This is a genomic window from Paraburkholderia sp., assembly GCF_036488795.1.
Classification (GTDB): Bacteria; Pseudomonadota; Gammaproteobacteria; order Burkholderiales; family Burkholderiaceae; genus Paraburkholderia.
In genome coordinates this window covers 1-47347 of sequence record NZ_DASXHA010000021.1, presented here as the reverse complement: position 1 = coordinate 47347, position 47347 = coordinate 1, and the positions used below count along the sequence as shown (strand labels likewise).

At 62.9% G+C, this 47347-nt stretch carries 41 protein-coding genes; 18 read left to right on the top strand and 23 right to left on the bottom strand.

The features are described 5' to 3' along the window. The 7 genes from rpsF to VGH41_RS03105 all read left to right on the top strand — a co-directional run. On the top strand, positions 1-306 hold a 306-nt coding region (rpsF, locus tag VGH41_RS03135), incomplete at its 5' end, for a 30S ribosomal protein S6 (RefSeq protein WP_331595885.1). A 51-nt stretch (positions 307-357) separates the two neighbouring features. Further along, the gene (priB, locus tag VGH41_RS03130; protein WP_074264855.1) at positions 358-657 is read left to right on the top strand and encodes a primosomal replication protein N; all 300 of its coding nucleotides are present in this window, start codon (positions 358-360) and stop codon (positions 655-657) included. Positions 658-659: 2 nt separating this feature from the next. Next, positions 660-935, top strand: a complete 276-nt coding sequence (gene rpsR / locus VGH41_RS03125) for a 30S ribosomal protein S18 (RefSeq protein ID WP_331595884.1) — start codon at positions 660-662, stop codon at positions 933-935. A 27-nt stretch (positions 936-962) separates the two neighbouring features. Then, positions 963-1415: a 50S ribosomal protein L9 gene (rplI, locus tag VGH41_RS03120; RefSeq protein ID WP_331595883.1), complete on the top strand. Its 453-nt coding sequence runs from the start codon at positions 963-965 to the stop codon at positions 1413-1415. A 124-nt stretch (positions 1416-1539) separates the two neighbouring features. Continuing rightward, positions 1540-2925, top strand: a complete 1386-nt coding sequence (locus VGH41_RS03115) for a replicative DNA helicase (protein ID WP_117333773.1) — start codon at positions 1540-1542, stop codon at positions 2923-2925. A 117-nt stretch (positions 2926-3042) separates the two neighbouring features. Next, on the top strand, positions 3043-3669 hold the full coding sequence (locus VGH41_RS03110; protein WP_331595882.1) for a DUF47 domain-containing protein: 627 nt from the start codon (positions 3043-3045) through the stop codon (positions 3667-3669). Continuing rightward, entirely contained in the window at positions 3669-4679 is a 1011-nt protein-coding gene (locus VGH41_RS03105) for an inorganic phosphate transporter (protein ID WP_331595881.1), read from the top strand. The genes VGH41_RS03110 and VGH41_RS03105 overlap by 1 nt, the downstream gene beginning before the upstream one ends. Before the next feature lie 33 nt (positions 4680-4712). Here VGH41_RS03105 and VGH41_RS03100 read toward each other — a convergent pair whose 3' ends face one another. The 13 genes from VGH41_RS03100 to VGH41_RS03040 form a co-directional block, all read right to left on the bottom strand. Further along, positions 4713-5519 carry an SDR family oxidoreductase gene (locus tag VGH41_RS03100; RefSeq protein ID WP_331595880.1) on the bottom strand — a complete coding sequence of 269 codons (807 nt, stop codon included), beginning with the start codon at positions 5517-5519 and terminating at the stop codon, positions 4713-4715. 137 nt (positions 5520-5656) lie between these two features. Then, positions 5657-6856, bottom strand: coding sequence for an NlpC/P60 family protein (locus VGH41_RS03095; protein ID WP_331595879.1), 1200 nt, complete (start codon positions 6854-6856; stop codon positions 5657-5659). 241 nt (positions 6857-7097) lie between these two features. After that, positions 7098-8930, bottom strand: a complete 1833-nt coding sequence (locus VGH41_RS03090) for a PhoH family protein (protein ID WP_331595878.1) — start codon at positions 8928-8930, stop codon at positions 7098-7100. Positions 8931-9035: 105 nt separating this feature from the next. Further along, complete coding sequence (locus tag VGH41_RS03085; RefSeq protein ID WP_331595877.1) at positions 9036-9167, bottom strand: hypothetical protein; 132 nt, start codon at positions 9165-9167, stop codon at positions 9036-9038. 108 nt (positions 9168-9275) lie between these two features. Further along, the gene (locus VGH41_RS03080) at positions 9276-9737 is read right to left on the bottom strand and encodes a peroxiredoxin (RefSeq protein ID WP_331595876.1); all 462 of its coding nucleotides are present in this window, start codon (positions 9735-9737) and stop codon (positions 9276-9278) included. Positions 9738-9916: 179 nt separating this feature from the next. Next, on the bottom strand, positions 9917-10810 hold the full coding sequence (locus tag VGH41_RS03075; RefSeq protein WP_331595875.1) for a polysaccharide deacetylase family protein: 894 nt from the start codon (positions 10808-10810) through the stop codon (positions 9917-9919). A gap of 10 nt (positions 10811-10820) precedes the next feature. Next, positions 10821-11867: a bifunctional UDP-4-keto-pentose/UDP-xylose synthase gene (locus tag VGH41_RS03070; protein WP_331595874.1), complete on the bottom strand. Its 1047-nt coding sequence runs from the start codon at positions 11865-11867 to the stop codon at positions 10821-10823. Next, entirely contained in the window at positions 11864-12799 is a 936-nt protein-coding gene (locus VGH41_RS03065) for a formyltransferase (protein WP_331595873.1), read from the bottom strand. The genes VGH41_RS03070 and VGH41_RS03065 overlap by 4 nt, the downstream gene beginning before the upstream one ends. Continuing rightward, positions 12796-13848: a glycosyltransferase gene (locus tag VGH41_RS03060; protein ID WP_331595872.1), complete on the bottom strand. Its 1053-nt coding sequence runs from the start codon at positions 13846-13848 to the stop codon at positions 12796-12798. The genes VGH41_RS03065 and VGH41_RS03060 overlap by 4 nt, the downstream gene beginning before the upstream one ends. A gap of 6 nt (positions 13849-13854) precedes the next feature. Further along, the gene (locus VGH41_RS03055; RefSeq protein ID WP_331595871.1) at positions 13855-15006 is read right to left on the bottom strand and encodes a DegT/DnrJ/EryC1/StrS aminotransferase family protein; all 1152 of its coding nucleotides are present in this window, start codon (positions 15004-15006) and stop codon (positions 13855-13857) included. A 221-nt stretch (positions 15007-15227) separates the two neighbouring features. After that, positions 15228-15599 (bottom strand): SMR family transporter, encoded by a 372-nt coding sequence (locus VGH41_RS03050; RefSeq protein WP_331595870.1) that lies wholly within the window; start codon positions 15597-15599, stop codon positions 15228-15230. A gap of 25 nt (positions 15600-15624) precedes the next feature. After that, a complete protein-coding gene (locus VGH41_RS03045) occupies positions 15625-17307 on the bottom strand; it encodes a glycosyltransferase family 39 protein (RefSeq protein ID WP_331595869.1) in 1683 nt (560 codons plus the stop codon). 228 nt (positions 17308-17535) lie between these two features. Beyond that, positions 17536-17910, bottom strand: coding sequence for an Mth938-like domain-containing protein (locus VGH41_RS03040; RefSeq protein WP_331595886.1), 375 nt, complete (start codon positions 17908-17910; stop codon positions 17536-17538). Between the two features lie 508 nt (positions 17911-18418). Here VGH41_RS03040 and VGH41_RS03035 point away from each other — a divergent pair. The 6 genes from VGH41_RS03035 to moaE all read left to right on the top strand — a co-directional run bounded on the left by VGH41_RS03035 (position 18419) and on the right by moaE (position 24737). Continuing rightward, a complete protein-coding gene (locus tag VGH41_RS03035) occupies positions 18419-19666 on the top strand; it encodes a pyridoxal phosphate-dependent aminotransferase (RefSeq protein ID WP_331595868.1) in 1248 nt (415 codons plus the stop codon). 66 nt (positions 19667-19732) lie between these two features. Next, complete coding sequence (locus tag VGH41_RS03030; protein WP_331595867.1) at positions 19733-21064, top strand: homoserine dehydrogenase; 1332 nt, start codon at positions 19733-19735, stop codon at positions 21062-21064. Between the two features lie 13 nt (positions 21065-21077). Further along, positions 21078-22529 carry a threonine synthase gene (gene thrC, locus VGH41_RS03025; RefSeq protein ID WP_331595866.1) on the top strand — a complete coding sequence of 484 codons (1452 nt, stop codon included), beginning with the start codon at positions 21078-21080 and terminating at the stop codon, positions 22527-22529. Between the two features lie 179 nt (positions 22530-22708). After that, entirely contained in the window at positions 22709-23965 is a 1257-nt protein-coding gene (gene glp / locus VGH41_RS03020) for a gephyrin-like molybdotransferase Glp (protein ID WP_331595865.1), read from the top strand. Between the two features lie 27 nt (positions 23966-23992). Further along, entirely contained in the window at positions 23993-24250 is a 258-nt protein-coding gene (gene moaD, locus VGH41_RS03015) for a molybdopterin converting factor subunit 1 (protein WP_331595864.1), read from the top strand. Between the two features lie 10 nt (positions 24251-24260). Then, a complete protein-coding gene (moaE, locus tag VGH41_RS03010; protein ID WP_331595863.1) occupies positions 24261-24737 on the top strand; it encodes a molybdopterin synthase catalytic subunit MoaE in 477 nt (158 codons plus the stop codon). A 57-nt stretch (positions 24738-24794) separates the two neighbouring features. Here moaE and VGH41_RS03005 read toward each other — a convergent pair whose 3' ends face one another. Then, a complete protein-coding gene (locus VGH41_RS03005) occupies positions 24795-25346 on the bottom strand; it encodes a group III truncated hemoglobin (protein WP_331595862.1) in 552 nt (183 codons plus the stop codon). A gap of 272 nt (positions 25347-25618) precedes the next feature. On the opposite strand from VGH41_RS03005, the gene VGH41_RS03000 reads away from it, so the two are divergent. The 4 genes from VGH41_RS03000 to VGH41_RS02985 all read left to right on the top strand — a co-directional run bounded on the left by VGH41_RS03000 (position 25619) and on the right by VGH41_RS02985 (position 30870). Continuing rightward, positions 25619-26119 (top strand): Rrf2 family transcriptional regulator, encoded by a 501-nt coding sequence (locus VGH41_RS03000; RefSeq protein WP_331595861.1) that lies wholly within the window; start codon positions 25619-25621, stop codon positions 26117-26119. A gap of 117 nt (positions 26120-26236) precedes the next feature. Next, the gene (clpB, locus tag VGH41_RS02995; RefSeq protein WP_331595860.1) at positions 26237-28834 is read left to right on the top strand and encodes an ATP-dependent chaperone ClpB; all 2598 of its coding nucleotides are present in this window, start codon (positions 26237-26239) and stop codon (positions 28832-28834) included. A 273-nt stretch (positions 28835-29107) separates the two neighbouring features. Then, a complete protein-coding gene (locus VGH41_RS02990; RefSeq protein WP_331595859.1) occupies positions 29108-29443 on the top strand; it encodes a helix-turn-helix domain-containing protein in 336 nt (111 codons plus the stop codon). Continuing rightward, positions 29440-30870, top strand: coding sequence for a HipA domain-containing protein (locus tag VGH41_RS02985; protein ID WP_331595858.1), 1431 nt, complete (start codon positions 29440-29442; stop codon positions 30868-30870). The genes VGH41_RS02990 and VGH41_RS02985 overlap by 4 nt, the downstream gene beginning before the upstream one ends. 166 nt (positions 30871-31036) lie before the next feature. Here VGH41_RS02985 and VGH41_RS02980 read toward each other — a convergent pair whose 3' ends face one another. The 9 genes from VGH41_RS02980 to VGH41_RS02940 form a co-directional block, all read right to left on the bottom strand. After that, entirely contained in the window at positions 31037-31465 is a 429-nt protein-coding gene (locus VGH41_RS02980; protein ID WP_331595857.1) for a YidB family protein, read from the bottom strand. A gap of 161 nt (positions 31466-31626) precedes the next feature. Further along, entirely contained in the window at positions 31627-32217 is a 591-nt protein-coding gene (locus tag VGH41_RS02975; RefSeq protein WP_331595856.1) for a ComEA family DNA-binding protein, read from the bottom strand. Between the two features lie 179 nt (positions 32218-32396). Further along, entirely contained in the window at positions 32397-34646 is a 2250-nt protein-coding gene (gene pbpC, locus VGH41_RS02970) for a penicillin-binding protein 1C (RefSeq protein WP_331595855.1), read from the bottom strand. 2 nt (positions 34647-34648) lie between these two features. Further along, positions 34649-40711: an alpha-2-macroglobulin family protein gene (locus VGH41_RS02965; RefSeq protein ID WP_331595854.1), complete on the bottom strand. Its 6063-nt coding sequence runs from the start codon at positions 40709-40711 to the stop codon at positions 34649-34651. Between the two features lie 461 nt (positions 40712-41172). Further along, positions 41173-42543: an MATE family efflux transporter gene (locus VGH41_RS02960; RefSeq protein ID WP_331595853.1), complete on the bottom strand. Its 1371-nt coding sequence runs from the start codon at positions 42541-42543 to the stop codon at positions 41173-41175. 2 nt (positions 42544-42545) lie between these two features. After that, on the bottom strand, positions 42546-44330 hold the full coding sequence (locus VGH41_RS02955) for a glycosyltransferase family 39 protein (RefSeq protein WP_331595852.1): 1785 nt from the start codon (positions 44328-44330) through the stop codon (positions 42546-42548). Between the two features lie 293 nt (positions 44331-44623). Next, positions 44624-44887: a type B 50S ribosomal protein L31 gene (locus tag VGH41_RS02950; RefSeq protein ID WP_331595851.1), complete on the bottom strand. Its 264-nt coding sequence runs from the start codon at positions 44885-44887 to the stop codon at positions 44624-44626. Positions 44888-44997: 110 nt separating this feature from the next. After that, entirely contained in the window at positions 44998-45906 is a 909-nt protein-coding gene (locus tag VGH41_RS02945; RefSeq protein WP_331595850.1) for a M90 family metallopeptidase, read from the bottom strand. A gap of 228 nt (positions 45907-46134) precedes the next feature. Continuing rightward, on the bottom strand, positions 46135-46317 hold the full coding sequence (locus VGH41_RS02940) for a hypothetical protein (RefSeq protein ID WP_414696590.1): 183 nt from the start codon (positions 46315-46317) through the stop codon (positions 46135-46137). 721 nt (positions 46318-47038) lie between these two features. On the opposite strand from VGH41_RS02940, the gene VGH41_RS02935 reads away from it, so the two are divergent. Further along, positions 47039-47347: RHS repeat-associated core domain-containing protein (locus VGH41_RS02935; RefSeq protein ID WP_331595849.1), on the top strand; the 309-nt coding region annotated here is incomplete at its 3' end.

Genomic DNA, 47347 nt, shown 5'->3' with positions numbered 1-47347 from the left:
CGTTACAAGACCACGATCACCTCGCACGGTGGCCAGATCCACCGTATCGAAGACTGGGGCCGTCGCCAGCTGGCCTACATGATCGAGAAACTCGCGAAGGCTCACTACGTCTGCATGAACATCGAATGCGACCAGACCACGCTCGACGAGCTGGAACACGCGTTCAAGTTCAACGACGCGGTTCTGCGTCACCTGATCGTCAAGATGAAGAAGGCCGAAACCGGCCCGTCGCCGATGATGAAGGAAGTGCAGCGCGAAGAAGCCAAGAAGGCAGCTGCTACGCAGCCGTCCGAAGCGCAGGCTTAAGACACCGTATTTAAGCTACCAGATTCACGCGTCGCTCTCGCCAAAGGGTACATGAACCGGCTGCAACTTACGGCCAGCGTCGTTGAACGCGAACCGGTGCGGTACACCCCCGCCGGCGTCCCGATCGCAAGCTGCACGTTGCAACACCGCACCGAAGTCGTCGAAGCCGGCATTGCCCGGCAAGTTGAACTGACGATGCCGGCCGTGGCGGCAGGTGAGGCGAGCGGCAAGCTGGAAAGCTGTGCAATGGGCGTCGAAACGCTCTTCACAGGCTTCCTGGCCAAGAAAAGCCGCAACGCAAGAACTCTGGTATTTCACATCACAGCATTGCAGGACATTGGAAAGGACTAAACATGCCCCGCCCGACTGGTAAGAAATTCGACAAGCGTCGTCAGCAACAAAACCCGCTCTTCAAGCGCAAGAAGTTCTGCCGCTTTACGGCAGCTGGCGTCGATCAGATCTACTACAAAGATATCGAAACGCTGAAGGACTTCATCGGCGAAAACGGCAAGATCACGCCGGCGCGTCTCACGGGTACGAAGTCGCACTATCAACGCCAGCTGGACACGGCCATCAAGCGCGCACGTTTTCTCGCGCTGGTGCCGTACACCGACCAGCACAAGGCCTAACCCGACGACGCGACAAGGAGCATCAGAATGCAAGTTATTCTTCTGGAAAAAGTCGTCAACCTGGGCAACCTGGGCGACATCGTCAAGGTGAAGGACGGTTATGCACGTAACTTCCTGATCCCGAACAAGCATGCACGCCGCGCAACGAAGGACGCAATCGCTGAATTCGAAGTTCGCCGCGCAGAACTGGAAAAGGTTGCTGCTGAGAAGCTGGCAGCCGCTCAAGCTCAAGGCGAAAAGCTGGCAGGCTCGACGGTTCAGATCGGTCAGAAGGCGGGTGTCGATGGCCGTCTGTTCGGCTCGGTGACGAACGCTGACATCGCTGACGCGCTGGTCAAGCAAGGCTTCGCAGTGGAAAAGGCGCAAGTGCGTCTGCCGGAAGGCCCGCTGAAGATGGTCGGCGACCACGCAGTGCAAATCTCGCTGCACACCGACGTTCTCGTCGATGTGACGGTGTCGGTGCTGGGCGAACACGTCTAAGTATCCAGGCGGTATTTGCCAGGTAGTCCGACTGGCGAGGGGCAGGGGCCGGGTGACCGGCCCCTGCCTTTTTTGTTGGCCGTTTTATACCTTACGGGTAGCATTTGCCCGATAATTCCATCCCATGAACGCACCGTCCAAAGATCCCCAACTCGAGTCGCTGAAAGTCCCGCCGCATTCGATCGAGGCCGAGCAATCGGTGCTGGGCGGCTTGCTGCTCGACAACGCGGCGTGGGACCGCATCGCCGACTTTCTGTCGCAGAGCGATTTCTACCGGTATGACCACCGCATCATCTTCGAACACATCGGCAAGCTGATCGCGGCCACGCGCCCAGCCGACGTGATCACGGTGTACGAGGCGCTCGGCACCTCGGGTAAGGCGGAGGAGGTCGGCGGCCTCGCGTATCTGAACGCGCTGGCGCAGAACACGCCAAGCGCGGCCAATATCCGCCGTTACGCAGAAATCGTGCGCGATCGCGCCGTGTTGCGCCGGCTCGTCTCGGTGGCCGACGAAATCTCGGCGGACGCCTTCAATCCGCAGGGCAAGGAAGTCCGCCAGCTGCTGGATGAGGCGGAATCGAAGGTATTTTCGATCGCCGAAGACGGCGCGCGCGGCACGCAAGGCTTTCTGGAAATCGGGCCGCTGCTGACGCAGGTGGTGGAGCGGATCGACACGCTGTATCACACGGCCAATCCGAGCGACGTCACCGGCACGCCAACCGGCTTCGTCGACCTCGACCGGATGACTTCGGGCATGCATGGGGGCGAGCTGATCATCGTCGCGGGCCGTCCGTCGATGGGTAAAACGGCGTTTTCTATGAACATTGGTGAGTACGTGGCCGTCGAATACGGTCTGCCGGTGGCGGTGTTCTCCATGGAAATGCCTGGCACCCAACTGACCATGCGTATGCTCGGCTCGGTTGGCCGGCTCGACCAGCACCGCATGCGAACCGGCCGTCTGACCGACGAAGACTGGCCGAAGCTGACCCATGCCGTGCAGAAGATGAGCGAAGCGCAAATCTTCATCGACGAAACCGGCGGCCTGAACCCCATGGAACTGCGCTCGCGCGCACGCCGGCTGTCGCGCCAGTGCGGCAAGCTGGGCCTGATCATCATCGACTATTTGCAGCTGATGAGCGGTTCGTCATCAGGGGAAAACCGCGCGACCGAAATTTCGGAAATTTCGCGTTCGCTGAAGAGCCTGGCCAAAGAACTGGACGTGCCGGTGATCGCATTGTCGCAGCTGAATCGTGGTCTCGAACAGCGCCCGAACAAGCGTCCGATCATGTCGGACCTGCGCGAATCCGGCGCTATCGAGCAGGACGCCGACGTCATCCTGTTCATCTACCGCGACGAGGTCTACAACCCGGACAGTCCGGACAAGGGCACCGCGGAAATCATCATCGGTAAACAGCGTAACGGTCCAATCGGGCCCGTTCGGCTCACGTTCCACGGTCAATACACGAAGTTCGATAACTTCGCTGGTGCCCAGAATTTCTACGGCGAGTAAGGCAAGACGCGGCAACGCTGTTGTAGCGGCGTGTTCAAAAAGTGCGACGGTATGCCGGTGACGGTACAATATTGCGGTTTTATGTCAGTCATGCCGTGACCAATTACCGGGATCCCAATGTTCGGTCGTTTTATGCCCACTGAGGGCAAGTTCTTTGAAATCTTTAATGAGCACGCAAAGTGCATCGTCTCGGCCAGCCACGAACTCGAGCTGCTGATCGACAATCTGCAAGACGCAGAAACGCACAAGCAGAACGTGCAAAAGGCCGAAAAGGCCGCTGACAAGCTCACGCACGAAACCATCGACCTGCTGCACAAGACGTTCATCACGCCGCTCGACCGCGACGAAATCCACAAGCTGATCACCACCATGGACGATATCCTCGACCTGATGGAGGACGTCGCGACGGCCATTTCCCTGTACGACGTGCAGACGGTGACTTCCGAGGCCAGCCAGCTGGCGCATATCTGTTCGGCGGCTTCGGGCCGTGTGCAGTTCGCGGTGAGTCTGCTGTCGGACATGAAGCAGGCCAGCCAGATCCTCAAGGCGTGCGAGGAAATTGACCGCCTCGAATCCGAAGCCGACCGTGTGTTGCGCTCGGCCATGTCGAAGCTGTTCCGCGAAGAAGACAACGTCAAGACCCTGATCAAACTGAAGGCGATCTACGAGCTGCTCGAGACGATCACCGACAAATGTGAGGATGTGGCGAACATCATCGAAGGCATCGTGCTGGAAAACGCATAATGCAATCGATACAACTTGCCATCTGGGCGGTCGCCCTCCTGGTCGCCGTGTCGCTGGTGTTCGACTTCATGAACGGGTTCCACGACGCGGCGAATTCCATTGCCACGGTCGTATCGACCGGTGTCCTCAAGCCGCAGCAGGCGGTCGCCTTCGCGGCGGCGTTCAACGTCGTCGCCTATTTCATCTTCCATCTGAAAGTGGCGCAGACGGTCGGCAAGGGCACGATTGACCCGGCCATCGTCGACCACTACGTGATCTTCGGCGCGCTGGTTGGGGCGATCGGCTGGAATATCGTCACGTGGCAGTACGGCATTCCGTCCAGCTCGTCGCACGCGCTGATTGGCGGACTCGTGGGCGCGGCGCTCGCGAAGTCGGGCTGGCATTCCTTGAACTTCGACGGGCTGATGAAGACGGTCGCATTCATCTTCATTTCGCCGCTGCTCGGCTTCGTGCTCGGCTCGTTCTTCATGCTGGCGGTTTCGTGGATCTACTTCCGCACGCCGCCCAGCAAGGTAGACCGGCGTTTCCGCCGTCTGCAGCTGGTTTCCGCGGGCCTGTACAGCCTCGGTCACGGCGGTAACGACGCGCAGAAAACCATCGGCATCATCTGGATGCTGCTGATCGCGACCGGCTATGCATCGTCGCTGGCTGACGCGCCGCCGGTGTGGGTGATCGGCGGCTGTTATCTGTCGATGGGTCTGGGCACGCTGTTCGGCGGCTGGCGCATCGTGCGCACGATGGGGCAGAAGATCACCAAGCTCAAGCCGGTCGGGGGCTTCTGCGCGGAAACGGGCGGCGCGATCACGCTGTTTATTGCGTCGTTCCTCGGTATCCCGGTGTCGACCACCCACACGATCACCGGTGCCATCGTCGGCGTCGGCGCGACGCAAAAGCTGAGCGCGGTGCGTTGGGGCGTGGCCGGCAACATCGTCTGGGCCTGGATCCTGACAATTCCCGCTTCGGCCGTACTGGCCGCGGCAGGCTGGTGGCTCGGCCACCGTTTCCTCTAATTCGGCCTGCCTCTTCGAGGCGGCGCGCCGCGTTCAGATGAGCGGCGTGCTGCCTCCGTCCATCGGGATGATCGCGCCCGTCACGTAGCTGGCGCGCCGGCTCGCCAGAAACAGTGCGACGTCTGCGATTTCCTCCGATTTCGCGTAGCGCCCGAGCGGCACCCTGGCCTGGCCGCCGGCCAGCGCCTCGGCCATCGTCACGCCTTGCTGGGCGGCTTCCAGCTTCACGGCTTCCTCGACGCGCTCTGTCAACGTCGCCCCCGGGTTGATGGCGTTGATGCGGATGCCATAGCGCGCGTAATAGTGCGCGAGTCCGACGGTCGCGAGCATCAGCGCCGCGTTCGCGGCACCGCCGGCAATATGGATGTCGCTCGCCACCTTGCCGCCCATGCCGATGATATTGACGATCGTGCCGGGTTCCCCGGCCCCGCCCGATTTCACGCGCTCGGCCATCCGGCGCAGCACTTCCTGTTGCGGGTAGATGTACGGAAAGTACTTCGCTTCCATGGTCGCCTTGAAGGCGGCGGCGTCGAGGGTCTCCGGATCGTAGCGGCGCGCGGCGCCCGCGCTGTTGACGAGGATGTCGATCGGGCCGACCGCCGTGGTCACTTCTTCGACGATATCCGCTGCGCCGTGCGGCTCGTGCAGGTCGGCGCGCGTGAGGTGGACATGCAGGCCTTCGCTAGCCAGTTGCTCACGAGCCCGGGCAAGATTCGCCGGGTCACGCGAGACGATTGCGACCTTCGCGCCTTCGGCGGCGAACGCACGGGCGCAGGCAAGGCCGATGCCTTTGCTGCCGCCGGTTACCAGAACGACTTTGTCTTTCAGCCCAAGATCCATTGTGACTACCTCGCCTTCAGAAGAGTATCGGGGACGATAGCAGAAAGCATAGTCGCGCGTGGGCGGTGGCGCGAATGGTTGGCGGGTTGCAAAGGCGAGGGGAAAAGCATGCGCGCTCCTCGCGCGACGCGCGGCGTCTAGTAGCTGCCGTTCGCGAAGTGGGCGATCGGGTCGTCGCCGGATTGTGTCGCGGCGGGAACCCCATGCGAAGCGGTCGAAGCACGCATGATCTGGACGCCATCTTCGGTGCTCGCTTGCCGTTCTTGCCGAACCGCGACGGCAGCGGGCGGGGGCGGTTCGAAGGCGTCGGCGGCGGCGTCGATCGGATCCGGTGCGCGGGCGACGCTCGCGGGCGTGCTCTGACGGGCCGTGGCTTCCCCGGAATATGCGGTCGTGTTGCCGGCCTCCACTTGCGCTCGCTCAGGCTGGACGGACACCACGGCCGGGGCGGCGGCACCCGCCTGACGTGCCTGCAGTTGCGCCGCGCTCATTGCCGGGGGCGGCGGCTCGAAAGCATCGGCAGTTGCGGCGGGCTGGAGGGGGGGAGTGGCGGGTGCACGGGTCGTCGCGAAGACGCGCGTCTGCTGTTGCGGTGTCACGGCGGCCGTAGGCGCTGACGTCGTGTAGTCGGATGGTTGCTGCTCTTCAGCCTGAACGGCAGGATTAACAGCAGGATTGAGCGTGGAATTCCCCCCGAAACCGGCATAGGTAGACTGCGGAGGTGCCGTCTGCGACCCGTTCTTTTCCGGCGGAGCCGATGCCTGATACGTCGGCGTATCGAATGGGACGGGTGTGCGAGCCGGGGCGACGACGCGGCGAATGCCGTCGAAACGTTTGGCCCAGTATGGATTGGTCAAGTAGTCGATCCGTACCGTGCCGCCCGTCGACGGAGCATTGACGAAACGCAGCTTGCCGACATAAATGCCGACGTGCGAATGCGGGCGTCCCGTCGTGTTGAAGAAGATCAGATCGCCGGGCGCGACCTCATCGGGCTCGATCGATTCGCCGCGCTCGCTCATATCCGCAGTCGTACGCGGCAGATTCACGGCAGCGGCGCGCGCCACCACGTAGCGAACCAGCCCGCTGCAATCGAAGCCGCTCTCCGGCGTATTGCCGCCCCAGCGATACGGAATGCCCACGAGGCTCATCGCCTGAATGGGAATCTCCTCGCGTCCGATGCTGTGATCGACGAAGTTCGGGAAGCCGGGCGGGGTAGTACGATAGGCGCCGTTCGACGCCGAGGAGGACCCGCTCGAGCCGCGCGAAATCCGCTGCGGCGCGCTGGAACAGGCGGCGAGCAGCAACAGGATCAGCAGCGAAAACCCAAGTCGGCGCATGAACACGAGGCGAGCTTAAACACTCGCTTAAAGCGGGCAGTATCGGGATGGTAGCCCGGCCCCCGGCCCTCCGGCAAGAAAACTTGATAAATTACTTGAAGTTTACGCGCTAAGTGTTGCCTTGCCGGCACGCAACATCGTCATTTCTAAGGCGCGAGGACGCCCACGACAGGCGAAAAAAAGCCGCGTCCGGCATAACCGGACGCGGCTTTTGGCAACCGCTCGAAGCAGCGAATGCCGCTTACAGGATATCCGACGCGTAATCCGCCAGACGCGAGCGCTCGCCGCGCGCCAGCGTCACATGCCCGCTGTGCGCCCAGCCCTTGAAGCGATCGACCACGTAGGTCAGGCCCGAGCTGCCTTCCGTCAGATAAGGCGTATCGATCTGCGCAATATTGCCCAGACAGATGATCTTGGTACCTGGACCGGCACGCGTCACCAGCGTCTTCATCTGCTTCGGCGTCAGGTTTTGCGCCTCGTCGATGATCAGATACTTGTCGACGAACGTGCGCCCGCGCATGAAGTTCATACTCTTGATCTTCAGGCGCGAGCGGATCAGTTCCTGAGTCGCGGCGCGGCCCCATTCACCGGCAGCGTCGTCGGTCTTCTGCAGCACTTCGAGGTTGTCGTCGAATGCGCCCATCCACGGCTGCATCTTTTCCTCTTCCGTACCCGGCAGAAAGCCGATGTCTTCGCCGACCGGCACCGTTGCCCGCGTCACGATGATCTCGTTGTAGCGCTTGTCGTCGAGCACCTGCGCGAGACCCGCCGCCAGTGCGACGAGCGTCTTGCCGGTACCGGCCTGACCGAGCAGCGTGACGAAATCGATCTCCGGATTCATCAGCAGGTTGAGCGCGAAATTCTGCTCGCGATTGCGCGCCGTAATGCCCCACACGTTGTTCTTGTGGTGGCCGTAGTCGCGCAGGGTCTGCAGCAACGCGGTCTTGCCGTTCAGTTCGCGCACCAGCGCGTGAAACGCGGGCTCGCCGTTTTGCGGCTCAAGATAGACGAACTCGTTGACCAGCATCGAGGCGCACAGCGGACCGGTCACGCGGTAATACGTGGTGCCCGTCTTGGTGTCCTGCCAGCTCTCCATGCCCTTCGCGTGCCTGGTCCAGAAGTCCTGCGGCAGCGCGCGAATGCCCGAGTAGAGCAGATCCTTGTCTTCGAGGACCTGGTCGTTGAAGTAGTCTTCAGCGGGCAGTCCAAGCGCGTGCGCCTTGATGCGCATATTGATGTCTTTCGACACCAGCACGACCTGGCGGTCCATCCGGTCGCGCTGCAACGCGCGCACCACGCCGAGAATCTGATTGTCTGCCTTGCCTTGCGGGAGGCCTTCGACCGGCTCGATATCCGTCAGCTTGGTCTGGAAATAAAGGCGTCCGGCGGCCTCGCGGCTGCCGAGGCGCGACAGCGAGATGCCTTCCGACATGTCGCCGCCGTTGGCCACCAGTGCGTCCAGCGTGCGGCTGACCTGGCGCGCGTTACGCGCGACCTCCGACATGCCTTTCTTGTGGTTGTCGAGTTCTTCCAACGTCATCATTGGCAGATAGACGTCGTGTTCTTCGAAACGGAACAGGCATGTCGGATCGTGCATCAGCACATTCGTGTCGAGCACGAACAGCTTGCGTGTTTCGACCTGCTCCGCAGCAGCGCCGCGTTTTTTGGTGGCACCGCGTGTGGTGGGCGCCGGGGCGGCGGCAGCACTCGTCGCCGGCTGCTTGCCGGCGCGCGCGACCACGGGCTGCACGATTTCCTCAGGCGCGGCAGGGGTGGGCACCGGTTGCAGCAACGCAGCGGTTTGCTTCGACTTACGGCGGGACGATGGAGTAGCCTGCTCAGCGCTGGCAGCCGCGGCGGGAGCAGAAGATGCAGGTACCGGCCGCAAGGTGGTGGCGGCGTTGGCGGCGTGTGCCATAGGCTGGGCAACGCTGGCGCGGCCATAGTCGGCTGACTCTGCTTGCTCCCCTTCGTTCGCCTGTTTTCGGGTAGACCGCGCCGGTGTGGCTTTGGCCTTGTATTCGTCAGGCGGCAAGAGATTGCCGAGCTTGCTGGGTGGGGTAGGCAAAGGCATGGTTTCCCTCGAAAAAATCGGGTCACATATCGTGCGCCGCCTGTCGCATCCTGCCGGTACGCTCGATCGCGCCCGCAGTTTGCGCCCGGTGGCGCGCTTTTCGGTCTAGAAATGCCGGTTCGCCTGGTTTTCGATCGGCTCCTTGACGAGAGCGCGTGGCCGAACAAACGAACGGCTGCGCGCAATTAAAAAAGCCGCCGCCCCGACAAACGGGGCAAGCGGCTCGACTTCGGTCATCGCGTTGCGCCTCACTGCCTCACCCATAGCGTGAGAGGCGTGACATGCGGCGCAGCCGCGGAAAGAATGGGGTGGACAGGCACTCATTGCAGCCCAATATAACGCGCCTCACAGCGCTTGTACAGCCTCCAGAATTTCATCGACATGACCTGGTACTTTCACGCCACGCCACTCCTGGCGCAGGACGCCTTCACCGTCGATCAGGAAGGTGGAGCGTTCGATTCCCCGTACTTCTTTGCCATACATTTTCTTCATTTTGATGACGCCAAAGAGCGCGCAGAGCGTTTCTTCCGGATCGGAAATGAGCGGGAAGGGGAGTTCGAGCTTGGCCTTGAAATTGTCATGCGAGCGCAGGCTGTCGCGCGACACGCCGAGGATTTCGGCGCCGGCCTTCCTGAACTTCGGATACAGATCGCGAAATTGCAGACCTTCGGTCGTGCAGCCCGGCGTGTTGTCCTTCGGATAGAAATACAACACCACCTTCTTGCCCCGAAGACTGGACAGCGTGATCTCGCCACCGGTTGCGGGGGCGGTAAAGTCGGGGACGGGTTGGTCGACTGCGATGGGCACGAGGTTCTCCGGTTGTTATGGCCGGCGATAGCGCTTTGCGGCGCTGTTCGCCCGGCCTGGCATCGAGGCACGGGGAGGTGAGCAGGCCAGTTCGCGATGGGCGCGATCCGGCCGGAAATGGTTGGGGGCATCCCGCGCAGCCAGCCTGGTCAAACCGGCTTGCGAGGACTTGTGTGCCGCTACGGCTGGACGATCAATTCGCCGGAGCGGCCGGGGATTTCACCCCACGTCACAGGGTACGATGGCAGCGTGCTGCGGTCCAGCGCGGCGTGATAGTCGCCCATGGTCGCGAACGTATGGCCCTGCGCACGCCACCCTTCCAGCAGCTGTTCAAAGATCGGCGCGAGCTTTTGACCTTCGAGTTCGGCGTGCAGCGTGAACACCTGGTCTTGCGGATTGCGCTCGGTGCGCTTCAGCATCCATGCGGCGACGTTGTCCAGCTCCACGCCGTCCACGCCCAGCACTTCGTCCAGCGTGGGCAGCGTAGTGGGCATCTGCACGTGCGAGAGCGTCTTGCCGTCGACCACCGGGAAGTACGGCGAATGGCCCCGCCCGTCGGACGCATAGCGCATGCCCCACGCGTCGATCTGTTCGAACGCGTGGCCGTTCATCTGCCAGCCTGCGGCACCGTGCGTGACGGGCGGCGCGCCGAAGATGTCCACGAAACGCGCGTGGCTCTTCTGCATTTGTGCCACGGTCCAGTCGCGCGCACGGGTGCGCACGTTGTCCTGCCAGTAGACGTGGTCCCACGTGTGGATGCCGCACTCAAAGCCGGCTTCGTGGATGGCACGCATTTCCGACGATGCTCGCGCGCCGATATCCGGCCCGGGCAACAGCACGCCATACATCAACTGCTTGACGCCGTAGTGTTCCACCACCGAGGTGCGCGACACCTTCTGCAAGAAGCCGGGCCGCAACACACGGCGCATCGCCCAACCTGTATGGTCGGGCCCGAGGCTGAACAGGAAGGTGGCGCGAGCCTTGAAGCGGTCGAAGATGCGGGCGAGGTTCGGCACCCCTTCGCGGGTGCCGCGCAGCGTGTCGACGTCGATCTTCAGAACGATACGAGGCAAGGATCAGCCCTTATTGCTGTTCGACGAGGGCGCGTGCTTCCGCGACGTGGCCGCGATACGCTTCGAAGATCTTGCGCAGTGCTTCGTCGAAAGTCGACTTCGGCGCCCAGCCGAGTTCCTGCATCGTGTTGTCGATCTTCGGCACGCGGTTCTGCACGTCCTGATAACCCGCGCCGTAGTACGCCCCCGACGAGGTTTCGACCAGTTGCACTTTCTTCGCGGTTTCCGCGTATTCCGGGAATTCTGCGGCGAGCGTCAGCATCTTGTGGGCCAGTTCACGCACCGAAAAATTGTTGGTCGGGTTGCCGATGTTGTAGATCTTGCCCGTCGCAACGCCGTCCTTGTTTTCGATGATCTTCATCAGCGCGCCGATGCCGTCGTCGATATCCGTGAACGCGCGCTTTTGCGCGCCGCCGTCGACGAGGCTGATGTTTTCGCCGCGCACGATATGGCCGAGGAACTGCGTCACCACGCGCGAGCTGCCTTCCTTCGGCGTGTAGATCGAATCGAGGCCCGGGCCGATCCAGTTAAACGGACGGAACAGCGTGAAGTTCAGGCCTTCCATGCCGTAACCCCAGATCACGCGGTCCATCAACTGCTTCGAGCACGCGTAGATCCAGCGCGGCTTGTTGATCGGGCCGTACGACAGTTGCGACTCTTCCGGGTCGAACTGCTCGTCCGTGCACATGCCGTACACCTCGGAGGTGGACGGGAAGACGAGATGCTTGCCGTACTTCACCGCCGAACGCACGATAGGCAGGTTCGCTTCGAAGTCCAGTTCGAACACGCGCAGCGGCTGCTTCACATAGGTAGCGGGCGTGGCGATCGCCACCAGCGGCAGGATCACGTCGCACTTCTTCACGTGATACTCGACCCACTCCTTGTTGATCGTGATGTCGCCTTCGAAGAAATGCATGCGCTCGTGATTGACGAGGTCGCCGAGGCGTTCGGTCTGCATGTCCATGCCGAACACTTCCCAGTCGGTCGTTTCGAGAATGCGTTTGGACAGGTGATGGCCGATGAAGCCGTTGACACCCAGAATCAGGACTTTTTTCATGAATGACGGGAAGATTGAATGAGCTGGGTGAATTCGGCTGGGGAGACGACGGACTCTTGGCCCTCGTGCTGGCGCCGCAATTCGTGGATGGCGATGGCCCGGCCATCGCCGCACACCGCAAAAACGGCATTATCGCTTACGTGGAGGCCGGGGGGCAAATCCGAGCGGAGCGCGCCGGGGCGGGCAAGACGCGCCCGCGCGACGATGAAGCGCTGTCCGTCGATCTCCGTGAACGCGCCGGGATAGGGCGGCGCCACCGCGCGAATCAGGTTGTAGACGTCCTGGGCCGGCTGGTTCCAGTCGATCCGGCCGTCTTCCGGCTTGCGCCCGCCGAAGTAGCTGCCGTGCGTCAGATCGTTCGGCAGATGCGGCGCCTCGCCGGCGAGCAGCGCCGGCAGCACGCGCCACAGCGTCTGTTCGGCGGCGACCGTGACCTTGTCGAATACCTGCGCGGCGGTGTCGTCCGGCAGGATCGGCACCGGCGTCTGCGCGATGATGGCGCCCGCGTCAGGTTTGGCAGCCATTTCGTGCAGCGTCGCGCCGGTTTCCGTTTCGCCCTTCAGGACCGCCCAGTTGGTCGGCACGCGGCCGCGATATCTGGGCAGCAGCGAGCCGTGCATGTTGTATGCGCCGCGTGCGGCGATGGCCAGCAGGTCGACCGGCAACATGTGACGGTAGTAGAACGAGAAGATGAAATCCGGCCGCGCGCCGCTCACCGCCGCGCGCAGTTCGGCGCTCTTCGGATCGGCCGGCGTCACGACCGGAATGCCGTAGCTCGCGGCGACCGACGCCACGCTGCCGAACCAGATGTTTTCGGTCGGGCTGTCTTCGTGGGTCACGACCAGCGCCACGTCGACGCCGCGCGCGAGCAGCACCTGCAGGCAGCGCACGCCGACGTTGTGATACGCGAAAACGACCGCGCGTGGTTTCATGAATTCGGTCCCTGATCGATCAGCGGAGCGGCCTGCACAGCCTGCACGACGGCCTGGCGTGGCGCCTCGGCGACGGTCGCGCCATTGCGCTGTTCGAGAATGGTCTGCACCAGATAGCGGGGGCGGGCGCGCACTTGCTGGTAGATCCGGCCAATGTACTCGCCGAGCAGTCCCAGCGCGAAAATGATCACGCCCAGCAGGAAGAACGTGATGGCGAACAGCGTGAACACACCTTGCACTTCCGCGCCGATGATGAAGCGGCGAATCAGCAGCAGAACGAACAGCGCGGCCGAGCCGAGCGACAGGATCACGCCGATAAACGACAGCCACTGCAGCGGCACGACGGAGAAGCCGGTGACTAGGTCGAAGTTCAGGCGGATCAGCGAGTACAGCGAATATTTCGATTCACCCGCGAAGCGCTCTTCGTGCGCCACTTCGATTTCAACCGGATTCTGCGCGAACGTGTAGGCCAACGCCGGAATGAAGGTGTTGATCTCGCCGCACCGGTTGATCGTGTCGATGATGTGGCGGCTGTATGCACGCAGCATGCAACCCTGGTCGGTCATCTTGATGCGGGTGATGCGCTCGCGCAGGCGGTTCATGGCGCGCGAGGCCTTGCGGCGCCACAGGCTGTCCTGACGCTGCAGGCGGATCGTGCCCACATAGTCGTAGCCTTCACGCATCTTTGCGACCAGCTTGCCGATTTCCTCCGGCGGATTCTGCAGGTCGGCGTCGAGCGTGATGACGATCTCGCCGCGCGACTGCTCGAAGCCCGCGAGAATCGCCATGTGCTGACCGTAGTTGCCGTTCAGCAGAATCACGCGCGTCGTGTCCGGCCGCTTGCGGAACTGTTCGGCGAGCAGGGCCGGAGACTTGTCGCGGCTGCCGTCGTTGATGAAGATCACTTCATAGCCGGCGCCGAGCGCGTCGAGTGCCGGGTACAGGCGCGCGAACAGCGCGGCCAGGCCGGCTTCCTCGTTGTACACGGGGATGATGACCGAGACTTCCGGCGCTGCAGACATCGGGGAGCGATGTTCCGTTTGACTCATTTCCGCTTATTTTCCGTATTGTTCGCAAATTTCATTGACCGCGCGGCACACCCGCGCCACGTCGCTCTCGTTCATCAACGTGAAGAGCGGCAGCGTAACCGTGGTGAGCCCGAAGCGCTCCGCATGCGGGAACATCCCTTCCTTGAAACCGCGTGCACGGTACAGCGAAAACAGGTGGATCGCCGGGTAGTGCACGCCTGAACCGATGCCGCGGTCCTTCAACTGGCTCATGAAACCGGCCCGGTCGATGGTCAGTTTTTCGAGCGGCAGCGTGATCTGGAACATGTGCCAGTTGCTGTTTTCGAAGTCAGCAAACGGCAGGCCAACGCCCAGTTCGACCGCCGCGCCGCCTTCGAGCCCCGCAAAGTAGGCGCGCACGAGTTTTTTGCGCTGCGCAATGAAACGCTCCAGATGCGGCAGCTGGCCGAGACCCACGCGCGCAGCCACATCCGTGAGATTGTATTTGCCGCCGAGCACATCGCAATCCATGCCGTCAAAGCCGGTGCGGGTGATGCCTTGCAGGCGGTACTTCTGCGCGAGGATGGCTTCTTCCTCGTTATTCAGCACCAGCGCGCCGCCTTCGATCGAGGTCAGGTTCTTGTTGGCATGGAAGCTGAACGACACGATGTCGCCGAGCTTGCCGATGCGATCGCCTTTCCACGTCGAGCCGAACGCCTGGGCAGCGTCTTCGATCACGCGCAGCCGGTGCGCGCGAGCGATTTCGTACAGGCGGTCCATGTCGACCGGCAGGCCGGACAGGTAGACCGGAATGATCGCCCTGGTGCGCGGCGTGATGGCCTGTTCCAGCCGGTCCAGATCGAGGTTGCGGGTTTTCGGATCAATGTCCGCGAACACCGGCGTCGCGCCCGTCTGGTAGATCACATTGCTGGTGGAAACCCACGACGCGGGCGACGTGATGACTTCGTCGCCTTCGCCCACGCCGGCAATGCGCAGGCCGATTTCGAGCGTGGCCGTGCCGGAGTTGAAGGTGCGCACCGGGCGCCCGCCGCAGAATTCCGACAGCGCTGCTTCGAACTTCTGGTTTTGCGGGCCGGTCGTGATCCAGCCGGAGCGGAGCACGTCGGCGACACCCTGGATTGTCTCTTCGTCGATTTCCGGACGGACAAACGGCAAAAACGGGGCTGATGAATGACTCATGAATGCTTCGCTCGATAGAAATAGGGCAGCAACCACAAAAGACGGCGACCGGCAAGGATACTTCGCGAGGCCAGGCGGCGGTCAGCGAGTATAAAGTGACTCGCGGCAGGTGTTTACAAGCTGTTACGCGCCGGCCACGCGACACCGGCCATCAACGGCAACCAACCGCGCGCGGCGGCTTCGCCCGGACCCGCCGCAGCGGGCCGCAAGCGCCGCGGAACCTAGCTGCGCGCCAGCACCAGTACACCCACCAGGATGATGGCGATACCGACCATGCGTTGTACCGACAGCACTTCTCCAAACAGATACCAGGCGGCTATCGCGTTGACGACGTAGCCGAGCGACAGCATCGGATAGGCGATCGACACGTCCACCCGCGATAGTCCCACCACCCACACCACGACACTGATCACATAACAACCCAGCCCGCCGATAACGGGCAACTGCGTCGCCAGTTTGAAGCCAATGGGCAGGATGTTCGCACGGGTGAATTCGAAGTGTCCAACGGCATTCGTGCCGGCCTTCAGCAGCAACTGCGCGCAGGCGTTCAGTGCGACGCCGGCGAGGATACAAAAGAGCGAAATCGGATTCATCGGGGTTTCAGGTCGTGATATGGGGTCATTGCTGCGGTTTTTCTACGATCACGCGGCGCGAATCGCGCGTGACGACCTGCATTGGCACGTGCTGCTCCAATAGCTGCTGATAGCGCGCGGGCGGCAGCAACGCGAGCGCGTAAGGGGCCGCATCCCAGCGTTTGACCCATTCGGCTATCGTCGGCACCCATTTCTGCGGCTCGACGGACACGCCGAAGGCCAGTTCGTCGGCGTGCTCGACCATGATCATCGTGTGGTCGACGTAGAACGGCAGCGTGTGATCGAGCACGCCGACCGAGTAGAACGGCGTGTCGGGCGGAAGTTTGGCCAGCGCGGCCTTGATGGCCGGCGCGAGCGGCGCGCCGGAACTGAGGCGCCCGAACACATCGTGACCCGTGCCGGCAATCGTGCCGAGCAGCAGCCAGCCCGCACCGAACATGGCGGCAGCGCCGGTAATGCCGCTGCGGCTGTGGCGGTTCAGCCACAGCGCGGCGAGCGTCAGGACGAACGCCACGCCGATGGCGGCCAGCACCCACACCCGGTAGGCGACATACAGCTCGTTCGGATTGCGGGCGTCGCCGAGGCGTCCCATGAACAGCGCCGCGAAGGCCGCCACGATCAGGAACACGGCGTAGCCCGCCAGGTGGCGGCGCAGCATGGGCGGCGTGACGAGCGGCAAGTACATGCCGATCAGCAGCGCCAGCGCCGGCGCGATGGGCAGCGTGTAGGAGATCAGCTTCGAGTGCGACGCGCTGAAGAACAGGAAGATGAACACGGCCCACACCAGCATCATGATGACCGGCGAGAAGCCGTTCGGCTGGCGCGGCAGGCGCAGCGCGTGGCGGATGCTCTGCACGCTCACCGACAGCCACGGCAGGAAGCCCACCAGGATCACCGGCACAAAGTAATAGAACGGGCCGGGGCGGTTCTGTTCAGGCGTGAGGTAGCGCTGGAACTGCTGGACGATGAAGAAGAAGTTGAGGAATTCCGGATTGCGCTGCTGGACAAGGACGAACCATGGCGTGGCAATCGCAAAGAAAATGATCAGGCCGCCAATCAGATGCAGGCGTTTCCAGACCGCCCAGTCACGGGCGATCAGCGTGTACAGCACCAGCACGGCGCCCGGCAGGATCAGACCGACCAGACCCTTCGACAATACCGCGAGAGCCATCGACGCCCAGCAGAGCCACATCCACAGCCGCACCTGGCCGCCCGTCAGGTTGGGGCGCTGGGCCAGCAGCAGGGTGCACAGCGTCAGTTCCATCCAGAACGACAGGCCCATGTCGAGCGTGTTGAAGTGGCCCATCAGGTTCCAGTACGGCGAGGTCGCCAGCACGATGGCGGCGAACACGCCGGTGGCGGCGTTGAACACGCGCGCGCCGGTATAGCCGATCAGCAGGACGCCGGCGAAGCCGGTCAACGCCGTATAGAGCCGCGCCTGCCATTCGCCGATGCCGAACCACGCGAAGGTCAGCGCATTGAACCAGGTTTGCAGCGGCGGCTTCTCGAAGTACTTGTAGCCGTTGTAGCGGGGCGTGATCCAGTCGCCGGTAACGAACATCTCGCGGGCCATTTCGGCATAGCGGCCTTCGTCGCTCGGCAGCAGATGGCGCCAGCCTAGCGGCACGAACCAGACGACAGCAAGGGCGAGCACCAGAAGAAGAAGCGTGGTGCGGTTGAGCGGTAGCCGGGACGGCATATCGTTCATGAATGGTTAGCCTGTTGTTGCGACGCCGCACGGGCGGCGTATTGGTGTTATCAGGAACGGCTGGCCGGTTGCCGGTAACGGGCTGCCGGCGCGTGACGAACGTTCGTCAGGTGCTTTCGCTTGCCGGCACCCCGCCAATGGGGTGGCATTGTGCCGCTGCCCGGCGGCGCCCATCAAGCTGCCCGGCGAGGCGCCTCCCCATGGCTCGTGACCGGCGCGCCGGGCCGGTTACGCTTCGATCAGCAAGGCGGCCGCGACCTTGCGGCCCTCGGCCATCAGAATGTTGTAGGTGCGGCAGGCGGCCTTGAAATCCATCGTCTCGACGCCGATCCGATGGGCGGCAAGCGGCGCGGTCAGCCGCGGATGCGGAAAACGCAGCCGTTCGCCGCTGCCGAAAATGACGACTTCCGGCGCGGGCGCGATCAACAGTTCGAAAAGCTCCGGGGTCAGCGCTTCGAACGAAGACACCGGCCAGGGGATGACAGGCGCCTCCGGCAGCACGAGGATGCTGCCGGCATGGCGCTGGAGATTGATTTCGACAAAGTCGGCGCCGTAGCCGGTCACGGTATTGAGGGCGCCGCTGGAATCCTGATGCAATTTCAAATTGGTTTTCCGAAGTCGTCCGAAGTCGGCTTGAGTGCCAGCAGAAGAGGCCGGAAAGGCTTCTGCATGCGCTTCGCGCATTGCCGAAACCGGCCAAAATCCGCTAAATTATAACTTTTTAGCCGGACCGCGGCGCCCCTTGCTTCGTCTGCCGCCATAAGCTGCATCAGAGGCCCTTAAGACAGCCTTAAGACCCGCGTACGGCACCCCGAGGCACATGCGGCCTCGCTCATGAACCCACGCGCGGCGCAGTTCGGCTCGCGGTTCGTGGTCCTTTCGTCGGGTCGTCATCGCCGGTGGGCTAGAATCGGTCGGACCAGAGCCGCTGCGACCCCCACCCGGGCGCCCGCCGTCGCTGTTGTTCCATGTTTGCGAAATCCTGCGATTCTGCCGGCGCGACCCGCCGCGAGCACGAGTCTGACAGGTTCACGGGAGCGCGCAAAACCGGCCGCTCCGCACCCAGACGCCCAATGCCCTTTGCGGGGCCGCCCAATTTACCCAGGATGAAGTGCCCGCCGTGAAACCGATTCTCAAATCCAACAAGCTGTTGAACGTCTGCTATGACATCCGCGGGCCCGTTCTCGAACATGCCAAACGGCTCGAAGAAGAAGGCCACCGCATCATCAAGCTGAATATCGGCAACCTCGCACCGTTCGGCTTCGACGCGCCGGACGAAATCATCCAGGACATGATTCTGAATCTGCCGGGTTCGTCAGGTTATTCCGATTCGAAAGGTGTGTTCGCCGCACGCAAGGCGATCATGCATTACACCCAGCAAAAAGGTGTGCACGGCGTCGAACTGGACGATATCTACATCGGCAACGGCGCGTCGGAGCTGATCGTGATGGCGCTGCAGGGTCTGCTCAACGACGGCGACGAAGTGCTGCTGCCCGCGCCGGACTATCCGCTGTGGACGGCCGGCGTCAGCCTGTCGGGCGGCTCGCCCGTGCACTATCTCTGCGACGAATCGAACGGCTGGATGCCCGATCTGGACGACATCCGCGCCAGGATCACGCCGAATACGCGTGCGCTCGTCGTCATCAACCCGAACAATCCGACCGGCGCGCTGTATTCGGACGAACTGCTGCTCGGCCTGATCGAGATTGCGCGTCAGCACGGCCTCGTGATCTTCGCCGACGAGGTCTACGACAAGATCATCTACGACGGCATGACGCATACGTCCGTGGCGGCGCTCTCGGATGACGTGCTGACCGTCACCTTCAACAGTCTCTCGAAGAGCTACCGCTCGTGCGGCTACCGTGCCGGCTGGATGTTCATTTCGGGCCTGACCGGTGACAACCGGCGCCGCGCGAAAGACTACTTCGAAGGTCTCGGCATTCTCGCGTCCATGCGGCTGTGCCCGAACGTGCCCGGCCAGTATGCAATCCAGACCGCGCTGGGCGGCTACCAGAGCATCAACGACCTGATCGTGCCGAGCGGGCGCCTGTACAAACAGCGTGAACTCGCGTATGACATGTTGACGGCCATCCCGGGCGTGACCTGCGTGAAGCCGCAAGCGGCGCTGTACATGTTCCCGCGCCTCGACCCGAAGATGTATCCGATCGAAAACGACCAGCAGTTCATCCTCGAGCTGCTGCTGGCCGAACGGGTGCTGCTCGTGCAAGGCAGCGGCTTTAACTGGAAGTCGCCGGACCACTTCCGCGTCGTGTTCCTGCCGAACGTCGACGACCTGGCGGATTCGATCAACCGGATCGCGCGCTTCCTCGACGGTTATCGCAAACGTCACGCGGTCTGACGCGCAGCGCCGCGCGACAGGCCCACACAAGTTTCCCTCAATCCTCTAAACGAAAACACACGCTGCATGGAACCGATCAAAGTTGGACTGCTGGGCTTCGGCACGGTAGGCAGCGGCACCTTCACGGTACTGCGCCGCAATCAGGAAGAAATCAAACGGCGCGCCGGGCGCGGCATCGAGATCACGCGCATTGCGGTGCGCAATCCGGCCAGGGCGACGGCGGCGCTCGGCGGCGGCGCCGGCACGGTGGCGATTACCGATGACTTCAACGCGGTGGTCGACGATCCGTCCATCGACATCGTCGCGGAAATGATCGGCGGGACGGGCATTGCGCGCGAGCTGGTGCTGCGCGCCATCGCGCAGCGCAAGCATGTGGTCACGGCCAACAAGGCGCTGCTCGCGGTGCACGGCACCGAAATCTTCGAAGCGGCTCGCGCCAATGGCGTGATGGTTGCGTTCGAAGCGGCGGTGGCAGGCGGCATTCCGATCATCAAGGCGCTGCGCGAAGGGCTGACGGCGAACCGGATTCAATACATTGCCGGCATCATCAACGGCACGACAAACTACATCCTGTCCGAGATGCGCGACCGCGGTCTCGACTTCGCGACCGCGCTGAAGGCCGCGCAGGAACTGGGCTACGCGGAGGCCGATCCGACCTTCGACATCGAAGGCGTCGACGCCGCGCACAAGGCGACCATCATGAGCGCCATCGCTTTCGGCGTGCCGGTGCAGTTCGACAAGGCGTATGTCGAAGGCATCAGCAAGCTCGCGGCGATCGACATCAAATATGCCGAGGAACTCGGCTATCGCATCAAGCTGCTCGGCATTGCGCGCCGCGCCGACAAGGGTATCGAGCTGCGCGTCCATCCGACGCTGATTCCGGAAAAGCGCCTGCTGGCCAACGTGGAGGGCGCGATGAACGCCGTGGTCGTGCACGGCGACGCCGTCGGCACCACGCTGTACTACGGCAAGGGGGCGGGCGCGGAACCGACAGCCTCCGCGGTGGTCGCAGATCTGGTGGACGTGACGCGCCTGCATACGGCGGACCCGGAGCATCGTGTGCCGCATCTGGCGTTCCAGCCGGACAGCCTGTCGAACACGCCGATCCTGCCGATCGACGAAGTGACGAGCGGTTACTACCTGCGTCTGCGGGTGGCCGACGTGACCGGCGTGCTCGCCGACATCACGCGCATCCTCGCCGATACGGGCATTTCGATCGACGCACTGCTGCAGAAGGAATCGGAGCAGGTCGACGCGAACGGCAAGGGCGAAACCGACATCATCCTGATCACGCACGAAACGGTCGAAAAGCACGTCAACGCCGCGATCCAGAGCATCGAGGCCTTGAACACGGTCGTTTCGCAAGTGACCAAGCTGCGCATGGAAGCGCTGAACTAGGCCAGAGACTGATATGAAATACCTTTCCACGCGCGGCGCCGGAGCCGGCGAGCACCATACGTTTTCCGACATCCTGCTGGGTGGTCTTGCGCGAGACGGCGGCCTGTATCTGCCCGCGGAATATCCGAAGGTGACGGCCGACGAACTTGCGCGCTGGCGCCCGCTCCCCTACGCGGACCTGGCGTTCGAGATCCTGTCGAAATTCAGTGACGACATTCCCGCTGAAGACCTGCGCGCGCTGACGCGCAAGACCTACACGGCGCAAACGTATTGCAACGTGCGCGACGACGAAAGCGCTGCGCAGATCACGCCGCTCAAGACGCTGGGCGTCGAAAACGGCGCGCCGTTGGCGCTGCTCGAACTGTCCAATGGTCCGACCCTGGCGTTCAAGGACATGGCCATGCAGCTGATCGGCAACCTGTTCGAATACGCGCTGGCCAAACACGGCGAAACCCTGAACATTCTGGGCGCAACCTCGGGCGACACAGGCAGCGCCGCGGAATACGCCATGCGCGGCAAGAAGGGCGTCAGCGTGTTCATGCTGTCGCCGCACAAAAAGATGAGCGCGTTCCAGACCGCGCAGATGTATAGCCTGCAGGACCCGAACATTTTCAACATCGCGGTTGAAGGCGTGTTCGACGATGCGCAGGACATCGTCAAGGCCGTCTCGAACGATCACGCCTTCAAGGCGAAGTACAAGATCGGCACGGTCAATTCGATCAACTGGGCGCGCGTCGTCGCGCAGGTCGTGTACTACTTCAAGGGCTATTTCGCTGCGACGAAGTCGAATCACGAACGCGTGTCCTTCACGGTGCCCTCGGGCAACTTCGGCAACGTCTGCGCAGGCCACATCGCGCGGATGATGGGCTTGCCCATCGAAAAGCTGGTGGTGGCCACCAACGAAAACGACGTGCTCGACGAGTTTTTCCGCACCGGCGTCTACCGGGTGCGCAAGGCGGCTGAGACCTATCACACCAGCAGCCCGAGCATGGACATTTCGAAAGCGTCGAATTTCGAGCGCTTCGTGTTCGATCTGCTGGGGCGCGATCCGGCGCGGGTGCTGCAACTGTTCCGCGACGTCGAAGAGAAGGGCGGCTTCGATCTGGCTGCCAGCGGCGACTTTGCGCGCGTGCAGGAATTCGGCTTCGTGTCGGGGCGCAGCAGCCATGCTGACCGGGTCGAGGCGATCCGCGACGTGTTCGAGCGCTACGATACGATGATCGACACGCATACGGCCGATGGCCTGAAGGTGGCACGCGAACATCTGCAGCCGGGCATTCCGATGATCGTGCTGGAAACCGCCCAGCCCATCAAGTTCGGCGAGACGATCCGCGAAGCGCTGTTGCGCGAGCCGGAGCGGCCGGCGGCGTTCACGGGGATCGAATCGTTGCCGCAGCGCTTTGAAGTGTTGCCGGCGGATGCGCAACGGGTGAAGGACTTTATCGTCGCCCATACTGGCGCATAAGCAGGCGTCCGGGCGGTTACGCGGCAGGCGAGGTGAGCGGCGTCGTGCCCCACCTCGCAAAACTCGTCCAGTCGGTCACAGCGCCCTGGTCATCCCCGCAGACCGCTACAATGTTCTTTTCTGTTCTGCGTGCCTTTCGACCGATGTCCACGCCTTCCTCTCCCGCGCCCCGTGCCCCGATGCTTTCCACCGCGGATGCGTTGGCGACGCTGCTCGGCGCGGCCAGCGCCGTCCGCGGCACGGAAACGGTGCTCACCCTCGACGCGCTGAACCGTGTGCTGGCCGAAGACGTCGTCTCGCCACTCGACGTACCGCCCATGAACACCAGTTCCATGGACGGCTACGCAGTGCGTGTCGCCGATCTCACCCAGGGTGAGCGCCGCCTGCCGGTCTCGCAGCGCATTCCGGCGGGGCACGCGCCGCAGCCGCTTGCGGCGGGCACGGCGGCTCGCATCTTCACCGGCGCGACGGTGCCCCCGGGTGCCGATGCAATCGTCATACAGGAACAAACCGAGACCGACGGCGACGCGGTGACCATTCTGCACATGCCGAAGGCGGGCGAATGGATCACGCTGCAGGGCGCGGATATCCGCAGCGGTTCGGTGATCCTGCCCGCCGGCACGCGTCTGACGCCTCAGGCGCTTGGGCTGGCGGCGTCGGTGGGCTGCGCCGAACTGTCCGTGGTGCGTCGAGTCAAGGTGGCGGTGTTTTTCACCGGCGACGAACTGACCATGCCGGGTGAACCGCTGAAGCCGGGTGCGATTTACAACTCGAATCGCTTCACGCTGCGCGGGCTGCTTGACAAGCTCGGCTGCGAAGTGACGGACCACGGCATCGTCCGCGACAGTCTGGATGCGACCCGCGCGACCTTGCGCGCGGCCGCGCAAGCGAATGATCTGATCCTGACGTGCGGCGGCGTCTCGGTGGGCGAGGAAGACCATGTGAAGCCGGCCGTCGAAGCAGAAGGGCGTCTCTCGATGTGGCAAATCGCCATGAAGCCAGGCAAGCCGCTGGCGTTCGGGGCGGTGCGGCGCGGCGCGGGTGACGGGACGGTGGGCGAAACGGACACGGCAGCAGCCGAAGCGGCGACGGCCGAAGCGTTTTTCATCGGTCTGCCGGGCAATCCGGTGTCGAGCTTCGCTACGTTCCTGCTGTTCGTGCGGCCTTTCGTGCTGCGTCTGTCCGGCGTGCGCACCGTGACGCCGCGCGCGCTCTCGCTGCGCGCCGACTTCACGCAAGCCAAAGCCGACCGCCGCAACGAATTCCTGCGGGCGCGGGTCAATCCCGCAGGTGGCCTTGATCTGTTCCCCAATCAGAGTTCGGCTGTGCTGACTTCGACGGTGTGGGGCGACGGCCTGATCGACAATCCACCCAATCATGCAATCAGCGCCGGCGAGACCGTGCGTTTCATTCCCTTTTCCGAATTGTTGAACTGACGCCGGCATACCCCGGCGGCGCTCCTGATGAAGATTCAGCTCAAATATTTTGCAAGTGTGCGTGAAGCACTCGGTACCGCCGACGAAGCGGTGGATGTGCCGGATACCGTCGCCACGGTCGGTGACGTGCGGGCCTGGCTGCGTGTGCGTGGCGGCAGGTGGGCGGAAACGCTCGCCGAGGGCCGCGCGCTACGCATGGCGTGCAATCACGTCATGACCGATGCCGCCACGCGTATTACCGACGGCTGCGAAGTCGCGTTCTTCCCGCCTGTGACGGGCGGCTGAGGAGCATGGCATGACGGTTCGCGTCCAGACGGAAGATTTCGATCTTTCCACCGAAGTGGCGGCTTTGCGCGCGCAGAATCCGAAGATCGGCGCGGTGGCCTGTTTTGTCGGCACCGTGCGCGACCTGAACGACGGCAGCGCGGTCGAAGCCATGGAGCTCGAGCACTATCCGGGCATGACGGAGAAATCGCTCGAGGCGATTATCGAGGCCGCGCGCGAGCGCTGGCCGGGCACCGAGGTGCTGATTATCCACCGGGTGGGCAAGCTGTATCCGCTCGACCAGATCGTGCTGGTGGCGACCACTTCGGTGCATCGCGGCAATGCGTTTGCCTCGTGCGAGTTCGTGATGGACTATCTGAAAACCCAGGCGCCGTTCTGGAAGAAGGAAAAGACCGCGGACGGCGAGCGCTGGGTCGACGCCCGCGTTACAGACGATGCCGCCATGGCGCGTTGGGGCATCGAGCCGGGTAACTCGAAATCCGCATGACACGCGGCGCGCTCAGCGTGCATCAGGCGCGCCTCGGCGCCGCATTTACAGCAAGGCTTACCCGTCTTGCTCTCCGTCCCGTGCCTGCCCAATGATCTTCGCCGGAAACGGTTCGCCGCGTGGCGTTCCGACGGCGTGCTCGTCGTCACGCTCGCGCCGGCGTGGTGCGACACGCTCCAGTAACGCCTGCTGCTCGGCCGGAATGACGTAGTCCCAACCGAAACGGCTCAACTGCAGACTCTGCGCAATGCGCAAGGCCGGCTCCATGAAACGGATGGCCGCTGCAGGCTCGTAGCGCGTCTCCACCGTGTCGAGAAACAGATAGAGCCAGCGGCTGAAATGTTGCGGTTCGATGCCCGGCAGCGGCTGATGCGCCTGCTGCACGTTGCCGCGATACTGCTTCGCCCCGAGCACGAGGCTCGCCCAGAAGGTGCACATCTTCGGCAAATGCTCGTCCCAGCGTCCCTCCAGCGTCTGTTCGAAAACCGGTCCGAGCAGGGTATCGGCGCGCACGCGGTCGTAGAACGCGTAGACGAGCTCGCGGATGTTCGTGTCGGTGGGTTGCGCTTCGCGCGGTGCCGCTGCCGCGGGCGGGAAATCTGGGTTCATTCGGAATACCTGGGGGATGCCTGGAAGAAAACCGCCTGCGCCGTGTTTACGAGGCAAAGTACTGCGCAACACGCGCGCTATTCGAAACAATAATGCCGGCCGCCGACGGTACTATTTGAAAGGTACCATTCGAAGTGACAAATTCGCGGACGTTCGACGATCTAACATGTCTCGTTCGCGCATGTTATTGCGAAGCCGCTGCACCGACAACCCTCGCGCCGACGCGGTCTTTGAACTGCGCGTCGGCGTCGCTCACCGCGCCCTTTGCACTTATGAAACTCACGGACTATACGGACTACTCGCTGCGCGTCATGTTGTATCTCGCGGTGCGCGGCGGAGGATTGTCGACTATCCAGGAGATCTCCGACGCTTACGGCATTTCGAAGAATCATCTGATGAAAGTAGTGCAACGGCTCGGCGAACTGGGCTGGGTCGAGACGGTGCGTGGCCGCAATGGCGGCCTGCGGCTCTTCGAACATTCGGGCTCGCTGACGGTCGGCGAGGTAGTGCGCAAGACGGAGAGCGATTTCGCGCTGGTCGGCTGTTTTTCCGACGAGCGCGGCGTGCATCGGCACTGCGTGATCCAGTCGCAATGCCGGCTCAAGGGCATGCTGGAAATGGCGCGCCACGCATTCCTGTCGGAGCTGGACCGTCATACGATCGGCGAACTGGCAGAGCCGGCCGGCCCGCTGTCGGCACTCCTCGGCATGAGTCCGATCATCCCCATTTCGCTCGCCACCCCTGCCAGCGGCGGCCCGGCGGTTGCCGATTGAAGAGGCAAACCGGTTCTGCGCGTCAATTGTTAAATACTTGCTGCCGAACGCAAAAAAGCGCTTGAAACGCGCATAAAACGCCTCATTTTGGTGATATTCGAAATTGGAGGTCGCTTGATGAGAATCGATAAACTCACCACTAAATTCCAGGAAGCGCTGTCCGACGCCCAGAGTCTGGCGGTCGGCCACGACAATCAGTACATCGAGCCGCTCCACCTGCTCGCCGCGCTCGTGGCGCAGCAGGATGGCTCCGCGCGCTCGCTGCTTTCGCGCGCCGGCGTGCACGTTCAGGCGCTGCAAACCGCGCTGAACGACGCCATCACCCGTCTGCCGCAGGTGCAGGGGACGGACGGCAATGTCCAGATCGGCCGCGAGCTGACGGGCCTGCTCAACCAGGCGGACAAGGAAGCCCAAAAGCTCAACGACACGTACATCGCGAGCGAGATGTTTCTGCTCGCAGTGGCCGACGACAAGGGCGAAGCCGGCCGTCTGGCGCGTCAGCATGGTCTATCGCGCAAGTCGCTCGAAGCGGCCATCGCCGCGGTGCGCGGCGGCTCGCAAGTGCATAGCCAGGACGCGGAAAGTCAGCGTGAGGCCTTGAAGAAATACACGGTCGACCTGACCGAGCGCGCGCGTGCCGGCAAGCTCGACCCGGTGATCGGCCGCGACGACGAAATTCGCCGGTCCATCCAGATCCTGCAGCGCCGCACCAAGAACAATCCGGTGCTGATCGGCGAGCCGGGCGTCGGCAAGACGGCCATCGTCGAGGGGCTTGCACAGCGCATCGTCAACGGCGAAGTGCCCGAGACCCTGAAGGGCAAGCGCGTGCTGTCGCTGGATATGGCGGCATTGCTCGCGGGCGCCAAGTATCGCGGCGAATTCGAAGAGCGCCTGAAGGCCGTGCTGAACGATATCGCCAAGGACGAGGGCCAGACCATCGTCTTCATCGACGAGATTCATACGATGGTCGGTGCCGGCAAGGCCGAAGGCGCGATGGACGCGGGCAACATGCTGAAGCCGGCGCTCTCGCGCGGCGAGCTGCATTGCGTCGGCGCGACCACGCTCGATGAATATCGCAAGTACATCGAGAAAGATGCGGCGCTCGAACGCCGCTTCCAGAAGGTACTGGTCGACGAGCCGTCGGTGGAAGCGACCATCGCCATCCTGCGCGGCTTGCAGGAAAAGTATGAGCTGCACCACGGCGTGGACATTACCGACCCCGCCATCGTCGCCGCGGCGGAACTGTCGCATCGCTATATCACGGACCGTTTCCTGCCGGACAAGGCCATTGACCTGATCGACGAAGCCGCGTCGAAGATCAAGATGGAAATCGACTCGAAGCCGGAAGAGATGGACCGGCTCGACCGTCGGCTGATCCAGCTGAAGATCGAACGCGAAGCCGTCAAGAAGGAAAAGGACGAAGCGTCGCAAAAGCGTCTGCAGCTGATCGAGGAAGAGATTGAGCGGCTGAACCGCGAATATTCGGATCTCGAAGAAATCTGGACCGCTGAAAAAGCGGCGGTGCAGGGTAGCGCGCAGCTGAAGGAAGAGATTGAGAAAACCCGTGCGGAGATCATCCGGCTGCAGCGCGAAGGCAAGCTGGAGAAGGTGGCTGAACTGCAATACGGCAAGCTGCCGGGTCTCGAAGCGCAATTGAAGGAAGTGACCCAGGCTGAGGCGAAGGAGCAGAACAATCCGACCCGCCCGCGTCTCTTGCGCACGCAGGTGGGTGCTGAAGAAATTGCCGAAGTCGTGTCGCGTGCCACCGGGATTCCGGTGTCGCGCATGATGCAGGGTGAGCGCGAAAAGCTGCTGCAGATCGAAGAAAAACTGCACGACCGCGTGGTCGGTCAAGACGAGGCGATCGCGGCCGTGGCCGACGCAATCCGCCGTTCGCGTGCGGGCTTGTCGGATCCGAACCGTCCATATGGTTCGTTCCTGTTCCTCGGCCCGACGGGCGTGGGCAAGACCGAGCTGTGCAAGGCACTGGCTGCGTTCCTGTTCGATTCGGAAGATCATCTGATCCGCATCGACATGAGCGAATTCATGGAAAAGCACAGCGTCGCGCGGCTGATTGGCGCGCCGCCGGGCTACGTGGGCTACGAGGAAGGCGGCTATCTGACCGAGGCGGTGCGGCGCAAGCCCTACAGCGTGATCCTGCTCGACGAAATCGAGAAGGCGCACCCGGACGTATTCAACGTGCTGCTGCAGGTATTGGACGACGGCCGCATGACCGATGGTCAAGGGCGTACCGTGGACTTCAAGAACACGGTGATCGTGATGACGTCGAATCTTGGCTCGCAGGTCATCCAGTCGATGGTCGGCGAACCGCAGGAAGCCGTGAAGGACGCGGTATGGGAAGAAGTGAAGCTGCATTTCCGCCCCGAATTCCTGAACCGGATCGACGACGTAGTGGTGTTCCATGCGCTTGATCGCTCGAACATCCAGTCCATTGCGAGGATCCAGTTGCAACGCCTGCACGAACGGCTGGCGAAGCTCGATATGCAGCTGGTCGTGTCGGATGCGGCGCTGGAATTGATCGGCAAGGTCGGTTACGACCCGCTGTTCGGCGCGCGGCCGTTGAAGCGCACCATCCAGCAGGAGATCGAGAACCCGGTCGCGAAGCTGATTCTGGCGGGCAAGTTCGGTCCGAAGGATGTGATTCCGGTCGAGGTGGAAGACGGCAAGCTGGTGTTCGACCGCGTTGTGCATTAAGCGGCTGGTTTCGCAGGGCGGTGGCGGTTAAGCCGCCCGGATAGGCAATCAACAGAGGGCAACGGAGCGATTCGTTGCCCTTTTTTCTTTATCGAATCTTTGCAATTGCATGGCTTTTGTTCAACTTTCTGGCAGGTAGGCAATAATCCATGCAATCGCACGGAAAGTACTCCAGAAGGTTCGCTCCTTCGATAGAATCCTTGCAATCACAAAGATTATAGAAATTGTTCTGGTTTCACTGCTAAAATCCATGAAATCGCAAGGATTTTGACCATGAAAGCCGATATTACAGAATCACACGAGATTGGCGTTATCGTGCGCGCCGCGCGCAAGGCGCAGCAGCTTCGCCAGGACGACGCCGCGGGCAGCATCGGCGTCAGCGAGAGCTTTCTCGGCAAGGTGGAAAATGGCGCCGAAGGCGTGCACTGGGGGAAGCTCTTCAAGGTGCTCGAGGGTTTGGGCGTGCGCGTGAGCGTCGATATTCCCGACGCGGCAGCCGCGTTGGTCGGCGACGAGCAGCAAAAGCTCTTTAAACGCCGCGCCCGTGCGGAAAAACGTGCGGCACGCGAGGCGCAGGCGCCCCGTGAGCCCGGCAGAGAGAAGCCATGAACCGGCTCGAAGACGAGCGTGACATCACCCGGCGCGCGTCGCAGCTGGAAGCCGCAACGCGCGCGCGGACCGCTGCCACGCCGCATCGCAGTCTTGTGGCAAGCATCAACGGCGCCGAGGTCGGCCTGCTGGAGGATCAGAACGATACCTGGAGCTTTACGTACGCGGATGACTGGCGAACCCGTCCGGACGGTTACCCGCTCAGTCCGGCGTTGCCGCTGCAAAACGGGCCCTTGCGCGACGGCAGCAGCCGCCGTTCGGTGCAGTGGTATTTCGACAATCTGTTGCCCGAACAAGGGCAGCGCACGCTGCTCGCGCGCGACGCCAACATCCGCAACGACGCGGACGCTTTCGCACTGCTCGCACACTATGGCGCGGAATCCGCGGGCTCGGTCACACTGCTGCCGCCTGGTCTTGCGCAAGGGCGGACCAGCGGCGTGCAGACACCGTCAACGGATCACACCACCGGCTTACGCCCGCTTGCCGATGCCGACCTCGAACGGCGCATAGCCGCGCTACCCCGTTTGCCGTTGACGCACGACGCGCTCAAGCGAATGTCGCTGGCCGGCGCGCAGCACAAGCTCGCGGTGGTGTTGCGTGAGGAGGGCCTGTTCGAACCCGCCGGCGAGACGCCGTCCACCCATATCCTCAAACCCAATCATCAGGACCAGAGCGACTATCCGCATTCGGTCATCAACGAGTGGTTCGTGATGAGTCTCGCGGCGCGCCTGCGGCTCGATGTGCCGGCAGTGCATCGCCGCTATGTGCCCTCACCGGTGTACCTGGTCGACCGTTTCGACCGGGTCGAGCAGGATGGCGAATGGTTGCGGCGTCATTCAATTGATGCCTGCCAGTTGCTCGACCTCGCACGCACTTTCAAGTACGAGCAGGGCAGCGTGGAGCAGCTCGCGGCGATTGCCGGCCTCTGCCGCAATCAGGCGGCGGCGCGCACGCGGCTTTTTTCATGGCTGGTGTTCAACGTGCTGGTCGGCAATTCTGATGCACACCTGAAGAATCTGAGTTTCCTCGTCTCACATGAAGGTGTTCAGCTGGCGCCGTTCTACGATCTGCTGAGCGTAGCAGCATGGAGCACGCCGATGTACCAGAAGAGTGACTGGCCGCGTCACGTGTCGTTCGCGTGGGATGTGTTGGGCGCGCGCTACTTCGACGATCTGGATCGCGCACTGTTGCTGCAGGCAGCCGAGGTGCTGGGACTGGCGATCAGGACCGCTGAGCGTCTGCTGGACGCGCTGGTGGACAGCATCGCCCAAAGCGCTGCGATCTTGTACGCAAGAGTCGAGACGGAGAATGCGGCGCTTGCCGCGCAGCGCCCGGACTTGAGCGCAGTGTTGGGTGGCGAATTGACGTGCCTGCGCGTGATTCGTCACACCGTGATTGCCGATATGGTTCGCAAGCTGTCGCGCTGAGTGCAGCGTTCAGGGTGACCTGGTGCAGGGTAAAGCGTGGTTGGTACGTGGCAGGCAAAACTGCCTGCACGGACCGCCTCGAACGCACAGCCGGAGCATCGGTACCCGGAACCCACCGGCGCTATCGCGCCAACGGGTCCCCGGTATGATGCAAAACCCGCGGGTATTACGCGTTGCCCTTGCCAAACAGCGCCGACAAACCGCCCAACGCACCCAGCACGGTTGTCGAATTCAGCTTGCCCTCGGCGGGTACTTCGCCTTCCGGCGTCGCGGCGTTGACCACATGCGGCAGGATCTGCGAGAGCATTCCCGCGACCTGATCGGGCTGCACGCCGGCCTTGGCGGCAAGGTTGGTGACCGTGTCCGAGCCGAGCACGTTATGCAGCACGTCCGCGGAGATGGGCTGATTCTCGCCGTTGCTGACCCATGAATTGATGATGTCGCCGGCGCCTTTGTCCTTGAACTGCTGGATCAGCCCGTTCAGGCCGCCCGGTTGATTGTTGACGAATTCGAGCGCAGTGGTGATCAGGGCCTGATGGTCGCCGCCCTCAGGCGACTGGCCGAACAGGGAACCGATAGTGTCGAGTAGGCTCATGACGGTCTCTCTTGAATGCCGACGCCTCATGCGTGGGGTCGGCGGGTGAAAACGCCGCGCGCGTGCGCGGCACCGGAATGACAGGACACAGGGTACGCGTTGCGTGAGCAATCCCGTGTGCCGGACAGACTTAGGGCTTCATGCCGTTCGTCTGGAGACGCTCACGCGCCGGATGCGGCCGCGGCCGAAGCAGCCTTGCTCTTCTTCGCCTTCTTCTTCGCAGCCTTGGTGCCGGATGCGTCGGCTGGTGCGCTTGCAGCGGCAGCCGTGGCAGGGGCTGAGGCAGCAGCGGCTTCGGAGGCAGCCGCCTTGCCCTTTTTCTTCGACTTCGAAGCCTTGGTACCGGATGCTTCCATGGATGCGCTCGTGGCTGCCGTTGCGGGCGCGGGTGTGGCGGCAGGGGCCGTGGTTTTGGCGGCTGGCGCAGCAGCGGCCGGGGCGGTCGCGGACTTCGTTGCGGCCTTCACACCGCTCGGCGGTGCCGATGAACCGTTGATCGTGAGGCCTGCTGCTTCGAGATTGGTCACCGACTTGGTGCCGATTCCCTTCACGCGCGCGGCCAGATCGTCTGCGTCCTTGAAGGGGCCGTTCTTGGTGCGTTCGTCGATGATCGCTTTGGCATGGACGGGGCCAATGCCCTTGACCGATTCGAGTGCGGCCTGATCGGCAGAATTGACTTCCACCGCAGCTGCAAATCCGGCTGACAGCGACAGGGCCAAGGCAACGCACAGCATAAGCAGCTTCTTCAGCATGGCAAGCACTCCATTGAGGGCAAAAAGTTAGCCGGGAACGGACGGCGCATTCGGTCAGCAGGCGCTGCGCTTAAGCATAGGATAATTTGCACGCCCTTTTTATGAAAGCCGACGCTTTATACCGATCGATTCGTGACAAGTAAATCGCTCTGAACACTATTTAAAGCTTTTGCCCTGTTTTAAGGCCTTTGTTGCGCGATCGATGATGGTGAGGATTTCGATGTGTTTTTGGCGGGCGTACGCGCAAGCGCGCCACGCACTTCGAAACGCACCGTGTCGGCGACGCTGCCGTCGGCATCGACGAGCTCCAGCATGTGATGCCCGGGCCACGGCAACCAGGGCATGCGCGGCGCATGCCCCAGCGTTTTGCCGTCGAGACGCCAGGTGCTGCGCAGCGACGCGCCGCTGGCGCGCTCGAACCATACGCGTTGACGCGACGCGGGGATATCCGGGTCGAGTGCGAAGATCGTCCCGTCAATCGGTGTGCCGATACGCACCGCACCACGCGTTGAGCGAGTTACGTCGCTCGCGTTCGCCGCAAGTCCGACGCTGGGCGTTTGCGTACCACGCACGAACCAGTCGTCGCGTGCGGGTTCTACGTTGTTTTCAAAGGTAACCGGGGTTTGAATCACCCCGGGCGGCGCGACGGGCGGTGTGCTCGGCACATGCCGGTGCAGATAGCCCACAATCGCCGCCCACACCGGCGCCGCACCCGTGACGCCCGACACGTCCCACATCGGCGTACCGTCCGCGTTGCCGACCCACACGCCCACCGTGTAGCGCGACGTGAAGCCGACCGTCCAGTTGTCCCGCATGTCCTTGCTAGTACCGGTCTTGACGGCGGAAAAAAAGCGCGTGGCGAGCGGACTGTCGAAACCGAAGGTGCGGGTACGCGCGTTGTTGTCGGCCAGCACGCTGGTGATGATGAAGCTTGCGTCGGTGCTGAATACGCGCTTTTCCGCACTTGCCTGCGTGCCGTCGCGTGAGCGTGCGCCACCTGGCAGATCATGGGTCGAGCCGGTTACTCCGCCATTGGCAAGCGCGCGGTAGGCGTTGGTGAGTGCCAGCAGCGTGACGTCGGCGCTGCCAAGTGCGAGGCTATAGCCGTAGTAGTCGCCGCTTTGCGAGAGTGGCAAGCCGAGCGCGCTGAGCGTCTTTGCAAAACGATGCGGCGTCACCATCACCAGCGTACGCACGGCGGGGACGTTCAACGAAGAGCCGAGCGCCGTGCGCACGCTGACCCATCCCTTGAAGTCCTTGTCGTAGTTTTGCGGAATATAGAGGCCGCCGCCGGCCGGGAGATCGAGCGGCGCGTCGTCGAGCAACGACGTCGTGGTAAGCCGCCGTTCGTCGATGGCCTGCGCGTACAGGAAGGGCTTGAGTGTCGAGCCGGCCTGGCGCAGCGCGAGTACCGCGTCGACATCGCGCGCGCCGGACAACGCGCCCGAGGAGCCAACCCACGCAAGCACCTCGCCGGTTGCGTTGTCGAGCACGAGCGCCGCGCCGTCTTCGACATTGCGCGGATGCGCACGTGCATTCAGCTCGATCAGCGTCCGGGTGAGCGTGTCGCGGGCGAACCGTTGCAGGTTTGCATCGAGCGTGGAGCTCACACGCGCGCCGGCACCCGGGTGCACTTCGCTTGCCACGCGGCGTGCGAAATGCGGCGCGAGGGCGTCGTCATTCGGGGTGATCGAAAGGGTTGCGGGAGCCGGACGCGCGAAGGCAAGTTGCACAAAACCGCCCAGATTCGTGCATTGACCTGCCGCCTGCATGTCGCGCAGAATCCGGCAGGCACGTTCGCTGACCTTCGCGTACGAGGCATTCGGTGCACGGATCAGCGCGGCTGCGACTGCGGCCTCGCGCTCGTCTAGACCGGAAGGCGCCTTGCCGAACAGTGTGATCGACAGGGCCGACAGACCAACCGTCTCGCCGCGAAACGGCAGCAGATTCAGATAGGCTTCGAGAATCTGGTCTTTGCGCCAGGTGCGTTCGAGCCATAGCGCGTTGGCTGCCTGGCCGGCTTTCTGCGCAATCGAACGTTGTCCTGAACGTTGCGGATCGTCGTCGAGCAGACCGGTCAGCTGCATCGTTACCGTCGAGGCGCCGCGCGTGCGCGTGTTCCACAGATTGGCCCACGCCGCGCCCGCTGCGCCGCGCCAGTCGACGCCGCTGTGCTCGTAAAAGCGCTTGTCCTCCGATACGACGATCGCCTCGCGTAACGCTGGCGAGACGTCGGCGAGCGCGACCCAGTCGCCGCGCCGTTCAGTGTGATCGATCCGCGTGCGCTGCAGCGGCTCGCCGTCGCGCGACAGCAGCACCCAGTCCGAGCTACGCCAGCGAGCGCGAACCTCATTGAACGACGGCAGTGCGTGCGCACTGAGTGACGCAGCCAGCAGGCTCGCACACAGCGCGGCGCGGACGATACGCATTTTCACTTCCGGGCAGCCGATGAACCCGCCTGCGGCGCAGGCTCAACCACGATGGCCGCATTCGGCAAGGCGCCGAATGTCGACGGCGCATACAGCGCTTCGACGCGCGTCGGCGGCAGGCCGAAGCTGCCGACGTTGTTGAGCCGCACCGTGTATTCGACCGAGAGCTTTCCCTTCGGCAGATAGTCGTAGTACGCCCGGTATCCATCGAAACCGCGCTCGATAAATGCCGGCCACGCCTCGCCCTCGCTCTTTTCGCCTTGCGCTGCAGCTTCCGAATCGCGTCCGAGGCCGGAGCCAAGAATCGTCGCACCGGCCGGTACCGGATCGTTGACGACCACCCATGTCATGTCGGTCTGCGCGTCGATGTCCAGATGCACGCGCACCACGTCGCCACGTGTATACGCACCTTTGACCGCGGGATCGAGCGGGGTGATGGTCTTCGTGATGCGGTAGCCGGCCGCGAACGGCGCTTTCAGCGCGACCGCCGCGAGACTTTCGATAGTGGCCCACGGTTTGCCAGTGCCGTCGTGGCTCAACGTCAAGGGCGTCGACGTGCCTTGCTTGGCGGGTGGCCACGGCAAGAGCTGGCTATGCGTGTCAGCGGTTCTGGTAGCGGGCGTGGCCGAGCTCGCCGTGGGCGCCGCCGGCTGAGTCCACGACACGGTCTTGTCGAACCCACCGAGTTGCAGTCTCGTCTGGCCGGTAACGGGGGTGCTTTCGAACGCGCGCGAGAAACGCTCGACGGCCAGCGAGCCCCACACATTCGCCGTCGTGGTCTGCCAGGCACCGTTGCGTTGCAGGGCAAGTAGGCCGCTCACAAGGCGCGGCATCTCGTCTTTCCAGCCCGATGTGTCGACGAAGGTGAGCGCGGTTCGCGCGGCGTTGTCTTCGGTGCCGGTCATGAGCCACCACAGGTCGTCGCCGGCTGCGGTGGAGAAGGTGAGGCGCGTGCCTTGATACGTGAGCCGCGCGCGCAGAATCTGTTCGACCTGCGCGAGCTTGTCGTCACGCTGCGCAATGTCGGGCAGGCGCGACAGGATCGCGTAGTAGTCGAGCACCGCCGAGGTTGGCCACTGATTCGGCGCGATCTCGAGCGAACCGAGCATACGTGCTTGCGCCATGCCATAGCGCGACAGTGCTTCCAGTGCGGCGAGCTTGCGCAGGTCGAGATCTTTGCGCGGCGACCACGTATTGCGCTGGATCCGGCCTTCGACAAAGCCTGCGAGACCCGCTTCGAGCTTGCCGCGCACATCGTCGGGCAGCGCGAAACGCGCATCGAGCTTCGACGCTTCGTCGCTGACGGCGAGCAGGTAGGCGCTCAAGGTCGGGCTGCCGTGACTGCTGCTGTCGTCGCTGGGCGGGAAGTAGTTCGCCAGACCGTCGCGATCCAGATAGACCGGCATTCTTGCGACCACCGCCTGCCATTGCGCCGGGTCGCGCAAACCGATGGCGCGCGAGGTCTGCTGCTCGAGGCAACTGTACGGATACCGCTGGAACCAGCGCGCAACGCCGGGCATGCCAGCGGAGAGCTTCGGCTGCAACGACACCGCAATCCCGCCGCGTACGACGCCCGCTGCCGTGGCGCCGGCCTCGGCTGGCGGCGCGACCGGCAGCGACAGCGTGCCGTCGACCTGCGCGAGCGTCGCCTGCTGCACCGTGACGGGCAGGGCGGCGCTCACGCGCTGCGTGAGTTTCACCGCGTCGCTCGCATGCGGGCCGCCTTGCTCGGCCGCGGCCACTTTCCACGTGAGCGCGGGAGAGGGCGTATCGGCGAGGCCGTCGGGCGTCGTCACGCTCCAGGCGATTTCCCTGGACGAATCCGCTGGCAGATCCACCGTTTGCGCCGCCAGCGGCACACCCGGCACGTTCGGTGTGACGACCACTTTCATCGCACGCGTCGTCGTATTGCGCAGCGTGAATTGCGCGCGGAACACGTCGCCTTCGCGTACGAGCGGCGGCAGGCCCGAGATCAGTTGCAGATCCTGCGTGCTGCGGATCGAGGTGCTGCCGGTGCCGAAGGTACCCGGTCCGACTGCCGCGATCGCGACGATCCGGAAGCGGGTCAGCGCATCGTTGAGCGGCACGTCAAGCGAGGCTTCGCCGTTCGCATCGAGCGTCACGCGCGGATTCCAGACGAGCAGCGTGTCGAACAGTTCGCGCGTGGCGCTGTGGCCACCGCCGCCACCCGCCGGCACCGCCTTGCGTCCGAAGTGGCGGCGCCCGACGATCTCCATCTGCGCAGTCGCGGTTTCGACGCCATAGGCTCGCCGCTCCAGCATGGCGTCGAGCACGTCCCAGCTTTGATTGGGCATCAGTTCCAGCAAAGCCTCGTCCACGGCGGCGAGCGCAACCTGAGTGCCGGCCGGCGCCGGTTTGCCGCCCGGCATCTGCACCCGCAGTTTGACGTGCGCCTTGCCGCGCACGGTGTAAATTTGCGCGTCAGGCGTGACAGTGACCGTGAGCTTGTGCGCGGCCGTGCCGACCTTGATCTCGGCCAGGCCATAGCGGAATGCGGGCTTTGACAGGTCGACGAGCGGCGTGGGCGCTTCGTATTGACGGCCCTCGTACCAGAACGCGCGAGCCCATTCGAGCGGCGCCTTCCAGCCCCATGTGAAGAACGAGTACCACGGCACTTCGTGAATCCGTCCACGCAAGGCCAGCACCGACACGTAGACGTTCGGTCCCCAAGCTTCGTTCACCTTGAGTTCGACAGTCGGATTCTTGCCATCCAGCTGCACGACATGCGTCTCGATGACGCCTTCGCGTTCGACCGCGACCAGCGCGGTCGCGAAACGGAACGGCATGCGCACCTGAAAGCGCGCGGTTTCGCCGGGCTCGTAGGAGGTCTTCTCCGGCAGTACGTCGATACGGTCGGTGTTTTCACCACCGAACCACAGCTCGTCTTCACGCGTGACCCAGACAGAGGTACTCGCCGTCGAGACATTACCGTCGCCGTCTTTGGCGGTGACGACGAGATCGATGTTGCCGGCTTCGCTCAAGCGGGCATCGCAAGTCAGCAGGCCATGGTCGTCGCTTTTGCCGCTGCACAGCGAACCGAGGTCCTTCGTCTCCGTATGGTTGTCGTACGCATAGAAGCCACCGACCATGCGCTTGCGCGAAGTCGTCGTGATTCGCGCAATGCCGTGCACGTCGAGCGCGACACCGGCGCGCGGCTTGCCTTGCAGGTCGAGCGCCAGTGCCTTGACGGGCACCGTATTGCCCACCGACACCCATTGTCCCGACTTCACGCCGGCAACCACCGCGGCGGGCCACAAGGTCGCGCCGCCGCTGATGGTCTGCACTTCGCCGTTAGGATCGGCAAAGGTCGCTTCCAGCGCGAGCCGCTTCGGCGCGTCGACGCGCGGGAGGTTTTTCAGCGTGAGACCCCCCGAGCCGTTGCGGTCAAGGGTGACGCCTTCCTTGTCGGCGATCAGTTTGGCGCCGTCGTCATGGGCTTGCGTGTCGGCGTCTTCATCGTCCGACGACGAGGTGTCGTCACCCGTATGAGGTGTGTAGGGCGTGAAACTGAAGTCCGGGAAACTGTCGGTGAAGGCGGGGGTCGTGCTCTTGAGCAAGACCGATACCTGCACCGGCAGATTCGCGGCCGCGCCGCCCGACACATAGTCGATCTGCAACGCCAGCGGAGCATCCCTGGCGGCCACCAGCGGATGAGTCTTTTCGTCGCGCACTGCAATCGAGCCTTTGAAGACCGGCAAGCGGAATTCTTCGACACGGAAGCTGCCCGACTCGTAGCTCATGTGCGGCGACGCGTTGTCGTCATCACTGCTGTCGTCATTCTCCGAGGCGTCACTGTTGCTGGAGACGTTGCCGTCGTCGAGCGACACGCTGTATTCGCCCAGCTTCGCCGCAACCGGAATCGCGAACGTCGACTCGGCGCTATGGTCCGCGGCCCATTCGAGCGGCAGATGATAGGTCTGGCCGCTGCCCAGATGGCGGATCGTTACACGCGTGGGATACTGCTTCGGAAACGCGAAACCGTGCAGGGTTTCGACGCGGATCAGATGTTTCATCGATACCGTTTCACCCGCGCGCAACAACGTGCGATCGAATACGGTATGGGCCCGGACGGTCTGTTCGAGGCGGGTGTCGGTGGGCACGTTGAATCGCCACGACTCGATGCCGCGATTCCAGTCTGAGCGGACGAACGCCATATCGGCTCCGGTCTTCGGATCGACGGTGCGCGCGGAAACAAAAAATCCTGTGAAGCTCGATTCGCCGCACTTCTGCTTCGGCGCCAGCGGCGTCCCGATGGTCAGCACGCCGTGCGCGTCGGTCTTGCCGGACGCCACCTCGTCGCCATTGCAGTCGCTCACGTGGATCTCGGCGTTGGGAACCGGTTGTCCTTTGTCGAGCGAAGTCACCCACACGACGCTGTTCTCGCGGCCAAGTTTCAAATGCACGCCAAGATTGGTGACCAGCACGGCGGTGCGCACATACATGGACGCTGGCTTGCCGAGTAGCGACGCGCCGAGCGCCGGCGACGCCAGTTCGATCACGTAGAAGCCGGGCTTCGTTACCGGAACGCCCACCACTTCGAACGGCCGTAATGCCTTCGGATCTTCTTTGGGCAACGCCAGCGTTTCGACGCCCGGCTGGCCGGCGAGCAGCGACAGTGAACGTATGTCGATCAACGGGTCTTTACGGGTGTCGTTGTCCGCGGCTTCGTCAGGAGAGCGGGGCACGTACACCGGATTCTTCGCGTGCGACAGCAAGCCCGGCATCGCCGAGTCGATCGAGGACTTGCTCATGGCATAACCGTCGAAGCGCTCGACCCGCCGCATCCAGTTGCGGATATCCGTATCGGCATCCACACGCATTCTGGCGAACTGCGCCCCGCCTGCGTTCAGCCCGGCGACATGCAGGTCGGCTTCGACATTGCGCAGCGTCACCGGCACGAGTGCGGGCATGCCCGGCTCCGCGAATCGATCGACGATGCCAAATGTGCCCGACGAAAACTTCGCGAGCGGCGGCATCGGCGCGGTGGCCACCTTCAGCGGAAACAGATCGGCGTTGGTGAGCGCGCGGCCGCTGACGTCCTGCAGATGCGGCGGGATCGCGATGCTCAACTCCGCGTGCGCGGGCAGGGGTGCCGCGAATTCGACGGTGGACGTTTCGGGGTCTTTATCATCCGGCCCGAAGGTGGGCGCTATCGTGCCGCTGGGTCCCTTGAGCGTCAGCTTTGCTGCATCGGCACGCGCAATAGGTGCATTGAAGCGTACCTGCAGCGGACGCAGTGGCGTGCATGGCGCCCTGGCGTTCTCGCGCTCACAGGAAAAACTCGCGGCGAAAGGCTCGCGCACGGTGTAATCGAAGCGGCGTTCGACGTCGTTTGCGAGGCCACTCGGGCTCGCGACGCCGACACCGTATACCAGCTGCATTTTTGTCGCGGATGGCAAGGTTTGCTGACATTGCAGCGTCAGGATGCGGGCGGCGTCTTTCTTCAGGTGGAAGCGTTTGAGCAGAGCGGCGCGCGTGGCGTCATCGACGTTTTTGACAGGAATGCGATTGCCGAGGCCGCTGGATTCGCACCACACATGCTGGCGCACCGATGCATCCGTAGCGGGCCCGTTGAGGGTCAACACGAAGGCCTGGTCTTCTTCGATTTCACCGTTCTCCGGGTTGGTGTCCTGTACGAACGGGCCGCCGGTTTCGAACGCGTAGTGTTGCGGACCCGTGACTGGGTGACCGGCGTACGTCTTCAGTCCGTCATTGAGTTCCAGTTTGCAGCGCACGCCGGGTGGCAGGTCAGCGTTGAAGTCCCATGCCCAGGTCTTGTCGTCGATCCAGCGTGCCTGGCCTTGACTCGCCGTGGCGTCGTCGCAATGCAGTTGTGCGGGGACGGGGGCAGCAGGCGCGCCGAATGCAATCATTGCTTCGTCGAACTTGACGACCACTTGCCGCACTTGCGCGACTTTGCCTTGTGGCGACACGCTAGTGATGCGCGCTGCATCGGCTCGCCACGATGAAGTAGCAAGCAAACCAAGCGTTGCCGCGGCGATTGCGGCCCACATCCACCTTTGCCTGAGGGTGTCGCTTCGCATCGACCGCGCTCCTGTTGCTTACAGAATGCTGGCGATTCTACCGGACGATCATCAGTATCCCAAACTGTATCCGGTGTCGGAAATTCCTGAGATTGAGTGGTTTCGCGAGGCGTTTGACTGAGAGCGCAGTCGAAATCTGCCCCGAGTGATGTCATGTCCAGGTCACAGTCGCCAGTGACCCGGCCGCTCCGACGAGCAGCATCTCCAACGCAGGTTCAGTCGCTGCGAACCGACGCGTTTGAGGCGCGCGGCTAAGCGACGCGGAAGCGGTTCGAGCTTGTCAGGCGATCGCCAAATAACATAACTAACGCAACTAACGGTCTGGTTTTGCCGGTGTCTTCAAACTCGGGCCGCGGGTTAGCAAGGGGATCTAAAGTCTTCAGGTAGAGCGGCAGTGCAAGGATAGACGGGCCGTTGCCCCAACGGGCACAATCCGGGCACCGTGCGGGCGCCCATGCCCGCTATCGCACCTGACCAACGGCATCAACCTGCAGATACCGTTTGCTGACTCCGCGCCAGTAGATCAGCAGCCCAAACCCCGCAATTGCGAGACTCGCTGTATTGGCGACCCAGAAGCCGCGCGCGCCGGTCAGCCAGACGGGTATCGCGCCACCGACGTCGAACCCCAGCAGGTACCCGCCTCCCAGCCCCACGCCCCACAGCGCGACCGCATAAATCACGGTCGGCACCACGGCCACTTTATAGGCGCGCAACACGAACGCCGTGGTGACCTGCAGCGAATCGAACACGTGATAGAACGCCACGATCAAAACCAGCGGCATGGCAGCCGCCGCGACCTGCAGGTTCGGCGTATAGCCTTCGATGATGAGCGGCCGCAACACGAGCAGCATCAGCGCATAGCAGCAGGCGATCAGCACCGCCATCAGGATGCCGTGCCGCGACAAGGTGCGCGCCGCCTCGTGACGATGCGCGCCGAGCGCCTGGGCGACGAGCGTGGATGCGGCAATGCCGATCGACAAGGGTGTCATGTACAGCACCGCGCCGACATTGCCCGCAATCTGATGGCCCGCCAGCGTGGTCGTGCCAAAGCGCGCAATGAAGAGCGCCATGAAGGTGTACGACGTGACCTCGATCAGGTACGAGAGCCCCATCGGAATGCCGAGCCGCAACTGCGCCGCCTGACGCCTCCAGACCGGCCAGCAGAAGTGCGAAAAGATCGCGAGTTCACGGAACACATCGAGTTTCGTCAGCAGCAGCATGCCGACAATCGCGAGCGTCCAGTTGATCGTGATACTGGCGAGCGCGCAGCCCGGACCGCCGAGCGCGGGCACGCCGAGGCCACCGAAGATCAGCCAGGTGTTGAGCGGAAACTTGAGCAGCAGGGCGCCGATCTGCAGGATCATCACGAGCCGCGGCTGGCCGAGCGCATTGGTCAGCGAACTGTAGACGCGGAACACCAGACTGGCGGGCAAACCGAAGGCGAGGATCTGCAGATACGCGAGCGTGCGTTCATGCAGCGCGGCCGGGACACGGGCGAGCCGCAGCACGGGCCCTGGAAAATACAGGATCAGGAAGCCGATTGTCATCAGCGCCAGCGCAAGCCACAGCGACTGACGGACTTCCTCGCCGATCTCGCTATAGCGGCGCGCGCCGTGCAATTGCGCGGCAATCGGCTGGAGTGCGGTGAGAATGCCGGTGAGGCCGATATAGACCGAGATGTAGATCGACGAGCCGAGCCCGAGTGCGGCGAGATCGACCGCGGAATAGCGGCCGACCATCGCGGTGTCGATCACGCCGAACGCAATGATCGCCAGTTGACCGATCAGCACCGGCCATGCGAGCTCGGCGATCTTTCGTGCGTCGGCGAACATGATCAGTCCGGCCGGGCCGGAGCGGCTTGTTTGGGACGCCACGCGCGATGCTTCGCGACCGGCGGCTTCGGACGATCGATTCGCACGTACAGGCGGAAGCGCTCGTCGCGGTCGGCGACCCGGCGGCCTTCCCACACCAGCTTCCAGACGAAGTTCGACATCGAACTGGGTTCGCCGTAGTCCTGCGTGTCCTGGCGCAGGATCACGTCGCAGTCCTGGTCGAACGCAAAATGCATATGGCCGAAGTACGCAAACGTGGCGATCTGCGCGTTGCCGAGGCGGACCGGCGAAATGCAGGTGTAGTCATCCGGCAGATGCGTCGCAATCTGCTCGGCCACGTCCTTGTAGGTCCGGCTGTAGTTGACGACCGGCAGCCACAGCGTCATCAGCAGCACCCACATCAGCGTGGTGCCGGCGCTGGAGAGCACCACGCTACGCCACAGGACCTTCGGATGCCGCGCGAGGCGCCAGCGGACCAGCACGAACCAGCACACGGTGACCGCTACCGCGCACACGAACGACAGAATCTTGAATTGCGGCACGAAGCCGGGCGCAAGACGCGCCAGGTTGCGGGCAAGCGGATGCGGGAAGCCGGTCAGCCCCGCCACGTAGACCAGCCACACAAACGTGCCGAGGATCGTGAAGCTCAGCAGCGCGAACCAGTCGATTGCGTTGATCGCGCCGCGCTTGAGCGTCGGCAGCGCAAAGGTGGCGAGTACCGCGAGGGCCGGCAGCAGCAGCATGTAGAGCTGATTGGTCTGGTGGCTCTGGATCACCACGAGGATCAGGAGCGGCGTGATCACCGAGAGCGGAATGGCGACGTGCGGTGCGCGCCGCAGCCCCGACCAGCTGAACCACGACCAGATGGCGAGCGGCCACGCGGGCCAGGTGAACAGCGGCAGGTTTTTCAGCGCATAGCGCGCCACCGACCCCACCGATCCGGGCGGACCTGCAAACGCGTTGAGGCTGCTGTGCACCCATTGGTTGAGGTACCAGACGGCGTCGTCCGGGTATCTGGCCAGCGCGGCGACGGGCCACGCCACCGTCAGCACCAGTGCGACCGGCAGGCCCGCTAGCAGCAGCCAGCGCGAGCGCGTCTCGGGGACGATCACCATCATTGCCAGCGTACCGATCAGCAATGCGCCCACCAGCACCGGATTGCTTGCCAGCGCCACGAGTCCGATGGCGATACCCCAGGTCAGCGCGCCCTGGATGGGTTTGTCGATCATCCGCACGAGGCCGTAGACGAGCATCGCGATGCAGACGAACTGCGCCAGTTGCGGCGTCGTTTCGTGACCACGTTCGGCGAGGCCGAAGCAGGCGAGCAGGATCAGCAGCGCGCCGTCGGCAAGGGTGCGGCCGTAGTCGCGCGGCTCCGGCTCGCCGCCGAATGCATATTTAAAGGGCTGCACCTCGGCGCGACGGCCGAGCAGATAGGCGGCGTACCAGACGAACGCGCAGGCGCCGCAGAACAACAGGCCGGTGAACACGCGCGAGGCGTTGCTGGCGTCGACCCATGGCGACAGCGCGCGGATGGCGCTCGCGCCCAGCCAATAGCTGAGCGGGCCGTTTTCGGTCAGGTACTTGCCGACCAGATTCGGCAGCAGCCAGTCGTGCAGGCCGCCGTTGGCCATGGTCCACATGACGCCGAAGCCGGCCGCATCCTCGTTCTTCCACGGGTCACGGCCAAACAATCCAAACGACGCATAAACAATACAGATGGTGAGCAGCAGCCAGCGCGGCAGGGCACTTGTAGCGGAGGCAGTGAGGCGAACGACTGGTCTCATGCGGATATGTGATTCTCGGATTAGCGCGTGGGCCGGCAGAGGGCGGAGTGCCCGCCAGCATGGCCGATTCGCAGCATCCGGCATTGTAGACGGGCCGCACGCGGCACGTCACGGTCAGTAACAGCGCGCAATGTTTGGCTGTGCCGTTGTAACCACGCGCGGATAGTCAGGACATGAGCAGCGCGCAAGCTTATCTGCGGCTGAACCAGGTGACAAAAAAGGGCAGCTTACGCTGCCCTTCTGTGCTGGTGCCTGAACACCCGTCCGGCTTGCAACCGGTGACGCGGCGCGAATTACTTCGCTGCCTTGCCGGTAGCGCGCGTGCCGAACTTCTTGTTGAACTTCTCGACGCGGCCTGCCGTGTCCATGATCTTTTGCTGACCGGTGTAGAACGGATGCGATTCCGACGACACTTCAATCTTCGCGAGCGGGTACGTCTTGCCTTCGAATTCGCCGGTTTCGCGCGTCTGGATGGTCGAGCGGGTCACAAACTTGAAGTCGATCGACATGTCGATGAAAAGGACTTCGCGGTAATTGGGGTGAATGCCTTCTTTCATGGTCTTTCCTATAGTCTGGCGGTAGCCAACCCGCGTGCAGCCGCTGGAGCGGAAGCATTTTGGCGCGAGCCACTTGCCTAAGGTCGAAAAACGGCGATTATGCCAGAAAATCAGCTGGTTGACGAATTTCCCGGAGGTTTTTTGCCGCGGACGGACGGCTGCGCGGCGGCTGATGCGGCTTTCCATGCTGTCTGGCTTTGCAGTGCGCCCACCCGCGCCGGGTCCTGCCGGTAATAGCGGGCGAGCAGCCGGTAAAGTTCAGGATATTCCGCTTCGAACGCGTGGGGCTGGACGAACAGCGCCTCGCTGCAAACCGCAAAAAATTCCGATGGATGGTCCGCCGCGTACGGATCGATCAGCGACGCGCGCTCGAAGCGCGCCCAGCGCCGGTCCGAGATTGCGTCGACCCTGGCACAGAAATGGTCGTAGGCATGGTCGAATACCTGCGCCCATGCGCCTGCGTCGAGCGGCGCGTGCCAGCGGCGAAAGAGCGGCGGGTGGCCGTCCGCTTCGCCCGTCAGCATGTCGATCTTGTGCGCAAATTCGTGGATGACGACGTTGTACGCGTCCGAACCATCCGTCATCTGAGCGTCTTCCCAGGACAGCACCACGGGACCGCCTTCCCAGGCTTCGCCGCTGGCATCGTGCTCGACTTCGTGGATCACCCCGTCTTCGTCCTCCACCGTCTTGCGGATCACGAATTCGCCCGGATACACGATCACGCCGACCCAGCCGCGATATAGATCCAGCCCCAGGTTGAGCACCGGCAGGCAGGCTTGTGCGGCAATCGCGACGGTCATGGCGTCGGTCAGTTCGAGTTCGTGCGCGGTGGAAAACTCCTTTTGCGCGAGAAACAGGCTGGTCAGCTCGCGCAGCCGGGCGAGGTCGGCACCTTCGAGGTGAGCGAGAAACGGCAGGCCGGCGAGTGTCGCCTGCCAGAGCGGTTCGTCGATCGGATGGTTGCGCAGCGCGCGATCGCGGCGGCGCGAGTCAAACCATTGGGTAAGTTTCGATAGCATCGCTTAGTCGATCTGTTTTTGCCGCGCGGCGGACGGGCTGACGCGTACGGCTACGTCAACCGGATTGTAGAAGCCGTTGTCAGCGCGACGAAGGTATTCTGGAACGCCGGATTGAACGGCATCACTCCGCAATCCGCGTGATGCAGCGCTTGCCGGTGCTTCTCGATAAGGATCACGGACGCGGTCGAAAACGAAAATCGTCGATTGACGAACGATGCCCGTGAGCCGCTAGTCGGGCGTGAACGCGTCGATAGCGAAGATTCTAAAGGTCAGATAGGCGACCGGGAACACGATGAGCAGCAACAGCTGGCCATGCGGCAGCAACGGAACGATCAACGCGGCTTCGCCGACTCCCGGCAGCATGCGCGTCATCCATGCTTCAGGAAGCGTGGCGACCGAGAAGTCGGGCACGGTCCGCTTCATTTTGCGGATTGAGTTCTCCTCGATGTATGGAATACGGCTTGTATGCGTTATCGGATGGACTGATTCAATTAGGGATTGTGAGTGTTTCGCACCTTGATGATTCGAAACGATGACGTGTAATTTTTCATCACATTCATTTATTTTTGTCGTTTAACTTGAAAATATAAATATGAAACGCTACAACACTCTTGTCGGAAGAGCTGGCACTTCGAAATAATCTTTCAGGGCCGGGAGAAGAGGTGTCGAATAAAATTCGCGAAAATGCAATTCACCTTCGGGGTGGTTTTTCGCGGGACAGCAGGCGGGTGTTCGTTGGTTAAATGGTAAACCATCGATGAATCAAATAATAATTGTCACGGGGAGTTGTTGTGTGATACGAAACTGAAGAAAATCGCTGGCTGGTAGCGGAAGATTCTGGTTGTTCGTTCACCTGAGACGCGACGAGGTCGACTTATTTGAATTGAACCGGCAATGTTCCAACGGGCGGTTCGACAAGCCGGCTCAGTTAATGAAAAGTAACTGAGCAGAGGTCGATTGCACAATCTGGTGACAATGATGGAGTGTCACATTGCACTTGTGAGTCGTACAGCTACTGGAAACGTGCTCACTCGGATAAACGAATTGTGTAAGAGACGAAGGCTGGTGGCATTTGGTCATAAGGCCTTCGGTCGGCGAGGAGGTCACGCAGGATCACGAAGAGAAATGAATCATGAAAAGTACACTTACTATCGTTTCAATGGGATATCTAGGACAACGCCGCTCTGCTGTGAGTGGGACGTACCTGCTAGGCAACGGGTACCGTAGTTTCAACCCGATCATCCGGCGTTTCAACCTGTGGGATAGGGCGAGCCCGTTTGGCGTTGGCGGAGCGCACGGTTATGGATACTGCTCTGGGGATCCCGTGAATCAGGCTGATTCGTCGGGGCAAGGGCCGTTTCTTGACCTCCTGATTGGGCTTGGGGCGGCTATCGGACGAAACGCACGGCGCGCCGGCGTGGCTGACGCGGGTGCGGCGGCC

Excerpts from the sequence above, each read along its gene's own strand:
- VGH41_RS03055 (WP_331595871.1), bottom strand. The coding sequence starts at position 15,006 with ATGAGTCATTCATCAGCCCCGTTTTTGCCGTTTGTCCGTCCGGAAATC.
- moaD (WP_331595864.1), top strand. The coding sequence starts at position 23,993 with ATGAAGATTCAGCTCAAATATTTTGCAAGTGTGCGTGAAGCACTCGGT.
- VGH41_RS03115 (WP_117333773.1), top strand. The coding sequence starts at position 1,540 with ATGAACGCACCGTCCAAAGATCCCCAACTCGAGTCGCTGAAAGTCCCG.
- VGH41_RS02985 (WP_331595858.1), top strand. The coding sequence starts at position 29,440 with ATGAACCGGCTCGAAGACGAGCGTGACATCACCCGGCGCGCGTCGCAG.
- VGH41_RS02945 (WP_331595850.1), bottom strand. The coding sequence starts at position 45,906 with ATGCTATCGAAACTTACCCAATGGTTTGACTCGCGCCGCCGCGATCGC.
- VGH41_RS03070 (WP_331595874.1), bottom strand. The coding sequence starts at position 11,867 with ATGAAAAAAGTCCTGATTCTGGGTGTCAACGGCTTCATCGGCCATCAC.
- VGH41_RS02990 (WP_331595859.1), top strand. The coding sequence starts at position 29,108 with ATGAAAGCCGATATTACAGAATCACACGAGATTGGCGTTATCGTGCGC.
- VGH41_RS02960 (WP_331595853.1), bottom strand. The coding sequence starts at position 42,543 with ATGTTCGCCGACGCACGAAAGATCGCCGAGCTCGCATGGCCGGTGCTG.
- VGH41_RS02955 (WP_331595852.1), bottom strand. The coding sequence starts at position 44,330 with ATGAGACCAGTCGTTCGCCTCACTGCCTCCGCTACAAGTGCCCTGCCG.
- rplI (WP_331595883.1), top strand. The coding sequence starts at position 963 with ATGCAAGTTATTCTTCTGGAAAAAGTCGTCAACCTGGGCAACCTGGGC.
- VGH41_RS03030 (WP_331595867.1), top strand. The coding sequence starts at position 19,733 with ATGGAACCGATCAAAGTTGGACTGCTGGGCTTCGGCACGGTAGGCAGC.
- VGH41_RS03095 (WP_331595879.1), bottom strand. The coding sequence starts at position 6,856 with ATGCGCCGACTTGGGTTTTCGCTGCTGATCCTGTTGCTGCTCGCCGCC.
- VGH41_RS03000 (WP_331595861.1), top strand. The coding sequence starts at position 25,619 with ATGAAACTCACGGACTATACGGACTACTCGCTGCGCGTCATGTTGTAT.
- moaE (WP_331595863.1), top strand. The coding sequence starts at position 24,261 with ATGACGGTTCGCGTCCAGACGGAAGATTTCGATCTTTCCACCGAAGTG.
- VGH41_RS03050 (WP_331595870.1), bottom strand. The coding sequence starts at position 15,599 with ATGAATCCGATTTCGCTCTTTTGTATCCTCGCCGGCGTCGCACTGAAC.
- priB (WP_074264855.1), top strand. The coding sequence starts at position 358 with ATGAACCGGCTGCAACTTACGGCCAGCGTCGTTGAACGCGAACCGGTG.
- VGH41_RS03110 (WP_331595882.1), top strand. The coding sequence starts at position 3,043 with ATGTTCGGTCGTTTTATGCCCACTGAGGGCAAGTTCTTTGAAATCTTT.
- VGH41_RS03065 (WP_331595873.1), bottom strand. The coding sequence starts at position 12,799 with ATGAAACCACGCGCGGTCGTTTTCGCGTATCACAACGTCGGCGTGCGC.
- pbpC (WP_331595855.1), bottom strand. The coding sequence starts at position 34,646 with ATGCGTATCGTCCGCGCCGCGCTGTGTGCGAGCCTGCTGGCTGCGTCA.
- thrC (WP_331595866.1), top strand. The coding sequence starts at position 21,078 with ATGAAATACCTTTCCACGCGCGGCGCCGGAGCCGGCGAGCACCATACG.
- VGH41_RS02975 (WP_331595856.1), bottom strand. The coding sequence starts at position 32,217 with ATGCTGAAGAAGCTGCTTATGCTGTGCGTTGCCTTGGCCCTGTCGCTG.
- VGH41_RS03105 (WP_331595881.1), top strand. The coding sequence starts at position 3,669 with ATGCAATCGATACAACTTGCCATCTGGGCGGTCGCCCTCCTGGTCGCC.
- glp (WP_331595865.1), top strand. The coding sequence starts at position 22,709 with ATGCTTTCCACCGCGGATGCGTTGGCGACGCTGCTCGGCGCGGCCAGC.
- VGH41_RS02980 (WP_331595857.1), bottom strand. The coding sequence starts at position 31,465 with ATGAGCCTACTCGACACTATCGGTTCCCTGTTCGGCCAGTCGCCTGAG.
- VGH41_RS03090 (WP_331595878.1), bottom strand. The coding sequence starts at position 8,930 with ATGCCTTTGCCTACCCCACCCAGCAAGCTCGGCAATCTCTTGCCGCCT.
- VGH41_RS02950 (WP_331595851.1), bottom strand. The coding sequence starts at position 44,887 with ATGAAAGAAGGCATTCACCCCAATTACCGCGAAGTCCTTTTCATCGAC.
- VGH41_RS02965 (WP_331595854.1), bottom strand. The coding sequence starts at position 40,711 with ATGCGAAGCGACACCCTCAGGCAAAGGTGGATGTGGGCCGCAATCGCC.
- VGH41_RS03100 (WP_331595880.1), bottom strand. The coding sequence starts at position 5,519 with ATGGATCTTGGGCTGAAAGACAAAGTCGTTCTGGTAACCGGCGGCAGC.
- VGH41_RS03060 (WP_331595872.1), bottom strand. The coding sequence starts at position 13,848 with ATGAGTCAAACGGAACATCGCTCCCCGATGTCTGCAGCGCCGGAAGTC.
- rpsR (WP_331595884.1), top strand. The coding sequence starts at position 660 with ATGCCCCGCCCGACTGGTAAGAAATTCGACAAGCGTCGTCAGCAACAA.
- VGH41_RS03045 (WP_331595869.1), bottom strand. The coding sequence starts at position 17,307 with ATGAACGATATGCCGTCCCGGCTACCGCTCAACCGCACCACGCTTCTT.
- clpB (WP_331595860.1), top strand. The coding sequence starts at position 26,237 with ATGAGAATCGATAAACTCACCACTAAATTCCAGGAAGCGCTGTCCGAC.
- VGH41_RS03005 (WP_331595862.1), bottom strand. The coding sequence starts at position 25,346 with ATGAACCCAGATTTCCCGCCCGCGGCAGCGGCACCGCGCGAAGCGCAA.
- VGH41_RS03085 (WP_331595877.1), bottom strand. The coding sequence starts at position 9,167 with ATGACCGAAGTCGAGCCGCTTGCCCCGTTTGTCGGGGCGGCGGCTTTT.